The sequence below is a fragment of the Ferruginivarius sediminum genome (genome assembly GCF_003344765.1).
Taxonomy (GTDB): domain Bacteria; phylum Pseudomonadota; class Alphaproteobacteria; order Kiloniellales; family Rhodovibrionaceae; genus Ferruginivarius; species Ferruginivarius sediminum.
In genome coordinates this window covers 115,344-171,651 of sequence record NZ_QPMH01000005.1, presented here as the reverse complement: position 1 = coordinate 171,651, position 56,308 = coordinate 115,344, and the positions used below count along the sequence as shown (strand labels likewise).

At 66.2% G+C, this 56,308-nt stretch carries 51 protein-coding genes, 1 tRNA gene and 1 pseudogene (2 of these 53 only partly in view); 23 read left to right on the top strand and 30 right to left on the bottom strand.

Annotated features, from left to right (window positions below):
• Positions 1 to 457, bottom strand: partial view of a DUF4197 domain-containing protein gene (locus tag DRB17_RS07655; RefSeq protein WP_193725730.1) — the 5' portion only. 290 nt of this gene lie to the left of the window's left edge; only the first 457 of its 747 coding nucleotides appear in the window; its start codon is at positions 455 to 457; its stop codon lies beyond the left edge, outside the window.
• Between the two features lie 148 nt (positions 458 to 605).
• Here DRB17_RS07655 and DRB17_RS07650 point away from each other — a divergent pair, with 148 nt between their 5' ends.
• The gene (locus DRB17_RS07650; protein ID WP_114581607.1) at positions 606 to 1,730 is read left to right on the top strand and encodes a pyridoxal phosphate-dependent aminotransferase; all 1,125 of its coding nucleotides are present in this window, start codon (positions 606 to 608) and stop codon (positions 1,728 to 1,730) included.
• Between the two features lie 11 nt (positions 1,731 to 1,741).
• On the opposite strand, the gene nthA is transcribed toward DRB17_RS07650, so the two are convergent.
• From nthA to DRB17_RS07630, 4 genes are all read right to left on the bottom strand, one after another.
• A complete protein-coding gene (gene nthA, locus DRB17_RS07645) occupies positions 1,742 to 2,377 on the bottom strand; it encodes a nitrile hydratase subunit alpha (RefSeq protein ID WP_114581606.1) in 636 nt (211 codons plus the stop codon).
• An 11-nt stretch (positions 2,378 to 2,388) separates the two neighbouring features.
• Positions 2,389 to 2,685: an SH3-like domain-containing protein gene (locus DRB17_RS20835; RefSeq protein ID WP_114581605.1), complete on the bottom strand. Its 297-nt coding sequence runs from the start codon at positions 2,683 to 2,685 to the stop codon at positions 2,389 to 2,391.
• On the bottom strand, positions 2,682 to 3,014 hold the full coding sequence (locus DRB17_RS20830) for an SH3-like domain-containing protein (protein ID WP_114581604.1): 333 nt from the start codon (positions 3,012 to 3,014) through the stop codon (positions 2,682 to 2,684). The genes DRB17_RS20835 and DRB17_RS20830 overlap by 4 nt, the downstream gene beginning before the upstream one ends.
• 81 nt (positions 3,015 to 3,095) lie before the next feature.
• Positions 3,096 to 3,839 carry a sulfite exporter TauE/SafE family protein gene (locus tag DRB17_RS07630; protein WP_114581603.1) on the bottom strand — a complete coding sequence of 248 codons (744 nt, stop codon included), beginning with the start codon at positions 3,837 to 3,839 and terminating at the stop codon, positions 3,096 to 3,098.
• A gap of 251 nt (positions 3,840 to 4,090) precedes the next feature.
• Here DRB17_RS07630 and DRB17_RS19900 point away from each other — a divergent pair, with 251 nt between their 5' ends.
• Entirely contained in the window at positions 4,091 to 4,426 is a 336-nt protein-coding gene (locus tag DRB17_RS19900; RefSeq protein ID WP_147274838.1) for a hypothetical protein, read from the top strand.
• Positions 4,427 to 4,631: 205 nt separating this feature from the next.
• On the opposite strand, the gene DRB17_RS07620 is transcribed toward DRB17_RS19900, so the two are convergent.
• Entirely contained in the window at positions 4,632 to 5,489 is an 858-nt protein-coding gene (locus DRB17_RS07620) for a LysR family transcriptional regulator (protein ID WP_114581601.1), read from the bottom strand.
• A 95-nt stretch (positions 5,490 to 5,584) separates the two neighbouring features.
• Here DRB17_RS07620 and DRB17_RS07615 point away from each other — a divergent pair, with 95 nt between their 5' ends.
• From DRB17_RS07615 to DRB17_RS07605, 3 genes are all read left to right on the top strand, one after another.
• Entirely contained in the window at positions 5,585 to 5,962 is a 378-nt protein-coding gene (locus DRB17_RS07615; RefSeq protein WP_114581600.1) for a tautomerase family protein, read from the top strand.
• 40 nt (positions 5,963 to 6,002) lie between these two features.
• Entirely contained in the window at positions 6,003 to 6,311 is a 309-nt protein-coding gene (locus DRB17_RS07610) for a glutathione S-transferase N-terminal domain-containing protein (RefSeq protein WP_114581599.1), read from the top strand.
• 143 nt (positions 6,312 to 6,454) lie between these two features.
• The gene (locus DRB17_RS07605; protein WP_114581598.1) at positions 6,455 to 7,549 is read left to right on the top strand and encodes a fatty acid desaturase; all 1,095 of its coding nucleotides are present in this window, start codon (positions 6,455 to 6,457) and stop codon (positions 7,547 to 7,549) included.
• 12 nt (positions 7,550 to 7,561) lie between these two features.
• On the opposite strand, the gene DRB17_RS07600 is transcribed toward DRB17_RS07605, so the two are convergent.
• Positions 7,562 to 8,731: a PqqD family peptide modification chaperone gene (locus DRB17_RS07600; RefSeq protein WP_206607813.1), complete on the bottom strand. Its 1,170-nt coding sequence runs from the start codon at positions 8,729 to 8,731 to the stop codon at positions 7,562 to 7,564.
• Positions 8,732 to 9,313: 582 nt separating this feature from the next.
• A complete protein-coding gene (locus tag DRB17_RS07590; protein ID WP_241503772.1) occupies positions 9,314 to 10,138 on the bottom strand; it encodes a sterol desaturase family protein in 825 nt (274 codons plus the stop codon).
• 207 nt (positions 10,139 to 10,345) lie between these two features.
• Between DRB17_RS07590 and radA the strand changes: the two genes are divergently transcribed.
• From radA to DRB17_RS07550, 8 genes are all read left to right on the top strand, one after another.
• A complete protein-coding gene (radA, locus tag DRB17_RS07585) occupies positions 10,346 to 11,761 on the top strand; it encodes a DNA repair protein RadA (protein ID WP_114581594.1) in 1,416 nt (471 codons plus the stop codon).
• Between the two features lie 42 nt (positions 11,762 to 11,803).
• Entirely contained in the window at positions 11,804 to 12,502 is a 699-nt protein-coding gene (locus DRB17_RS07580; RefSeq protein WP_114581593.1) for a CvpA family protein, read from the top strand.
• Positions 12,499 to 13,950: an amidophosphoribosyltransferase gene (gene purF, locus DRB17_RS07575; RefSeq protein ID WP_114581592.1), complete on the top strand. Its 1,452-nt coding sequence runs from the start codon at positions 12,499 to 12,501 to the stop codon at positions 13,948 to 13,950. Before DRB17_RS07580 ends, purF begins: the two co-directional genes overlap by 4 nt.
• 129 nt (positions 13,951 to 14,079) lie before the next feature.
• A complete protein-coding gene (locus DRB17_RS20670) occupies positions 14,080 to 14,439 on the top strand; it encodes a metalloregulator ArsR/SmtB family transcription factor (RefSeq protein ID WP_338322691.1) in 360 nt (119 codons plus the stop codon).
• 18 nt (positions 14,440 to 14,457) lie between these two features.
• Positions 14,458 to 14,973 (top strand): arsenate reductase ArsC, encoded by a 516-nt coding sequence (locus tag DRB17_RS20665; protein WP_114581590.1) that lies wholly within the window; start codon positions 14,458 to 14,460, stop codon positions 14,971 to 14,973.
• Positions 14,974 to 15,034: 61 nt separating this feature from the next.
• Positions 15,035 to 16,117 (top strand): ACR3 family arsenite efflux transporter, encoded by a 1,083-nt coding sequence (gene arsB, locus DRB17_RS07560; protein WP_277738568.1) that lies wholly within the window; start codon positions 15,035 to 15,037, stop codon positions 16,115 to 16,117.
• Between the two features lie 64 nt (positions 16,118 to 16,181).
• Positions 16,182 to 16,718 carry a DUF2937 family protein gene (locus tag DRB17_RS07555; protein ID WP_114581589.1) on the top strand — a complete coding sequence of 179 codons (537 nt, stop codon included), beginning with the start codon at positions 16,182 to 16,184 and terminating at the stop codon, positions 16,716 to 16,718.
• Positions 16,715 to 17,467: an SDR family NAD(P)-dependent oxidoreductase gene (locus tag DRB17_RS07550; RefSeq protein WP_114581588.1), complete on the top strand. Its 753-nt coding sequence runs from the start codon at positions 16,715 to 16,717 to the stop codon at positions 17,465 to 17,467. Before DRB17_RS07555 ends, DRB17_RS07550 begins: the two co-directional genes overlap by 4 nt.
• A 27-nt stretch (positions 17,468 to 17,494) precedes the next feature.
• Here DRB17_RS07550 and der read toward each other — a convergent pair whose 3' ends face one another.
• The 4 genes from der to DRB17_RS07530 all read right to left on the bottom strand — a co-directional run bounded on the left by der (position 17,495) and on the right by DRB17_RS07530 (position 21,533).
• The gene (gene der / locus DRB17_RS07545) at positions 17,495 to 18,844 is read right to left on the bottom strand and encodes a ribosome biogenesis GTPase Der (RefSeq protein ID WP_114581587.1); all 1,350 of its coding nucleotides are present in this window, start codon (positions 18,842 to 18,844) and stop codon (positions 17,495 to 17,497) included.
• A gap of 13 nt (positions 18,845 to 18,857) precedes the next feature.
• The gene (locus tag DRB17_RS07540) at positions 18,858 to 20,180 is read right to left on the bottom strand and encodes a PQQ-like beta-propeller repeat protein (protein ID WP_114581586.1); all 1,323 of its coding nucleotides are present in this window, start codon (positions 20,178 to 20,180) and stop codon (positions 18,858 to 18,860) included.
• Between the two features lie 6 nt (positions 20,181 to 20,186).
• Positions 20,187 to 20,828, bottom strand: a complete 642-nt coding sequence (locus DRB17_RS07535; protein ID WP_114581585.1) for a tetratricopeptide repeat protein — start codon at positions 20,826 to 20,828, stop codon at positions 20,187 to 20,189.
• Positions 20,829 to 20,975: 147 nt separating this feature from the next.
• Entirely contained in the window at positions 20,976 to 21,533 is a 558-nt protein-coding gene (locus tag DRB17_RS07530; RefSeq protein ID WP_114581584.1) for a thioredoxin family protein, read from the bottom strand.
• A gap of 146 nt (positions 21,534 to 21,679) precedes the next feature.
• On the opposite strand from DRB17_RS07530, the gene DRB17_RS07525 reads away from it, so the two are divergent.
• Positions 21,680 to 22,009 carry a DUF2794 domain-containing protein gene (locus DRB17_RS07525; protein WP_114581693.1) on the top strand — a complete coding sequence of 110 codons (330 nt, stop codon included), beginning with the start codon at positions 21,680 to 21,682 and terminating at the stop codon, positions 22,007 to 22,009.
• Positions 22,010 to 22,048: 39 nt separating this feature from the next.
• Positions 22,049 to 22,531, top strand: a complete 483-nt coding sequence (locus DRB17_RS07520; RefSeq protein ID WP_114581583.1) for a PAS domain-containing protein — start codon at positions 22,049 to 22,051, stop codon at positions 22,529 to 22,531.
• A gap of 49 nt (positions 22,532 to 22,580) precedes the next feature.
• Here DRB17_RS07520 and DRB17_RS20195 read toward each other — a convergent pair whose 3' ends face one another.
• The 3 genes from DRB17_RS20195 to DRB17_RS20460 all read right to left on the bottom strand — a co-directional run bounded on the left by DRB17_RS20195 (position 22,581) and on the right by DRB17_RS20460 (position 24,380).
• A complete protein-coding gene (locus tag DRB17_RS20195) occupies positions 22,581 to 22,739 on the bottom strand; it encodes a hypothetical protein (protein ID WP_153242367.1) in 159 nt (52 codons plus the stop codon).
• A 186-nt stretch (positions 22,740 to 22,925) separates the two neighbouring features.
• Entirely contained in the window at positions 22,926 to 23,549 is a 624-nt protein-coding gene (locus tag DRB17_RS07510; RefSeq protein ID WP_114581582.1) for a LysE family translocator, read from the bottom strand.
• A gap of 126 nt (positions 23,550 to 23,675) precedes the next feature.
• Positions 23,676 to 24,380, bottom strand: coding sequence for a hypothetical protein (locus DRB17_RS20460; protein ID WP_193725729.1), 705 nt, complete (start codon positions 24,378 to 24,380; stop codon positions 23,676 to 23,678).
• Between the two features lie 570 nt (positions 24,381 to 24,950).
• Between DRB17_RS20460 and DRB17_RS19895 the strand changes: the two genes are divergently transcribed.
• Positions 24,951 to 25,256, top strand: a complete 306-nt coding sequence (locus tag DRB17_RS19895; RefSeq protein ID WP_147274837.1) for a hypothetical protein — start codon at positions 24,951 to 24,953, stop codon at positions 25,254 to 25,256.
• A 35-nt stretch (positions 25,257 to 25,291) separates the two neighbouring features.
• Here the strand turns inward: DRB17_RS19895 and DRB17_RS07500 are convergent, their stop codons facing one another.
• On the bottom strand, positions 25,292 to 27,013 hold the full coding sequence (locus DRB17_RS07500; protein WP_241503771.1) for a cation:proton antiporter: 1,722 nt from the start codon (positions 27,011 to 27,013) through the stop codon (positions 25,292 to 25,294).
• Positions 27,013 to 27,204 carry a helix-turn-helix domain-containing protein gene (locus DRB17_RS20945; RefSeq protein WP_421778547.1) on the bottom strand — a complete coding sequence of 64 codons (192 nt, stop codon included), beginning with the start codon at positions 27,202 to 27,204 and terminating at the stop codon, positions 27,013 to 27,015. The genes DRB17_RS07500 and DRB17_RS20945 overlap by 1 nt, the downstream gene beginning before the upstream one ends.
• Between DRB17_RS20945 and DRB17_RS20660 the strand changes: the two genes are divergently transcribed.
• Together DRB17_RS20660 and DRB17_RS07490 are read left to right on the top strand one after the other, a co-directional pair.
• Complete coding sequence (locus DRB17_RS20660; RefSeq protein ID WP_241503770.1) at positions 27,118 to 27,447, top strand: hypothetical protein; 330 nt, start codon at positions 27,118 to 27,120, stop codon at positions 27,445 to 27,447. The two genes, DRB17_RS20945 and DRB17_RS20660, sit on opposite strands and share 87 nt — an antisense overlap.
• Positions 27,422 to 28,285: a universal stress protein gene (locus DRB17_RS07490; RefSeq protein WP_114581581.1), complete on the top strand. Its 864-nt coding sequence runs from the start codon at positions 27,422 to 27,424 to the stop codon at positions 28,283 to 28,285. The genes DRB17_RS20660 and DRB17_RS07490 overlap by 26 nt, the downstream gene beginning before the upstream one ends.
• Before the next feature lie 211 nt (positions 28,286 to 28,496).
• On the opposite strand, the gene guaA is transcribed toward DRB17_RS07490, so the two are convergent.
• From guaA to guaB, 4 genes are all read right to left on the bottom strand, one after another.
• Positions 28,497 to 30,062 (bottom strand): glutamine-hydrolyzing GMP synthase, encoded by a 1,566-nt coding sequence (guaA, locus tag DRB17_RS07485; RefSeq protein ID WP_114581580.1) that lies wholly within the window; start codon positions 30,060 to 30,062, stop codon positions 28,497 to 28,499.
• A gap of 78 nt (positions 30,063 to 30,140) precedes the next feature.
• Positions 30,141 to 30,704: a GNAT family N-acetyltransferase gene (locus DRB17_RS07480; protein WP_114581579.1), complete on the bottom strand. Its 564-nt coding sequence runs from the start codon at positions 30,702 to 30,704 to the stop codon at positions 30,141 to 30,143.
• The gene (locus DRB17_RS07475; protein ID WP_114581578.1) at positions 30,704 to 32,056 is read right to left on the bottom strand and encodes an RsmB/NOP family class I SAM-dependent RNA methyltransferase; all 1,353 of its coding nucleotides are present in this window, start codon (positions 32,054 to 32,056) and stop codon (positions 30,704 to 30,706) included. The genes DRB17_RS07480 and DRB17_RS07475 overlap by 1 nt, the downstream gene beginning before the upstream one ends.
• Positions 32,057 to 32,093: 37 nt before the next feature.
• Positions 32,094 to 33,551 (bottom strand): IMP dehydrogenase, encoded by a 1,458-nt coding sequence (gene guaB / locus DRB17_RS07470; protein ID WP_114581691.1) that lies wholly within the window; start codon positions 33,549 to 33,551, stop codon positions 32,094 to 32,096.
• A gap of 238 nt (positions 33,552 to 33,789) precedes the next feature.
• On the opposite strand from guaB, the gene DRB17_RS07465 reads away from it, so the two are divergent.
• Positions 33,790 to 34,242 carry a baeRF12 domain-containing protein gene (locus tag DRB17_RS07465; protein WP_114581577.1) on the top strand — a complete coding sequence of 151 codons (453 nt, stop codon included), beginning with the start codon at positions 33,790 to 33,792 and terminating at the stop codon, positions 34,240 to 34,242.
• On the opposite strand, the gene DRB17_RS07460 is transcribed toward DRB17_RS07465, so the two are convergent.
• Together DRB17_RS07460 and DRB17_RS07455 are read right to left on the bottom strand one after the other, a co-directional pair.
• Positions 34,239 to 34,988 carry an RlmE family RNA methyltransferase gene (locus DRB17_RS07460; protein WP_114581576.1) on the bottom strand — a complete coding sequence of 250 codons (750 nt, stop codon included), beginning with the start codon at positions 34,986 to 34,988 and terminating at the stop codon, positions 34,239 to 34,241. The two genes, DRB17_RS07465 and DRB17_RS07460, sit on opposite strands and share 4 nt — an antisense overlap.
• Complete coding sequence (locus DRB17_RS07455; protein WP_114581575.1) at positions 34,985 to 36,085, bottom strand: Ppx/GppA phosphatase family protein; 1,101 nt, start codon at positions 36,083 to 36,085, stop codon at positions 34,985 to 34,987. Before DRB17_RS07455 ends, DRB17_RS07460 begins: the two co-directional genes overlap by 4 nt.
• Before the next feature lie 286 nt (positions 36,086 to 36,371).
• Between DRB17_RS07455 and DRB17_RS07450 the strand changes: the two genes are divergently transcribed.
• Positions 36,372 to 36,445 (top strand) — tRNA-Gln (locus tag DRB17_RS07450).
• 462 nt (positions 36,446 to 36,907) lie between these two features.
• Entirely contained in the window at positions 36,908 to 38,413 is a 1,506-nt protein-coding gene (locus DRB17_RS07445) for a C69 family dipeptidase (protein ID WP_114581574.1), read from the top strand.
• Between the two features lie 167 nt (positions 38,414 to 38,580).
• Here the strand turns inward: DRB17_RS07445 and DRB17_RS07440 are convergent.
• Positions 38,581 to 38,924, bottom strand: a pseudogene (locus DRB17_RS07440) (IS110 family transposase); the annotation flags it as partial.
• Between DRB17_RS07440 and DRB17_RS07435 the strand changes: the two are divergent.
• Together DRB17_RS07435 and DRB17_RS07430 are read left to right on the top strand one after the other, a co-directional pair.
• Positions 38,923 to 39,186 (top strand): PNPOx family protein, encoded by a 264-nt coding sequence (locus DRB17_RS07435; protein ID WP_114581572.1) that lies wholly within the window; start codon positions 38,923 to 38,925, stop codon positions 39,184 to 39,186. The pseudogene DRB17_RS07440 and the gene DRB17_RS07435 overlap by 2 nt on opposite strands.
• Before the next feature lie 331 nt (positions 39,187 to 39,517).
• Complete coding sequence (locus DRB17_RS07430; protein ID WP_114581571.1) at positions 39,518 to 40,243, top strand: class I SAM-dependent methyltransferase; 726 nt, start codon at positions 39,518 to 39,520, stop codon at positions 40,241 to 40,243.
• A gap of 260 nt (positions 40,244 to 40,503) precedes the next feature.
• Here DRB17_RS07430 and DRB17_RS07425 read toward each other — a convergent pair whose 3' ends face one another.
• From DRB17_RS07425 to DRB17_RS07400, 6 genes are all read right to left on the bottom strand, one after another.
• Positions 40,504 to 41,334, bottom strand: a complete 831-nt coding sequence (locus tag DRB17_RS07425) for an efflux RND transporter periplasmic adaptor subunit (protein WP_114581570.1) — start codon at positions 41,332 to 41,334, stop codon at positions 40,504 to 40,506.
• Positions 41,331 to 43,313 (bottom strand): preprotein translocase subunit SecA, encoded by a 1,983-nt coding sequence (locus tag DRB17_RS07420; RefSeq protein ID WP_206607811.1) that lies wholly within the window; start codon positions 43,311 to 43,313, stop codon positions 41,331 to 41,333. Before DRB17_RS07420 ends, DRB17_RS07425 begins: the two co-directional genes overlap by 4 nt.
• Complete coding sequence (locus DRB17_RS07415; RefSeq protein WP_114581569.1) at positions 43,310 to 45,463, bottom strand: site-2 protease family protein; 2,154 nt, start codon at positions 45,461 to 45,463, stop codon at positions 43,310 to 43,312. The genes DRB17_RS07420 and DRB17_RS07415 overlap by 4 nt, the downstream gene beginning before the upstream one ends.
• A 12-nt stretch (positions 45,464 to 45,475) precedes the next feature.
• Positions 45,476 to 47,326 carry a GAF domain-containing protein gene (locus DRB17_RS07410; RefSeq protein WP_114581568.1) on the bottom strand — a complete coding sequence of 617 codons (1,851 nt, stop codon included), beginning with the start codon at positions 47,324 to 47,326 and terminating at the stop codon, positions 45,476 to 45,478.
• Between the two features lie 26 nt (positions 47,327 to 47,352).
• Positions 47,353 to 47,694, bottom strand: coding sequence for a DUF3467 domain-containing protein (locus tag DRB17_RS07405; protein ID WP_161958736.1), 342 nt, complete (start codon positions 47,692 to 47,694; stop codon positions 47,353 to 47,355).
• A gap of 87 nt (positions 47,695 to 47,781) precedes the next feature.
• Positions 47,782 to 56,308, bottom strand: the final stretch of a protein-coding gene (locus tag DRB17_RS07400) for a right-handed parallel beta-helix repeat-containing protein (protein ID WP_114581566.1). The gene runs 20,249 nt beyond the window's last position; 8,527 of the gene's 28,776 nt are visible here — the last part of the coding sequence; its start codon lies off the right edge, out of view; its stop codon occupies positions 47,782 to 47,784.

Below are 56,308 nucleotides of genomic sequence, written 5' to 3'. Positions count from 1 at the left end.
CATCCTTGGGACCGTCCAGGATCTGGCGGGCGTCGTCCCAGGTCATCTGCTTGATGGCGTCGAAAAATACCGCCTTGGCTTCCGGCGCCGCCGCTTCGGCGGCGCGGTTCAGGCGAAGCTCCAGGTCGTCGGCCATGCTCGACATGCCGACCTGGCGCAGCGCCGACTGCACGGTCTTCAGCGATTTCGGCAACGGGATATGAATCTGCGGATCGGCGTTGAAGCCGTCCTCGACGCCCACCGTATTCACCGTGCGCTCGGTGGCGAAGCGCAGCGCCTCCTTCAAGCCGCCGGCGATATCCGAATCGGAGAGAGTGCCGGCGTCACCGCCACCGCCGCCGGATAGCCCTTCGACCGTTTCCCTGGCCTTATCCAGCCAGGATTGTGCCGCCGCGTCGGATGCGCTCGGCGGCACAAGGGCAAGCAGCAGCGCCGCCGCGATGATTGCTCGTCTCATTGGCAAGCTCCCAAGCCTTCGCCCGTCACGGCACGCCGCCAAGGCAAGTCTAGCAGCCCGGCGCAGGTGGAGCCATGACCGGCCTTGGCCGGGCGCGGGCGGCTCATTATGCTGCCGGCGGCTGACCAACGACCGGGAACGGATTGCCATGGCGGACCGCTACATCCCCTTCACCAAGGTGCTGCGCGACCTGCCGGCCAGCACGCCCTTCGTCGGGCCGGAGGCGCTGGAGCGCCGGACAGGCCGGGCGTTCCGCGCGCGCCTGGGTGCGAACGAAAGCTGCTTCGGCGTCTCACCGAAGGCCGCGGCGGCGATGCGCGAGGTCGCGGATCAGGTCTGGAAGTATGGGGATTCGGAAAGCTTCGACCTGCGCCGCGCGCTGGCCGCCAAGCACGGCATCGCCGAAGAGCAAATCAGCGTGGGCGCCGGCGTCGACGAGATCCTCGGCAACGTCGTGCGCCTCGTCGTCGAGCCGGGGACCACCGTCGTCACCTCGAACGGCGCCTACCCCACGTTCAACTACCACGTGGAAGGCTTCGGCGGCCGGCTGCACATGGTGCCGTACAAGGACGGCTATGAGGATCTCGACGCCCTCTTGGCCGCCGTCAGGGAAACCGGGGCGCCGCTGGTCTACATGTCCAATCCCGACAACCCCATGGGAAGCTGGCACGACGCCGCCACCATCAACGACTTCGTGCGGGCGCTGCCGGCCGGCACGCTTCTGGTGCTGGACGAAGCCTATATCGAGTTCGCGCCCCAGGCCGCCGCGCCGGCGATGGACCCGGACGACCCGCAGGTTGTGCGCATGCGGACCTTCTCGAAGGTGCACGGTCTTGCCGGCACGCGGATCGGCTATGCCATCGGCCACCGCGACCTCGTCACCGGCCTGGACAAGATCCGCAATCATTTCGGTGTGACGCTGGTGGCGCAGGTGGGCGCGCTGGCCTCGCTGAACGACCCGGACTTCCTGCAAGGCGTGATCGACCAGGTCGCCGAGGGCCGGCGCGACTATGAAAAACTGGCACGGCGCCTGGGTTTCAGGGCGCTACCGTCCGCGACCAACTTCGTCGCCATCGACGTCGGCGGCGCGGAACGGGCGCGCTTCCTCCTGAACGCTTTGCAGGACGAGGGCGTCTTCGTCCGCGTTCCGCCGGTCGCCCCGCTGAACCGCCACGTCCGCGTCAGCGTCGGCACGCCACGCGAACGCGCGATCTTCGCCGAGGCCCTGGAAAAGGTCGCAGCGGACATGCCGGCGGAAACTGAGGACGGCTGACCCTCCAGGCTTCATCTCGTCGCCTTCGCCCGTGCCACCCCGATCATGCTGTCGCGGGTGACGAGAGTGGCGAGGTCCTCCTCGCTCCAACCCTCCGTGCCTTCGGGGCGCATCGGGACCACGACGTAGCGCAATTCGGCCGTCGAATCGTGAACGCGGACCTCGACGTCGTCCGGGACCGTCGTGCCGAACTCGGCCAGGACCTTGCGCGGTTCGCGGACCAGGCGGCTACGGTAGCTGGCGCTTTTGTACCACGCCGGCGGACGGCCCAGCAGCGAGCGCGGATAGCAGGAACAGAGGGTGCAGACGACGACGTTGTGCAGGCGCGGCGTGTTCTCCAGCGCCGTCAATTCGGTGTAGCCCGGATCGAGACCCAGCGAACTGACCGCGGCCGCGCCGTCACGCAACAGCGCCGCCTTGAAATCCGGGTCCACCCACGCACGCGCCACGACCTTGGCACCGTGCGTTTCAGGACTGACGGCCTCTAGCTGTTCGATCATGGCGCGCATGTCGCCGGCGGTATAGACACCCTTCTCGATCAACAGCTCGTTCAGCGCCATACCCAGCAATTCGTAATATGACGTGGGCTCGGGATGGTCGGGCTGAAATGGGTGCGGATGGTCGTGGCCGTGATGCTCGTGCGCCATCGTTTCGGGTCCTAGTTTCTTGCCTCGACGGGGCGAAGCCAATGCTCGAAGATCTCGATTTCCAGCGTGTCATGCGCGGGGCCATTGTAATCCGGCCACAGGTCGCACTGGCGCAGGCGGACTCGATAGACTGTGCGTGGCGGACCGCCGTCGTTCCTATAGGCCAGGATCTCGGGCCGCCCGTGGGCCAGGCAAACTCGCTCCACCTCGCCGACCTTTCCCTTGACGTACGCCGGCGTGCGGTGGTGGCGCGGCTCGTAGCGGTCGTCGACACGCACCCGGTCGCCAACGCGGAATGCCGGTGTCATGCCCCGTCGCGCCCCCGCTCGCGAATCTGTGCGATGCGCTCGTCCAGTTCCTCTTGCGTCACCAGCCCCTCCATCACGCATTTGCGCGCGGATGAGGCCGCCCAGCGTTCGAAATAACTGAGACGTTGATAGACGTCCGGTCCCAGCGCCTCGATCCCCTCGCGAAGCTGTGCGGCGTCGCCGAAGATCTTCTCGCGGTACATGAGCCGGGTCATGGCATCAACCATGCGCTCCCACTGCGCGAGGTCATGCTCGCTTGGATCGACCGAATCGCCGTCAAGGCCGCCAAGATCCTGCGGGCCGATACGCCCCTGCGTGTCGTGCGGCATCGCTACCTCCGAAGTCTCCTGCCCAGGTGTTTCGGGGCCAGTGTTCGAGAATTCGCTTCGAAACGCAATAACGCCGGATCCTTACAAAAATGCCCTCACCGAGATATAGGCGCCCAGCAGCAGTAGACCGCACAGGAACATGCGGCGGAAAGCGGCCTCCGCCATATGGCGCCGCAGGCGCTGGCCCAGGGCGAGGCCGGCGAATGCCGGCGCCAGGGCCGCGACAGAGAGGCCGCCGATATCCGCCGTCCAGAGGCCGTGGCGGGCAAGCGCCAGGCCCAGGACGATGGTGGACACGCTAAACAGCAGCCCCATCGCCTGGATCAGCATGTCGCGGGGAAGGCCCAGCGCCTGCAGATAGGGAACGCCCGGCATGACGAACGACCCTGTCAGGCCAGTCAGCACGCCGTTCACGGCACCGACCGCGGGCGACGCCAGCACTTCCCACCTGCCCGGTGCCGGAATCGGCCGTGTCAGTAGCGCGAACGCGGCATAGACCACAAGTAGCACGCCCAGGACGCCCGAAAGCTGTTCCGGCCGCGCCGCCGCGGAGAACCCTGTCCCGAACCATATGCCCAGCCCGGCGGCCGCCAGCAACGGCCACAGCCGCCGAAAGATAACCGCGAAAGCACCGCCGGAGACCGCCTGCCATACGTTGGTGACGAGCGAGGGCACGAGCATCAGCGCCACCGCCTCTCGCACGCCGACGGTCGCGGTCAGCAGCGCCAGAGAGACAGTCGGCAAGCCCAGCCCGATGGCGCCCTTGACGAAACCCGCCAGCAGGAAGACCGCCGTGACGATGATCAATAGCTCGAACGACCACATGCCCCACCCGATCGTGTTCTAACGACACTTCTAGCATGTCTCAGCGTGTCGTTTGACCCGAAAATTACGGCGATGACGTTCAACTGGGGCGCGCGACCATCAGGCCCGGGGCGTCTCCTTGGCTGCACCATTAAGACACTGGAATGGCTGCAGGAAATAAGGTTCTAAGCTGAAAGGGTATCTCGCTTCGCCGTGCCAGCAGGTATACACTTGCAACCAGGGGCGCTGAAGCTGTCGAGGCGAGGTCGGCCATGGCGGTTACGGCTTTAAACAGGGCCTCTTTTCTCGCGGCATCCCTTGCAATGCCTTTGTTTGCCCTTCCAACAGCTCAAGCGGAATCGCCGCAAGACGAATGGCCGCCCGTAGGTCTTGCGCTGTCTTTGCGTGCAGACAACCTCGAGCAATTCGAACCCGAGACCGACGGTACTACCAACTTCGGCGGCACGCCCTACGATACTGGCGAAACCGACGGCAAGCTCGCGTTGGAACTGGCGTTCGACGACGACATCAAGCTGGTGATGCCGACGAAGCAGCTTCTGAAGGTGCCCAACAAACAGTTCATGTTCCAGCTTGAACTCGAGTTCTAGGGTCAAAACCCGATCACCGCATTGAACCAATGCTGCCAATCGGATTCACAGCCTGTATTGAAGCCCTTGGAGGTGACTTTGAGGAGGCTTGCAACATTCCAAAAGCGGTCGTGCAGACCGCTCTGTGCTTGTGCGGTCGCCAAATCCCCAAGGCGCCGTGCCCGTTTTCAATAATCATCCACGTCAATTTCGCTGGCAACGTTGGCTAGTCTCGCACCGCGCTCCTGAAGGCGGCCGAAAGCGCGGCAATCGCATCGCGCGGCGGGCTGTCGTTGACCCTTGAGTGAAGTACAACCGGCAAGCGCGGCAATTCAGGAAGCCCGAGCTTGGGGCCCACGTCAACCGCACCTAACGGCAGCATGCGCCGAGCCAGCGCAGCAACGCCAAGCCCGGCCATAACCGCCGCGGAGACCGCCGTAACACCGCCGCCGACGAATATTTCCGTCCAGGGCACGCCTGCTTCATCGAGAAGCTCCCCGGCCATGACACGGACGCCGCAAGGCTCTGGCATCGTGGCAACCGGCAGGGGTTCGCCCGCACGATGTTGCCAGCCTGTCGCTGCGAACCAGCCGAACTTCTCTTCGGTCAGAATTTCCCCGTCGCTTCGTCCGAAATGCCGGCGGACGATCACGGCGTCCAGTTCCCGCCGGTCGAAACTCTGAAGCAGGTCGCCCGACGATCCGATCCGGATCTCGACCAGAAGCTGCGGGTCTTGCGCGTTCATGCGCGCAATCAGCGCGGGAAGCTCCGGCCCCGCAACATGGTCGCTGATGCCAATGGCCAGGCGTTGGCGGGCTCCGGCACAAACCGCGAAAGCGCGATCATGCACCTCCAGGAGTTCACGGGCGTGTTCAAGGAAGGCCGCGCCCTGCGCTGAAAGCTCCACGTGCCGGGGGGTCCTTTGGACAAGTCGACAGCCGAGCCTCTCTTCGAGCCGCTTCAGCTTCAAGCTGACCGTGGATTGCGTCGTCTGCGCGGCTTCCGCCGCGCGCGTGAAGCTGCCCAGTTCGGCGATGCGGACAAAAGCCTGGACCGCATCCAGATCAAGGGGACGTTCTATCATTTAGAATCTCAATTTCTAATATCGTTTCCCATTGTATATCAAAATAACTTAGCGGCACCTAGTGTGAAGCCGGAACAACCTGGAAAGGATCCACGATGCCGCTCTTGCACATCTCAATGCGTGCCGGAAAGCCGGAGGCCTTCAGGCAGGCGATTCTCGACAATCTTTACCGGGCGTTGCGCGAAACGTTCGACGTGCCCGAAGACGACCAGTTCATGACGATCACGGAGCATGACGCTGCGAACTTCCGTTACGGCGCCGCCTTCGGCGTCGATCGCAGCGACGATGTCATCTACATCCAGATCACCGTGTTCGATACGCGCACAGCGGAACAGAAAAAGGCGCTGTTCAAACGTATAGCGGGACTGCTCGGTGAAAGCCCCGGCATCCGGTCGGAGGACGTGTTCGTGAATATCGTCGAAACGGCGAAGGAGAATTGGTCCGTCGGCCACGGCCTGGCGCAATTCGCCTGACGTGATGCGACAGCATTGACGGGGTAAGAAAGGAATTCCGATGCTGGTGCTCTACGAGTTCGGGCTGTCGCCCTTCGCGCAGAAGGTGAAGATCGCGCTGCGCGAGAAGGGCATTGCGTTCGAGCGGCGCAACGGCCTCAAGGGAGAAGGCGCCGAGGAGGTGCGGCGCCTCAGCCGGCGCGGCGAAGTCCCGCTGCTTTTGGACGGCAAGGCGATGGTTACGGTCCGGAGCGGCAGCGCCCGCCGCCAGATGCGCGATCACCGTCTCGACTGGCTGTTACGGGCCGGCGGCGCGCCGATCCTGGAAGCGCGGATGGCCGCCGACAACGTTCGGTTCGCAGTGGTCTGAGGAGGCTCTGGTTGAGTCTCGACCCTGAGTCCGCGCCGCGCAATTTCGTCGTTTGAACGTTGCCCCCACGTGCCGTTTGGCTCAAAATCCTTACCCCGAATATGAGCTGGTGAACCCTCCAACGACAGGGGTAGAGCGAGGCGATGCCGGATGGGCAGGCAGCCGTACGCGGACGCAAGGCTGGGACGCCTTCGACGTGGCTCACCAAGGGCGAGCGCGCCGAGTTCACGCGGCTCTCCCTCGCTCGCGGCGTAGGGCTGCTGGCCCTGTATTTCGTCCTTTACTACGCCACGATGGTTGGAGCCGTTGCCGAGCTGCCGCTGATCGTCAATGCGCTCCTCGGTGTGTTGAACGGCGCGATGATCGGGATGATTTTCATCATCGGCCACGACTGCGCGCACTGCGCCTACGTGCCCGGGCGGCGGCTGAACTGGTGGCTGGGGCGGCTGGCATTCATCCCCTGCGCCCATTCGATCAGCCTATGGGACGTCGTGCACAACAAGACGCACCATGCACGCACCAACCTGAAAGGCTTTGACTACGTCTGGGCGCCGATGTCGAAGGCGGAATACGACGCCCACGGTCCCATCAGGCGTTTCATGGAGCGCGTCTATCGCGGGCCGCTGGGGCCGGTCGTCTATTACTATCCGCAGTTCTGGCTGTCGCGCCTGCTGCTGCCGCTGGCACCGGACTCACGCTGCGAGTGGCGGCGGCATGTATTCGATTCGATCTTTGTGATCACTGCCCTGGCAGCCACCATCGCGCTCGTGGTGTCGCTGGGCCGCTGGCTGGCGCCGGAGCGGCCGACGTGGCTGGTGCTGCTGCTCGGCTGGGCGGTGCCGTATGCCGTCTGGAACTACCTGATGGCGTTTTCCATCTACATCCAGCACACCCACCCGCGCGTACCCTGGTTCGACAACGAGGCGGAGTGGACCTTCTACAACGGCAATATCCGCGGCACGACGCACGTGGAGTTGCCGAAGTTCACGACCCTGCTACGCGACGTGCACGAACATCCCGCCCACCACGCCCTACCGTCGGTCCCCGTCTACAAATTGCCGGAGGCGGAATCCCGGCTCCTGCAAGCTTTTGGCGCAGATGTGGTAAAATACCGCATGACGCCGTCCGCGTACCGCGAGGTCTACCGCGCCTGTAAGCTCTACGATTTCCGCAACCACGTCTGGACGGACTTCGACGGCATGCCGACAAGCGCACGCACCCTGCCCGCCGAGGCATGATCTGGATGCCGGCTATCTTGTTTCGAGGAAACCGTCGAGCGCTTGCCTGAGGGCGTCAGGCGAGCCATAGGTGATCTGCACCGACGGGGTTGAGCCGATCCAGTCCACGAGGCGCTCAACATCCTCATCGGAAATGGTCGCCACGCGCACCCACTCGCTTGCCAGGCGCTGTAGCGCCTCTGCGGGGGGAACCGTCTCAACGGCCGTTTCGCTGTCCTGGCGGTACCGGGGAAAGACAATGGCGTCGATGCGCCTGCCGTGTCCGATCCGCCCCGGCGTCAGATAGCGCAGGCGCGTGCCATCCATGCGGACGTGCTCGCTCTGATCCGCCAGATCGGGGAAGAAGGCGGCGATCCGGGACACATGCTCGGCCTTTACCGCCAGCGGAACGGGAAAGCCGGTGGCAGCCAGCGTTTCGCGCTCCAGCGCGACAACATCGTCCGACATGTATGCCGCCCCGACCGACAAGAGGGCGGCCGTGGTCGTCGTCTTGCCGCTGCCGCTATTGCCCGGAATGAGCACGGTGCGCCCCTGAAACGCCACCAGGCCGGCGTGGAACGCGACGAAATCGACGCTGGAGCGGTACCAAACCGAAAACAGCAGCGTGACGAGCCCAGGCAGCAGCTCCCGCGGCGATTCGCAAGTGATGCCGGTAGCGCTGTCGAGGATGAGGCGCAGCCCGTCCGCCTCGCTGACGACGTCCACGGTATGGTCGGCCGGACGGTCGCCTGTTGCCAGGTGAGACAGCATGCCGGCAATCGCCTCATGCTCCCGCTGCGACGTGCAGGAAATTCGGACCACCGCCGAGCCGAGCCGATAGCATGCGGATGCAGCCACGTCGCCACGACGTGCGGGCTGGGCGGGCAGCACGTGGAGGTCGAACTCCGGCTCCTCCGCCTCAAGAGCCCGGCTTACCCCATCGAGGAAGGCATCAACGTATTCCCGGGCAGCCGGCGGCGGAACCGCCATCAGCTCGCGCAGCTCGTCCACACAACTATCGGGCGACACGCCTGCGGCGACCCGCGTCCAGATGTAGCCAGCGGTCGGGTTCAATACCATCAACTTCTGTGCCGACGGCACGAATGCGATGGCGGCATCCCCGAGACGATACAGGCGTCCTTCGCGAAACGCCTGCGGACCTTGGACTGTTGCGACCGCATCCGGCATTCGCAGCACACTCATGCGTCCATATCCGCCGATTCATAGGATAGTGATTTCACCGCCGATCATCTTGCAATGACATATCACAGCTACAGGAAACGCTGCGTCTTCCCGCACCCAACCACCAACTGTGCTATGCCAACGATGATCGCGTCTTAAAGCGCTCGCCGCACGCCGACCGTGAGATGTCGGGCGTTCGCACGTAATCACGCCGGCGAAAGGCCGTTCAGGAGTTGTTCCAAGGCGGCCCGCCCCGGCGCCCCGGCGGTGATCCGCCCGGAGGGCCAGGTGGCAATCCGGGAGGCGGCCCCGACCTTCCTCCGGATGCAAGCGCGTTACGGCCGGAAGCAAGCAGGATGACAGTCGGCGGAACCGCCGCCCCCATCTTGCCGCAAAGCTCCAGAAACTCGCGGCGCCGCTCATCGCAGTCCTGTCGGGAGCTTGTCGGAATTTCGGCCATCAGGGCGATCCTATGGTGTCGCGTGCCAGTCAGACTCCAAATTAACGCAACGCCATCTGGATGCTATCGCGCAATGGTTGAAGCAGCTTACCCCCTTTGTAGCAAACCTGTGTTGATGCCCCTGACTCCGGTTGGGTCGGGTTCTAAGGTTCCTTGCCGCGACGATTTATCGGATAGCTCGACGCCGCGCCCAGCCACGGCTGGACCAATAACCGATCCAGCCGGAGATCGCGTGAATTCCGGAACTGCTCGATGCCGATGGTCATGCCCGCATGGCCCGCTTCCGGCTGAGCGCGATAGGTTCCGAACAGCCGGTCCCACCACGGCAGATTGAACCCGAAGTTGCTGTTCGTCTCGTTCGGAATCGCCGAGTGGTGCACCCGGTGCATGTCCGGCGTCACCACGAGCCAGCGCACATAGCGGTCGAGACGCGGTGGAATAGCCACGTTGCCGTGGTTGAAGAGCGAGGTCGCGTTCAACAGCACCTCGAAGACCAGCACCGCAACCGGCGGCGCGCCCAGGGCCGCAACCACCGCCAGTTTGATCACCATCGACAGTACGATCTCAATGGGGTGGAAGCGCAGGCCGGTGGTCACATCGAAACCCAGGTCGGTGTGGTGCATCCGGTGCAGCCGCCACAGCGCGGGCACGGCGTGAAACAGCACGTGCTGCAGGTAAATCGCGAGGTCCAGCAGCACGACAGAAGCGATAACCGCCAGCCAGAGCGGCGCTTCCGCCATCTGGAACAGGCCCCAGCCCTGCACCTCTGCCGCCACGGCGACACCGACGGCCGCTGTCGGGAAAACAAGGCGCACGAGCAGCGTGTCGATGACGACGATGCCCAGGTTGCCGGGCCAGCGAGGGCCGCGGCCAATCTCGAACCCGCGGCGTGGCGCGGCCAGTTCCCAGACGGCCATCACCGCGAAGACGCCCGCGAACGCGGCAAGGCGCACGACAGGCTCATTCATCAAAAGGACGTCACTCATCACTCACCGGCCAGCGCTCCGCCAACATCGCCCTAGATGTAACGCCTCTCGACGCGATGTCGAGGACGATGGTCTATCTGTCCAGGCACCTTGCGGCGGCCCGCCTTCCCCGGTATGGAGGCGGCACGGGATGTCGATGCTTTTCCGGCCGACGGGCAAAAGCGGTCCGAAAGGCCAGCGGGGCGATAGGTGGCCAAGGCGAAATCGCAATACGTCTGCCAGGCGTGCGGAACGGTCCATGCCAAATGGATGGGTCGCTGCGAAGGTTGCGGCGAGTGGAACACCCTGGTCGAGGAAGCCGCGCCCGATTCCCCGCCCGGCGGCCTGGGACAGCGCCGAAGCGGGCGCGGCAAGCGGGTCGAGTTCGTCGAGCTGTCCGGCCAGAGTGAGCCGCAGCCGCGCCGCGTGTCGGGCATCGCCGAGTTCGACCGGGTCTGCGGCGGCGGCCTTGTCGGCGGCTCCGCCGTGCTGGTGGGCGGTGACCCGGGAATTGGCAAATCGACCCTGGCGCTACAGGTTGCCGCCCGGCTATCGCGGCAGGCCGGCACGACCTGCGCTTATATTTCCGGCGAGGAGGCGATCGACCAGGTACGCCTGCGCGCCCGCCGGCTTGGCCTTGCCGATTCGGAGGTGATGCTGGCGGCGGCCACGTCGGTGCGCGACATCGCCTCCGCGCTGGACGCAAGCGGCGCGGCGGACGTCGTTGTCATCGACTCGATCCAGACGATGTACGTCGACGTTCTGGATTCGGCACCCGGTACCGTCAGCCAGGTCCGTGCCGCCGCCCAGGAGCTGGTGCGCCTTGCCAAGGTGCGCGGGTTCACGGTGGTGCTGGTCGGGCACGTGACGAAGGAGGGCCTGATCGCCGGCCCGAAGGTGCTGGAGCACATGGTCGACACCGTCCTCTACTTCGAGGGGGAGCGCGGCCATCAGTTCCGCATCCTGCGCGCCGTGAAGAACCGTTATGGGCCGACGGACGAGATCGGCGTCTTCGAGATGACCGACGGCGGCCTTGTCGAGGTCACGAACCCCTCCGCCCTGTTCCTGGCCGAACGGCGCGGCCACGTGGCCGGCGCCGCCGTCTTTGCGGGGATGGAAGGCACGCGCCCGGTCCTGGTGGAGATTCAGGCGCTGGTTGCAAATTCCGCCCTGGGCACGCCGCGACGCGCGGTTGTGGGATGGGACTCCAGTCGACTTTCGATGGTGATTGCGGTCCTGGAGGCACGATGCGGGGTTTTACTCGGTGGTAAGGACGTCTATCTGAATGTCGCGGGTGGGCTTCGAGTCAGCGAACCGGCGGCGGATCTGGCCGTGGCCGCGGCGCTGATTTCGGCGGCCGCCGACGACCCGGTGGCGGAGGAGACGGTTGTGTTCGGCGAGATCGGGCTGTCGGGCGAAATCCGGGCCGTCGGGCAGCGTGAGCAGCGCCTGAAGGAAGCGGCCAAGCTGGGTTTCGCCGCCGCCTGGGCCCCGCCGCAACGCAGCGGCCGCGGCAAACCCGCCACGCCGGAGGGCATCGCGGTCCAGGAGATGGGACATTTGAGCGACCTTGTCGCCCGCTTCGGCCGTGTGCAGCCTAGCCGCAGCGCCAGCACGGCGGACTAGCATGCGAAAGCATGCATCCGCCGGCGCAACCCTTGGGGATTGATGAGCGAACTACCTATCAACTTCGTCGACCTGGTCGTGCTGGCGGTGCTGCTGATCTCCGCCGCACTGGCCTTTTTCCGCGGGTTCGTACACGAGGTCCTGGCGATTGGAGCATGGCTGGGCGCGGGACTTGTGACTCTCTACGGCTTCCCCCATCTACAGCCATACGTGCGGGACATCATCGCCATCGATCTCCTGGCGGACATCGTGGCGGGCGTCGTGCTGTTCCTGATCGCCCTGGTCGTGCTGGCCATCCTGACACGGCTTGTCGCGGCCAAAGTACAGAACAGTTCGCTGGGCGCGCTCGACCGCTCGCTCGGGCTGCTGTTTGGCTTGGCACGCGGCGCGGTCATACTGGCCGCGCTCTGGCTGGTCCTGGCCTGGGCGCTGCCGCAGCCGGAGGAGCGCCCCGACTACATACAGAACGCCAAGAGCCGCCGCATTGTCGAAGCCGGGGCGAACGTGCTGGCCGGTTTGCTGCCGGAATCGCTGCGCGCGGACGGCGCGGCGGCGGTCGACACGGTCAAGAGCGAGGCCGAGCGCGCCAAGAAGATGAAAGACGCTTACGACACCCTCAGCCGACCGGCGCCGAAAGCCGATGCGCCGGACACGCAAAAGGGCTATAACGACGAAACCCGGCAAGGGTTGGATCGGCTGATCGAATCACAAACCTCCGAGTCCGGGCGCGAGAGCGAATGATGACGACACATCCCTTCGATGACGACCGCCTCCACGAGGAGTGCGGCGTCTATGCCATTTACGGCAATGCCGACGCCGCCAAGCACACCGCTCTTGGACTCCACGCCCTCCAGCATCGCGGGCAGGAAGCCTCGGGCATCGTCAGCTTTGACGGCGAGCAGTTCAACGCGCACCGCGACAACGGCCAGGTCGGGGATATCTTCGCCAAGCCGCGCGTCATGGACCGCCTGAAGGGCCATGCGGCGATCGGCCACAACCGCTATTCGACCGAGGGCGACACCGTGCTGCGCAACGTGCAGCCGCTGTTCGCGGACCTTGAGTTCGGCGGCTTCGCCCTGGCGCACAATGGCAATTTGACGAACGCCCGCAAGCTGCGGCGCGAGTTGGTCCATCGCGGCTCTCTGTTCCAGTCCACCACCGATACCGAGGTGGTGATCCACCTGATGGCGACCGCACCGGCGAACACCGTGATCGAGCGGCTGATCCACGCCCTGCGCCAGATCGAGGGGGCCTATTCCTTTGTCGCCATGACCAGCGACCAGATCATCGGCGTGCGCGACCCGCTTGGCGTGCGCCCGCTGGTGCTGGGCAAGCTGGGCGACAGCTACATCCTGGCCTCGGAAACCTGCGCGCTGGACATCGTCGGCGCCGACTTCATCCGCGACGTGGGGGCCGGCGAGGTCGTGGTGATCGACGACAACGGCCTGCGCTCCCTGCGCCCGTTCCCGCCGTGCCAGCAGCGCTTCTGCATCTTCGAGCACATCTATTTCGCCCGCCCCGATTCCATCGTGGAGGGCACCAGCGTCTATGAGGCACGCAAGCGAATCGGCGCCGAACTGGCCAGGGAAAGCCATGTCGACGCGGACATGGTGGTTCCCGTGCCCGACAGTGGCGTGCCAGCGGCGCTGGGCTATGCCAACCAGGCGAATATCCCGTTCGAGTTGGGCATCATCCGCAACCACTACGTCGGCCGCACCTTCATCGAGCCGTCGGATTCGATCCGCCATCTTGGTGTAAAGTTAAAGCACAACGCCAATCGGGCATATCTGCGCGGCAAGCGTGTCGTGCTGGTCGACGATTCGATCGTGCGCGGCACTACTTCGGCGAAGATCGTGAACATGGTGCGCCAGGCCGGCGCGGCCGAGGTGCATATGCGGATCGCCGCACCGCCGACCCGCCACCCCTGCTTCTACGGCATCGACACGCCCAGCGAGGCGGAGCTTCTGGCCTCGCAATACGACGTCGCCGGCATGGCGGAGCGAATCGGCTGCGACAGCCTTGCCTTCGTCAGTTTCGACGGCATGTACCGGGCCATGGGTGAGCCGGGCCGGAACGCGGCGGAGCCGCAGTTCTGCGACGCCTGCTTCACCGGCGACTACCCAATCCGGCTGGTCGACCAGGAAGACCGGGAGAACTGCCGTCAGCAGCTTTCCCTCCTGGCGGAATAGGGCACGAAGAATACTGCCCGTATCACGCGTTTAAGTACATGTAAGCGCATTTTTTGGTTGCACTCACGTGTTGGTGAGTGATTGTGATTGAGCTGAACCTGATAATTAGATAATGGTCTAAATATGGAAATGTCGAATGCCATCGAAGCCCTGGCGGCGCTGGCACAGGAAACCCGGCTCGAAACCTTCCGCCTGCTGGTGGAGGCCGGACCGAATGGCATGCCGGCGGGAGAGATCGCGCGCGAGCTGGATGTCCAGCCGGCAACGCTGTCGTTCCACCTGAGCCAGTTGGAGCGGGCGGGCCTGCTGCGCTCCCGCCGGCAAAGCCGGCAAATCATCTACGCGGCGGACTACGAGGGCATGCGGCGGCTGATGACGTTCCTGACCGAGAAGTGCTGCCACGGTCATCCGGAAATCTGCGGCGACCTGCCGCGCCTGGCCAACACGCGCTGCCCGCCGGCGCCCGAGACGCAGGGCAGCGACGACTGAGCGACAAGGACATCCGCCATGACACCCCGCCCCTATAATGTGTTGTTCCTGTGCACCCACAATTCGGCCCGATCCATCATGGCCGAAACCATCCTGAACCACATCGGCGAGGGAAAGTTCCTGGCGCACAGCGCCGGCAGCCACCCGCGCGGACAGGTGAACCCCTACGTGATCGAGTTGCTGGAGAAGACTGGCTTCGACACATCGAAGCTCTACAGCAAGTCCTGGGACGAGTTCGCCGAAGCCGACGCGCCCGATCTCGACTTCGTCTTCACGCTCTGCGACGACGCCGCCGGCGAAGTCTGCCCGGTTTGGCCCGGCCAGCCGATGACCGCCCATTGGCCGTTCCCTGATCCTTCCAGCTTCGAGGGCAGCGAGGCCGAGAAGCGCGCATTCGTCGCCAACGTCTACCGCCAGATCAACACCCGGCTCGGTATCTTCGTGAACCTGCCGATCGCCTCGCTCGACCGCATGTCGCTACAGCGGCGGATCGAGATGCTGGGCAGCAACCAGGACACGGAGGTGCCGGGATAACCGGCAGTCACGAGCACGCCAGCACGTGCCGCCCGACTCATCCCGAACAAGGAGTGTACCGATGGCATCGAAGGCCATGCGAAGACTAGGCTTCCTCGACCGCTATCTCACAGTATGGATTTTCGCCGCGATGGCATTCGGTATCGCGCTAGGCGCGATTTTCGATGGGCTACCGACCTTGCTCGAAGGTTTATCGATTGGATCGACGAATATCCCCATCGCCATCGGCTTGATTCTGATGATGTATCCGCCGCTCGCGAAGGTTAAGTATGAGGAACTGCCTGAAGTATTCCGCGACTGGCGGGTGCTGGCCCTGTCGTTGGTGCAGAATTGGCTGATCGGGCCTGTTCTGATGTTTGGCCTTGCCGTGGTATTCCTTGGGGACCATCCGGAATACATGACCGGCTTGATCCTCATCGGGCTTGCCCGCTGCATCGCCATGGTCATCGTCTGGAACCAGCTTGCCCGCGGCAGCAACGAATATGTCGCCGGACTCGTCGCCTTCAACAGCCTGTTTCAGGTTGCCTTCTTCAGCGTCTATGCGTGGTTCTTCCTCACGGTATTGCCGCCGCTTGTCGGCCTGGAAGGCCGGATCATCGACGTGGATTTCTGGACAGTTGCCGAAGCGGTCCTGATCTACCTGGGAATCCCGTTTGCCGCCGGCTTCCTCACTCGCTTCACCCTGATGCGGATGAAAGGCGAAGATTGGTACCAGAACCGGTTCGCCCCCAGGATCGGACCGCTGACACTCGTGGCGCTGTTGTTCACCATCGTTGCGATGTTCAGCCTGAAAGGCGGCATGGTGCTGCAACTTCCCTTCGATGTTGCGCGAATTGCGATACCGCTTGTCATCTATTTCGTGATCATGTTCATCATAAGCTTTTTCATGGGATGGCTGATCGACACCGATTATCCCAGGACAACCTCGATCGCGTTCACCGCAGCCAGCAACAACTTCGAGTTGGCAATCGCGGTCGCGATCGCGACTTTTGGCCTGGGCTCCTCCGTCGCCTTTGCCACAGTGATCGGGCCGCTCGTCGAGGTACCGGTCCTGATCGCACTGGTAAACGTCGCCCTCTGGCTCGGACACCGCTACTTCCGGCCGGGAGCGGTGCCGGCGTCGGCGCGCAATCCTGCGGAATAGGAACGCTTGCCGCGACACTTGGTCGGTGCTAGAGGCGGAATGGAACAGTCCCGGGAGCACCGGAATGCTGGCCCGCCTCGTCAATGGCTTGAGCGCCGCCGCCGGTGCGGCGGCCGCCGCACAGTTCCCGAGCTTCTATGCGCAGTACCTGCAGCATATCTCGGGCCGGTTGAGCCAAGCGCGGGCGGATCTGGCTCCGGTCATGCGCGATGCGGCCGAGCGCAGGCTGGAAATCGCGGCCTACCTGGAGCAGGCGCGGCGCGAGGGTGGCGAACTGACGCGGACACTGGTCGAGGGCTACGAAACGGCCTTCGACACCCTGAGCCGCCTGGAGGGTGCCTACACGGCATTGCGCGAAGCCGGGGTATTCGAACGGCCGCTGGTCTTCGCGCGCCATTTTCATGGGGAGGTGGCGCAAGGCACGCTGCGCGACTTCGCACCCGCCCTGCCGCTGACGGCCGAGGGCATGAGCTATGCGGCCGTTGGCCTGATTCTTGGCATCGGCGCTGCCTGGGGCCTGGAAGGGCGCTGGCGCGCTATGCTGACGCGATGGCGGCGGGCAAGAGCAACACCGCAAACGAAAGGACACGAGAGGGCATGAGCGCAGGATCGAAAGACAACCCGGCAGGCGCAAGCGCGGGCCAAGGGCGGCTGGCCGGCCGCGTGGCCGTTATCACCGGCGCCTCGCGCGGCATCGGTGCCGCAGTCGCGGAGCGCTTCGCGAAAGAGGGTGCGAAGTTGATCCTGATCGCGCGCACGAACGGGGCGTTGGAGGAACTGGACGACGGCATACGCGCGGCCGGCGGCGCGGCCCCGACGCTGGTGCCGCTCGACCTGCGCGACTTCGACGCCCTCGACCGTCTGGGCGCCAGCCTGTACGAGCGCCACGGCCGCCTGGACATCCTTGTCGGCAACGCCGGCGCGCTGGGCCAGCTTGGCCCGCTGGGCCACATTCCGCCGCAGGTCTGGCAAGAGGTGATGGACGTCAACGTCACCGCCAATTACCGCCTGATCCGCAGCCTGGATCCCCTACTGCGACAGTCCGATGCCGGCCGGGCGATCTTCGTCACCAGCGGCGTGGCGCGGATGCCCTTCGCATACTTCGGCGCCTACGCGGTCTCCAAGGCGGCGCTGGAACACATGGTCAAGGTCTGGGCGGCGGAACTGGGCAAGACGAACATCCGCGCCAACCTGCTGGACCCGGGCGTCGTGCGCACCCGTATGCGCGCCACCGCGTTTCCCGGCGAGGATCCGATGCAGCACCCGGAGCCCTCGGCCATCACCCAGAGCTTCGTCGATCTGGCCAGCCCGGACTGCACCCGACAGGGCGAGATCGTCGACGCCTACTGACGCCTTCGCCGTCTGGCGTCATCAGCCTCAGGCATAAGGGTTCCGGCTCTTGCGCAGCAGGAAGCGGATCGGCGTGCCCGGCAGTTCGAAGTCGTGCCGCAGCTCGTTCTCCAGGTAACGCAGGTATGAGTCCGGCAAGTCCTTCGGCTGCGCGCAGAACAGTGTGAAGGTGGGCGGCCGCGCCTTCGGCTGCGAGATGTATTTCAGGCGGTTGCGCCGGCCGTGCGCCATCGGCGGGGGGTGCGCCGCCTCCACCTCGTGCAGCCAGCGGTTCAGGTCCGGCGTGGCGACCTTGGTGTTCCAGACATCGTAGGCGTCAATGGCGGCGTCCAGCAGTCCATCCAGGTTCCTGCCCTTGAGGCCTGACACCGTCACGACGGGGATGCCTTTCACCTGCGGCAGCGAGCGTTGCAGGCGGTCGCGCACCCCGGCGATGACGGCGTCCCGGTCCTTCACCACGTCCCACTTGTTGATGGCGATGACGAGGGCACGGCCCTCCTCGATGGTGTGGTTGGCAATCGTCAGGTCCTGGCGCTCCAGGCCTTCCTCGGCATCGAGGAGGAGGATGACGACATGGGCGTACTGCACCGCACGAAGCGCATCGGCGACGGCCAGCTTCTCCAGCTTTTCCGAAACCCGCGCCTTGCGCCGCATGCCGGCGGTGTCTATCAGCCGGATCGGGCGGTCATTGTAAGTCCACTCGACCGAGATCGAATCGCGGGTGATGCCTGCTTCCGGCCCGGTCAGCAGGCGCTCCTCGCCCAGCAGCCGGTTGATCAGCGTGGACTTGCCAACGTTCGGCCGCCCGACGACGGCGAACTGGAGGACATCCGGCTCTTTCTCGCCAGGTTCGGCGACGACTTCGCCGGCTTCCGCCGCCTTCGCTTCCTCCGCGGTCTTGAGGTGGTCGTAGAGGTCTTCAAGTCCCAGGCCGTGCTCGGCGGAGAACGCTACCGGATCGCCCAGGCCCAGGCTGTAGGCTTCCAATAGACCGGCCTCGGCGGCCCGCCCCTCGCACTTGTTGGCGAGCACCACGACAGGGCGCTCGGATCGCCTAAGCTGATCGGCGAAGATCTCGTCGGTGCTGGTGAGCCCCGTTCGCGCGTCCACCATCAGCAGGACGAGGTCGGCCTCCTCGATGGCGAGCTCGCTCTGCCGGCGCATGCGGCCCTCAAGGCTTTCGTCCTGGACGTCCTCAAGCCCCGCGGTGTCGAACAGCCGGAAGCGCAGGTCGAACAGCCGCCCCTCGCCCTCCCGACGGTCGCGTGTCACACCCGGCGTGTCGTCCACCAGCGCAAGGCGCTTGCCGACAAGACGGTTGAACAGCGTCGATTTGCCGACATTGGGCCGGCCAACGATGGCGACTGTGAGCGTCATGGGCCGCGCGCAACTACCGTAGTGCCAGCAAGGTGGCGTCGTCGGTCAGAATGTAAACGGTATCCTTTGCAACGACCGGCGACACGGCGGGCTTGTCCGGCAGGCCGATGGTGCCCAGCACCTCGCCGTTGTAGGGCGAGACAGTCACCGCCGTTTCGTTGCTGCCCGCCAGGATCAGCCTGTCGCCGGCCAATACGGGGCCCTGCCACACGATGGGGCCGGTCTTGTCCTCCGGATCCTCATAGGCCGGAAGCTGCGTCACCCAGCGTACCCGGCCACGCTCGCGCGTCAGGGCGACAAGTTGGGCGTCGGTGGTGACGGCGAACACGTAGGCGCCACCGGCCCACGGCATCTCGACGCTGCCGATCTCCGCCTCCCACGCCCGCGCACCGCGCCGCAGGTCGATTGCCGCCATGCGCCCGGAATTGCTGGCGGCATACACCAGGCCACGATCGACGACGGGCATGCCGCGGATGTCGGCCATATCGGCAACCGGATCGGTCCGCGTGATGCCCGCCAGGCTGTCGTTCCACAGGACGCGGCCGTTGTCGTTCAGCAGCGCCAGGATCTCGCCCGAGGAATAGGCGACGATGACCGCCGAATCGGTCGCCGCCGGTGTCGCGGAACCAAGCAGGCCGGACTGCTCCTCGATGCCCTGATGACGCCACAACTCGCGCCCGTCGTCGGCCGACAGCGCGACCGTCTGGTTGATGACGGTGACGGCGAAGACCCGGCCATCACGCGCCGCAGGCCCCGCGCGCATCGGCGCGCCGACGCGCTGACGCCAGATCTCCTCGCCGTTCGACGGATCAAGGGCGACCACCGTGCCATAGCCGGTGGTGACGAATAGCCGGCCCTGGTCGTAGGCAAGGCCGCCACCGAACACGCCCTCGTCATCCTCCGGTGAGACGTCGCGCCGCCATAGCCGCTCGCCATCCTCCGCACTAAAGGCGGAGACGGTTGCCGTGGCATCCATCGTGTAGACGCGCCCGCTGACAACGATCGGCTGCGCCAGGATCTGCTGGTCGTCGCCGGAACTCTCGCCCACATCGGCGCGCCAGGCCTCCCGAGGGTTCTCGGGCAGCGACAGATGGTACATGGCGTGGCTCGGCGCACCACCGGGCTGACCCCAGGACTCGTTCCGATATGGCTTCGGCAGAGCCACCCGCTGCTCGGCAACCTCCGGGTCAGCCTCGATCTGCTGTTCCAGGGTCAGGACAGAGATACGCTCGCCCGGCAGGCGCTCCTCCTCGTCCTCGAACCATTCGGTGACGCCACAGCCGCCAACCAGCAATGCCAGCGCGGCGCATCCAAGGGCGCGTCCAAGCAGTCCCACGATTGACTAGCCCTCCAGAACCGCAAGCAACTGGGTCACGCGCCGGCGCTGGGCCGGCGGCACGTCGGCGCCGTCGGCCACCTGCTTGTAAAGCTCGATGGCGCGCGCCTCATCGCCCTGCTTCTGGGCCAGGAGCCCTTGCAGTTCCAGTGCCGTCGAGCGGAAGGGGTCGTTCGACTGGGCGATCGGCTCCAGACGCTCGCTCAACGCCCCCGGGTCGCCGGTATCGATCCGATGCATCACGGTGAAGAGGGTGGCCAGGGTGCGGAACGGCTTCGGCGGCGCGTCGCTCGCGGCGATCTTTTCCCAGGTCGCGACCGCGCTATCGACGTTACCCTCCTCGGCCTGCAGCGCGGCCTGCCGGAACGCCGCCAACAGGCCGTAGCCGTCGGAACCGGGCTTGGCCAGACCACCCAGCGCCTGCAGCGCGGCAGCCGGATCGTCGCCGGCCTTTGCAACGGCGGCGGCGTACTCCTGGGAGGCCTGCATCGCCTGGTCGCGTTGCCAAGCGGTCCAGCCCTGGTAGCCCGCCACGGCAAGCACGAGAGCCACCGCCGCAGCAATCAGCCACGAGCCGTACTTCTTCCAAAGCGCCTCGTAATGTTCCTTACGGATCTCTTCGTCGACTTCGCGGAAAATATCGCTCACGTCGGGGTCCCTCGCACCGCCGGATGGCCTAAAACGCGCGCCACATTAGCCAACGCGTCCCGGCTTGCAAAGGCCGGCAGACAACGTTGGCGCGCCTGAGTGAAGAAAGCGGCTGTCGAACCGCTCACGCGGGTCCGCCCCAACGGCTCAGGCCGCCTGCCGCCACTTGATGGAACAGCCCATCGAGGGGATCTGCTCGGCCGGTCCCTGCCCGGTTTCGGCGACCTGGATCATCGCTTCCAGCAATTCGCGTCGGGCGTCCGGCGCCGCCTCCTTCTTCGAGGCGTCCAGCCGGCCGCGATACTGCAGTCCCAGATCGGCATCGAAGCCAAAGAAGTCCGGCGTGCACACTGCCCCATAGGCGCGGGCCACCTCCTGCGTCTCGTCGATCAGATACGGGAAGGTGAACCCGTGTTCCTTCGCGAAGGCCTTCATGTTCTCGAAGGAATCGGCGGGATAGGCCTCGGTATCGTTCGACATGATTGCGGCGATGCCGACACCCTTGTCCTGCAACACCTTCGCGTCTGCGACGAAGCGGTCGATCACGGCGCGCACATACGGGCAGTGGTTGCAGATAAAGGCGATCAGGGTGCCGTTGGGACCGCGCACGCTTTCCAGCGTGTGGCGCGCTCCGTCAACTCCGGGCAGATCGAAATCCACGGCTTTCCATCCGAAGTCGCAGATTGGTGTTTCCGTCGCTACCATCGGTGTATTTCCCGGGTTCTCCGTTCCCACTGCCCTTTAGCTGCCCACGCAAGGCGTCCAGGTCAATGCCTGCCACCCCTGGACGCAGCCCTTCAATTCGTGAAAACTGGGGAGATCGAACTCGACAGGGTGGTGTGGACGCGCTGATGGCCAAATTGCACCGAATTGACTCCGGAAACCCGCACAGCGCCCCCACGTTCTTCAGCCGCCGCGAACTTCAACAGCTTCTGGACCTTTACTCGCGCGGCGTGGCACGGGGCGAGTGGCGCGACTATGCGATAGACCAGCGCGGCAACTCCGCCGTGTTCTCCATCTTCCGTCACACGCACGAGCATCCGCTGTTTTCCATCGCCAAGCGGGCCGACGGGGGCGAGTACGTCGTGCACAGCGGGCCGCAGCGCCTTGCACGGGCATCGTCTTTGCCGGACGCCCTATCGGTGTTGAAGAAGCGGCGGACGCTGCACGTCGTCAAATAGGGTCTTCGCAGCGATGCTCGGGCCGGCACCGAACTCCCGATGACAATGTCGAATTCGCAGCCCCGGGACAATGCCGAGGCAGGTGGCAGCGACACAAACCTTTCGCTGCTACTCGCCTACTGGGAGGATAAGCGCGGCGAGCGGGCGATGCCGGCGCGCAAGGACATTGACCCGCTGGATATTCCAAGGTTACTGCCGGATATCTTCCTGGTCGATGTACTGGACGACGGCGACTACCAATATCGCCTTGTCGGCGGCCGGATCGTCGAGCGCGCCGGCGCCAACTACACCGGGTTGAAGCTGTCCGAAATCGCTTCCCGGAGTTCCCAGCCGCTGTTGCTGGAAATCTACGACCGGGTGCTCGCCACGCGGCAGCCGGTCCAACGTGAGCTGCCCTACCGGATGCGCTTTACCCGAATGCCCGGCAGCTACAAAGTTCTCGTCACGCCGCTGTCGGCGAATGGGGGGCACGTCGACATGCTTCTCGGCATTACCGCCTACCCCGACGCCGACCTCACTTAAGTGTTGAGACCAAAGTCCTTTCAATTTTCTTGTAGGCGCCTTTTGTTCGCTATATGTTCACGTCATTGCGGTCGATGGGATAGGACGCATGGCGCGGATCAAGCGCGGCTTGCTGGAAGAGGCCGATCGTCGGCGGATGGCGGCCCGGCTGGGCGAACTTGTGCAGCAAGGTCTGGACGTCTTCTGCTGGTGCAATCGCTGCGGCCATAACGCGGTGCTGGACAGCCGGATGCTGGCGGACCAACTCGGCCCCGAGGAAGCCGTGCCGGACATTGGCGCACGACTGCGTTGCAGCGGCTGTGCCAGCAAGGATATCGCCACCCGACCGGCATGGCCGGGCCTGGGCCAGGTTACCCGACACGAGCCGCGGATAGACGGCACGGACTGTTCGTACTCAGCCTCGGCTCATGGCGGCGGTGGCGATGCCGGCACCGATCAGGCAACCGCCGCCCACCCGCCGCACGTTGCGCAGGCCCCGCCCGGAGAGAACGGCTCGGCGCAAGCCGCTGGCCAGCCACGCGTAGGCGACGCCGTTGACGAGGGCGAGCGTCAGGAAGGTGACGCCAAGGGCCACGAACTGCGGTAGTGCGGGCGCGCCGTGCGACACGAACTGCGGCAGAAACGCGATGAAGAACGCGATACTCTTCGGGTTCATAGCCGTCACCAGAAAGGCGCGAAGAAAGATGCGCCGCGAGCCGTCCAGCGCTGGCTCCATGACCTCAGTATCGGTGGTTCCGGCGGAACGCCAGGACTTGATGCCAAGATAGATCAAGTAAACCGCCCCCACCCACTTCAGGACAGTGAACGCCAGCGCCGAGGTTGCCAGCACCGCGCCCAGGCCGGCCAGCGACACCGTCATCGCCGCCAAGTCGCCCAGCACAAGCCCACTGACGCTGGGCCACGCCGAACGGCGCCCGTGCGACAGGGCATAGCCGACGACGACCATCACCGTCGGTCCCGGCATCATCAGCAACGCCGTCGAAGCCACCACGAACGCCAGCCACAGGTCGAGGGGCACGCTTCCTCTCCATATCGGTTTCAAGATGAGGGGCGATTACAGCACAGCGGATCCCAGGGGTCGAACGAATGAGGCGCCCCCATCGTCGGACAGCGGCGCCTCGAATGCGAACAGTGCCAATGAAAGTCAGTTAACCGGCATCCACTGACCGGTTTTCCTGTCCACCTTGAAACGATTCACGAGCGAGCCGTCCTTCGTCACGATCTCGGCGACGATATGGTCGTCTTCCTCTTCGACCTTGCCGACCTTCACGTTGGGATTGTTGTGCATAGCGAGCCGCTGTTCCAGCATCGCCTTGACGTTGTCGGTCGAGACCTCGCCGCCAGGCACGCTCATGGTGCCACGGCCGTAACCGGGCCTCATCATATACCCCGGCCCCATCATGCCGGGGCCCATCATTCCAGGGCCCATCATACCGGGACCCATCATACCGGGGCCGTGTCCGTAGCCGTGGGGATGGCCGTATCCGGATTCGCCGTGCATCCACTGATGCATCTGCGGATGCATCATGCCCGGCCCCATCGGCCCGTAACCGCAGCCGTAACCCTGCATCGGCCCGTAAGGAGGCTGTCCGGCCTGACCACCCTGCTGCGGTGCCTGCTGCATCGGTCCGTAGCGATAGCCGCGCTGCTGCATGCCATAGCCCTGTCCGCCCATCATCCCAGGACCCATCATGCCCTGGCCCTGACCATAACCCATCATGCCCTGCCCCATCGGCATGGCCTTTTGCCCGGCCGGCTTATCCTGCGAGCCAGCGTGTGCCGGGGCGCCGGACCAGGCAACGGCAGCGGCCAATGCTGCCGCGGCCGTCATTGTGAGTGCCCGATTCATCCTGTCCTCCATGGGGTTCGAGTAAGCGCCCACGCCACCACGCGCGGGGACTGCCCGAACTGCACCATGGAAGGCCCGGCGGCTCCTTGAGGCATGTCAAAGAGGTTGGGATGGCCCCGTGACGACCGCCGACCCGTCACCGCGCCCACTCAGGGGCGTTTCCGCCAAGAAGGTTTCTTCTGGCTTCGGTCAGGTTTCTTGGAAACAGGAATGGGAATAGAGCCAAGCAAGCATCGTGTTCAGCATCAGCGCACCCCTCACTGATGACGGTCACGGCCCGCAGTTAAGTCGGCTTTTCCACTGCAAGCGCTCGGCACACTCACACCGAAGACGCTCACGGCCCCATTCGACCCGACCGGGCCAGCCCTTTCAGGCCAGTTTCAGACAGATCCGCGACCACCCCTGCCATGCGAACGAAAGACAACGAACGGACGCAAGCATTCGCTTGGCTTCAATTGCTAGCGCCTACCATCCGCAACGCTGCGCGGCACACCCGAGGGAATGGCTGAAATATGCCTGAATTGGTTGTACATCAGATATTTTCTTCTAGCTACAAGAGATGTGGGCGGGTTGGGGCTGACGCTCAGCGGTGGCAAGGGAGGTTTATTGTTCAGATTCAGCGGATTATCCAATGGTGCTGCCGGCAACGCGAACTACAGCCGAGCCATTCAGTACATATGTCAGGACATTGCCGAACTCATTGAAAAAGCACGTTTCGGCGGCTCCGGCAAGCAGTTGGGGCTATGTTACTCCAGCCAGCAGGCGGCTTCTCTGGCGCCCAGATGTCCTGTCGAAGCCTCCGCAACCGCCATTACATCGTCGAGCGAAAGAAAGCGTTTATGGAGATTGCGGCTAATCCGCAATCATCGTGTTTGATTCGATAGTCCGATTTCGGAGGCCCTAAGACAAACTCATGACGCCTGCTTTTCCTCCGTCTCGATCTGGGGGATCTCCGTGCGTTCTATCTCAGGACCGCCGCAGAGCAGATCCACGGCCCGGTCGGCCGCATCCTGGAAAGGCTCCAGGACCATGTCGGCACCTGCACCGATGAGATCCTCCGTGTCCTTTGGGTTGTGGGAGGTGACCACTATTCGCCCCCGGAAACCGGCGGTCCGAGTAAGCTGGATCAGCGTCGTTCGCGTATCCTCATGGCTGAGCCCGGTCGGATGGATCGGAACGGTGGAGACGACCCATTCGGCCCGCGCCAGAGGCAGCTCGGCAACGAACTCCGGATCCGTCGCATCGCCATATTCCGTGTCGAGGCCAAGCTCGCGCCAGCGGCGTACCGCAAAGGGATTGAAATCCACGCCGAGGACACGGACGCCGCGCCTCTTGAGGCGCATGCCGATGGCCGTACCGAACCGGCCAAGACCGAAAATCAGGACGGTGTAGCCGTCCTGCACATGCTCCTCGCCGTCGCTCGGCTCGCGCGGCGTGCCCTTGCGCTCAAACACGCCGAGAAGCGGATCGAACAACGCGTAGAGCTGATGGGAATAGGTGATCATGTATGTCGAAGCCGCGATAGTTACGAGGCCAACCATCGTCACCAAACCCAAAGCATCTTCCTCGACGTGACCGAGGGAGACGCCCATCGTAATGAATATGAGTGAGAACTCGCTGATCTGCGCGACGGTCATACCAGCAAGAAAGCCCGTGCGCTTGCGGTATCCCATCGCCCCCATGATCGCGATTACAATCATCGGGTTGCCGATAAGCACAAAGAGCGAGAAGACGACGGCGCTGGTCACATGAGTACCGAGAAGTGACAGATCGAGCGTCGCGCCGAGTGCAATGAAAAAGAACAGGAGCAGGAAATCCCTGAGCGGGGCCAGGCGGGCTGCGATGGTTTCGCGATAGGGAGTTGAGGCCAAGGACACTCCGGCCATCAGGCCCCCAACCTCTTTTCCAAGGCCCACGAAGTCGCCGATAGCCGCAAACATCGCTGCCTGCGCGATGGCAAATATGACGAGAAGTTCGGGAGCGCGTGCCAACCTTTCGGTCAACGGATTGGCGACATAGCGCACGAACAGGAATACCAACGCTACCATCGCGAGACCGGAGGCGAGTACCATCAGTACCGAGCCGGAACCGCCATGGCCGTCGCCCGCACCTATCCCTATCGCCGACAGCACGACCATCGCCAGTACGACGACCAGGTCCTGGACGATCAGGAAGCCGAGTGCGATCTGTCCGTGCAGCGAGTCGATCTCGCGCTTGTCGGACAGCAGCTTGACGATGATGATCGTTGAGGAGAACGTCAGCGCCACCGCGACATAGAGACTCGTGACGTGGCCGAGTCCGAGTGCGAGGCCGATCAGATAACCGAAGACCGACGTAAATGCGACCTGTCCCAACCCGGTCAGAAGGGATACCGCACCGAGCGAACGGATCAGCTTCACGTCGAGCTTGATGCCGACGAGAAAGAGCAGGACTGCGATCCCGAGTTCCGACAAGAGGCTGATCTGCTCGTCAGACCGCACCACATCGAGGGCCGAGGGCCCAGCGATCAAACCAACGGCGATAAAACTGACAATGAGCGGCTGCCGAAGGATGATTCCGACGAAGCCGATCACTGCGGCCATCACCAAAAGCGCCGCAACCTCTCCAAACGCGGATTCAACAATCGCTTCCATTATGCCCCAGGCCCATTTCCTTTCTTTCCCCCGGACTTGGACCGGGACGTGTTCTCCTCATAAAGGGACATGCCACCATTCAACTCTTGCGGCGGCCTTGTCGCATGACGTTGCAGGAAGGCGTCCAGGTCGCTCGACGCGATCCGCCACCGTCTGCCAATATCGATCGCGCGGAGTTCACCGTCTTTGATCCAGCGCCGAACCGTGGCCTCCCCGACCTTCATGAGATCAGCGACCTCGTTGATTGCCTAATATTGCTCGTCAATCATTGTGAACGCCTTTCAATCGAATTCAGGCAGATTTGTATTACTATAATATCGTTGAAACCATCCAGACAGCGTTTGTCGCTGGTTGGGCTCCTTGCCGCAGTCGCGTACAGTGCCAACATTGACTGGGAAGGTGGATGTGATGAAAAGCATCCTGGTGGCGACTGATTTTTCGGAGCGATCGGATCGCGCCCTTCGGCGCGCGACTATGCTCGCCAAGCAAACAGGCGCCGCACTTTCCCTCATTCATGTCATAGACGACGACCAGCCCGAGCGTATCGTAGAGAGCGAACGTGACGCCGCCTCACAACTGCTCTATGAGCAGTCGGCCACGCTGAGAAACATGGATGGCGTGACCTGCGATACGCAGGTGATCCTCGGCGCGCCGTTCGCCGGAATAGTTCAAGCAGTCGGGGACCGCACCCCGGACCTGCTAGTCATTGGGCCCCATCGCCGGCAGGCGCTCCGCGATATGTTCATCGGCACGACAGCGGAACGCACAATCCGCTCGGTCGCTTGTCCGGTCCTGATGGCCAACTCGCCGCCCGTCGGTTCCTATCGAAACGTCCTCCTGACAGCCGACTTGTCGGATGGCTCCCATTCAGCGATCGATAGCTTCGCATCACTCAAGATGGCCGGCGGCGCAAGGACGTCGGTCGTGTATGTTTTTGATGCTCCAACGCTCGGGCTCGCAATCGGTCACGCGATGCCAAAGGAAGACAAGGAATACTATCTAAAGAAAGAATGCGAGGATGCAGCGCGCAAGCTTGCTCAATTCATGGGGCCGTTGGATGTGGAACTCGCGGAGCACATCGTACGACATGACAATTCCAATCCAGCCAACGAGATTTTGACGGTGGCCGAGGAGACCGAGGCAGGGTTGATCGTTGTCGGAACGCGCGGGAGGAGTGGCCTGGCGAAGCTGCTTCTCGGCAGCGTGGCAGAGGCGGTGTTGAGAAAAGCGGAGGTGGATGTGCTAGCGGTGCCACCGAAGCGCTATCAATAGATTTGCGCATCCGGCATCCAACAGCGCTGGATTGGGAGGCGCCACGCCAAGATAACTGAGTTTCTGCGTATCAAGGCGTAAATATTCACATCCGCGCGGCTATTGCTGGGCCCGGATGTTTTGATCTATCAACATATTTCTTCACGTATTGGCGACTATTATTACGAACTGCCACAAAACAGGCCGTTGCAATTTTCAAAATTGCAACTGATTACTCCCACTCGATAGTCCCCGGCGGTTTGGAAGTCACATCGTAAACGACGCGGTTTATACCCCGCACCTCGTTGATGATCCGCGTTGCCACCCGTGACAGGAAGGCATGGTCGAAGGGATAGCTGTCGGCCGTCATGCCGTCGGTGGATGTGACGGCGCGCAGGGCGCAGACGAAATCGTAGGAGCGGGCGTCGCCCATGACGCCGACAGTTTTGACCGGCAGCAGCACGGCGAAGGCCTGCCAGATCGCATCATAGAGGCCGGCGTTGCGGATTTCCTCCAGATAGATGGCGTCCGCCTTGCGCAGAATGTCGGCGCGCTCGCGCGTCACCGGGCCCGGGATGCGGATAGCAAGACCCGGTCCCGGGAAGGGATGGCGGCCGACCATGCGCTCGGGCAGGCCCAGCTCGCGGCCGAGCGCGCGCACCTCGTCCTTGAACAGCTCGCGCAGCGGCTCCACCAGCTTCAGGTTCATGCGCTCTGGCAGGCCGCCGACGTTGTGGTGGGACTTGATGGTGACCGACGGTCCCCCGCCGGGGGAGACCGACTCGATCACGTCGGGATAGAGCGTGCCCTGGCACAGGAAATCGGCGCCGCCCAGCTTGCCCGCCTCCTCATCGAAGACGTCGATGAACGTCGTGCCGATGATCTTCCGCTTCTGCTCGGGATCGTCGACGCCGTCCAGTTTGCCGAGGAAAAGCTCGGAGGCATCGCGCGCCACCAGCGGGATGTTGTAGTGGTGCCGGAACACCTCGACCACATCCTCCGCCTCGCCGGCTCGCAGCAGGCCGTGGTCGACGAAGATGCAGTTCAACTGCTCGCCGACCGCCTCGTGCACCAGTACGGCGGCGACCGCGGAATCGACCCCGCCGGAGAGGCCGCAAATCACCTTGCCGTCGCCGACCTGCTGGCGGATGCGGGCGACGGCCTCCGCCCTGAACGCGGCCATCGACCAGTCGCCCGTGCAGCCACAGACCTGGCGCGTGAAATTGCGCAGCAGCGCGGCACCGTCCGGCGTATGCGCCACCTCCAGATGGAACTGCACGCCGTAGAAGCCGCGCGCGTCGTCCGCGATGGCCGCGCAGGGGGCGCCGTCGCTGGTGCCGACGACGCGGAAGCCTTCCGGCACCTCGACGACGCGTTCGCCGTGGCTCATCCACACCTGATGCCGCTCACCCCGATTCCAGACACCGTCGAACAGCGGGCAGTCGCCGGTCACCTCCAGATAGGCGCGGCCGAATTCCTGATGGTCGCCGCCCTGCACCGTGCCGCCCAGTTGATGCACCATCGCCTGCTGGCCATAGCAGATGCCGAGAAGCGGGACGCCCAGTTCGCACACAACGTCCGGAATGCGCGGCGAGCCGGCGCGCGAAACCAAGTCCGGGCCGCCGGATAGGATGATGCCCTTCGCACCGAAGTCGCGAATGCGCGCCGGATCGGCGTTGAAGGGGATGATCTCGCAATAGGTTCCGCTCTCACGCACGCGGCGCGCGATCAACTGCGTGACCTGGGAGCCGAAGTCGAGGATGAGGATACGGTCGTGGTGCTGCGTCGCGGAGTCCATGGCACTCGCCGGCTGCGCTGGGGAGGGCGGAAACTAGCCCCGCGAAATGTCGGGGTCAAGCAGGCGGAACGCCGCGCCTCACCCGCCGGTCTGCCGCAGCCAGTCCTCCAGATCGGGCCAGCCGTAAGCCGCTTCTTCCAGCACTTCGCCGGCGAACTCCTGCCCACGCTCGGCAATGCGCTGGCCGCCCATGCGCTCATAGAAAAAGCGGGCCGGATTGGCCGCCAGGACCCAGATGATGCAGTCGCGGTAGCCCTGGTCGTACAACGTGCGGAAAAGCCCGCCCAGCAGCTTCCGCCCGATGCCGTGGCCCTGCCAGTCCTGGGCGACGTAAAGCGTGTACACCTCGCCATTATACGCAAGCTTGCTGCCCCGGTTCGGACCGCAAGAGCCGAAACCCACGACCGTGTGCGGCGCGCCCTGCCCCGCCGGCGGCGCCTCGGCCACGAGGACGGCGGAATCCGGCTGCTTTCGTAACAGGGTCTTGCGCCAGGTGAACGCCTGACCGTTCTCGGTCATCCGCACAAGGTAGTCGTCCGGCACCAGCCCGGCATAGGCGGCACGCCAGGTCTCGACATGCACCCTGGCGATGGCCGACGCCTCGTTCGCCCTGGCACGGCGTATGCGGACCGTGGTCTGCATCACTCAGCCTCGTGGCGTTGCAGCACCGCGACATAGAAACCGTCGGTGCCATGACGGGCGGGGCTGAGCGTCAGGTCGGACCCTGAACCGGGACAGGAGCCGCCGACGGTTTCACCCCACACCTCCTCAATCGCGACAGACTCGAATATGCCGTGTCTCGACAGAAATTCCCAGACGCGTTCCCGGTTCTCCCGTGCCAGCAGTGAGCAGGTGGCGTAGATCAGCCGTCCGCCGGGGCGCACGAGGCCGGCGGCATCGTCAAGAATGCGCGCCTGCACGGCGACATAATGCTGCAGTTCGTCCTCGCTCAGCCGCCAGCGGGCATTGGGCTGGCGCCGCCACGTGCCGACACCGCTGCACGGCGCATCGACCAGAACGCGGTCGAAGCCGCCCGCCTGCTCGCGCAGCCAGGGGTCGCCCTCCCCCGTCAGCAGCCTGCGCTCGACATTGCGCGCGCCGGCACGGCGCAGCCTCGGTCCTGCCCGGCCCAGGCGGTCGCCCTCGGTATCCAGCGCCACCAACCGACCGTGGTCGACCATCTCGCCAGCGAGCGCCAGCGTCTTGCCGCCGGCGCCGGCACAGAGGTCGCAAACACTCATGTCCGGCCGGGCGCCGACAAGCAGCGCGAGAAGCTGCGAGCCCTCGTCCTGCACCTCCACCAGCCCCTGGCGGAACGCCTGGCTCGCCGTCACCGGACGACGTCCCTTCACCCGCAGGCCGATGGGTGAAAGCGGCGTCGGTTCGCATTCGATGCCGTCCTCGCGCAGCATGGCGGCCACGCTATCCCGGTCGTCGGCAAGCAGGCGATTGACGCGCAGATCCACCGGCGCCTCGGCGTTCAAGGCGGTCAGCTCGCGCTCGACATCCTCGCCGAAGACACTCTCGAACTCGGAAAGCAACCAGGCCGGAACCTCCAGTCGCACCCACGGCGGCTGGCGTTGGTCGGACGGTTCTGCGCCCGCCAGTGCCTCCAGCATAGCGCGTTCGCCCGGCTCCAGAGATTGCGGGTGATACTGCCGCCCGTCGCACAGCCGGGCCAGTTCCTCCACGCTGTTGTCGCCGAAGAGCACAAGCGCCGCCAGGACCAGCGGCCTTGGCCCCGCCGCACCGGCCGCCGCCGCGCGCTCGGCAGCCTCCCGCGATGCGCCGCCGGCGATCGCGGCCCACCATTCCAGTCGCGCCCGAGCCCGCAGGATGCGGAACACAAGGTCGGTGACCGCCCGCCGGTCCTTCGATCCCATGAAGCGGCGCGCACGCACGTAATCGCCGACCACCTGCTCGGCGGGCCGATCGAGGGCGACGACCTGCCCCAGCAAATCGATCGCCGCCTCGATGCGCGCGGCCGGGGTCATCGCCGCCCGCCGCGTCTTCGTGAAGGATCGCCCACGTTCATGCGTTGCGGTAGTTCGGGGCCTCGCGGGTGATGGAGACGTCGTGGACGTGGCTTTCGCGAATACCCGCGTTGGTGATCCGCAGGAAGCGGACGTTCTTGTGAAGCTCTCCGATGGTGCGGTTGCCGGTGTAGCCCATCGCCGCGCGCAGGCCGCCGACAAGCTGATGGATCACTGTACCTGCCGGCCCCTTGTAGGGCACCTGGCCCTCGATTCCCTCGGGCACCAGCTTCAGGCTGTCCGACACCTCTTGCTGGAAATAGCGGTCCGCCGAGCCACGCGCCATCGCCCCCATCGAGCCCATGCCACGATAGGCCTTGTACGAGCGGCCCTGATAGAGGAACACCTCGCCGGGGCTTTCTTCCGTGCCGGCCAGCAGCGAGCCGATCATCACGGCGTTGGCGCCGGCCGAGATCGCCTTGGCCATGTCGCCGGAGAAGCGGATGCCGCCATCGGAAATCACCGGCGTGCCATTGCGCCGGCACACCTCCACGGTGTTGTGCAGCGCCGTCAACTGCGGCACGCCCACGCCCGCGACGATCCGGGTCGTGCAAATGGAGCCCGGACCGATGCCGACCTTCACCGCATCCACGCCGGCGTCGATCAGCGCCTGCGCGCCGTCGGCGGTGGCGACGTTGCCGCCGATGACCTGGGCCGCGTTCGACAACCGCTTGATGCGGCCGATCTGATCAAGAACGCCCTGGGAGTGGCCGTGCGCGGTATCCACCACGATCACATCGGCCTCGGCCTCCAGCAGCGCTTCCGCCCGCTTCAGCCCATCCTTGCCGACGCCGGTGGCGGCGGCGACGCGCAGGCGCCCCTTGTCGTCCTTGCAGGCGTTGGGGTGGGCGCTGGCCTTCTCGATGTCCTTGACGGTGATAAGGCCGGTGCAGCGGTAGTCCCCGTCGACCACCAGCAGTTTCTCGATACGATAGGTGTGCAGTAGCCGCTTGGCCTCTTCGCGGTCGACTCCGTCGGTCACCGTGACCAGGCTGTCCTTGGTCATCAGCTCGGAGACCGGCTGCTTCCGGTTGGAGGCGAAGCGCACGTCGCGGTTGGTGATGATGCCGACCAGCCTGCCACCCTCTTCGGTCACCGGAATGCCGGAGATGTGGTGCCGATCCATCAGGTCCAGCGCCTTGGCAAGCGTATGCTCCGGGCGGATGGTGACGGGGTTCACCACCATGCCGCTCTCGAATTTCTTGACCGAGCGCACTTCATCCGCCTGCTCGGCCGCGGTCAGGTTCTTGTGGATCACGCCGATGCCGCCGGCCTGGGCCATGGCGATGGCAAGACGGCTTTCGGTGACCGTATCCATCGCCGAGGAGATCAGGGGGATCCCCAGCTCGATCGCATTGGTCAGCCGGGTGCCGGTGTTCACTTCACCGGGAAGAACGGAGGACTCGGCGGGTTCGATAAGTACGTCGTCGAAGGTAAGCGCGGTGCGCAGTTCCATGCCAATCACCATGTTCGGATTGGCGGCGCATCATACACGTTGCACGGTCACTGCCAAGGGGGCGTACGTGCCGGATTCGCACATGTCTGTCACCCTGCTGCCCTCCCATTGAGCGGCACGCGCGCGCACCCCATTTGAATCGGTTGGGCGTGCGCTTGTCGAAGGGGTCCAGCCTTTGGGCAGCCACCTTCGGCGTAGTCGAATTGACAGCGATCGAGCGTCGAGGAAAGGACACCATATGAAGCCGGTTCGCACCTGCATCGTCGTCGCCGATGGCGCCCGTGCCCGTTTCCTGATGAACGAAGGCCCCGGTAAGGGCTTGAAACCCGCGGCCCTCAGCCGCGAACTGCACCAGGACCTCCCGCCCAACCGGGAGATCGTGACCGATAAGCCCGGTCGCTCTTCCGATCCTGGCGGCACCACGCGCCATGGCTTCGCGCCCAAGGTGGATTGGCACGAGTTCGAGAAGGAGCGCTTCGCACACCACGTGGCGCGGATTCTCGACAAGTCCCGCATGCAGGGCGACTTCGACCGGCTGATCCTCGTGGCCCCGCCGAAGACCCTGGGCAGCCTGCGCGACGAATTGCCCAAGCAAACCCGCGAGATGGTCTACCGCGAACTGGACAAGGACCTGACCAACTTGAACGTTCAGTCCCTGGAGTCGCACCTGGGCGACGTTCTGGCGGTTTAATCCGACTCGGGCGGCGCGCCGGTAGACTGAGGCCCGCGATAGCCAGTGGCCAACACATAGGTTTCCGCCGACGCGCTGCGGGAGGCCGGCGGCTTGACGTAGCGCACCTGCCGGAACTCGCGCTTCAGGCGCGCCGCCAGCTCGCCCGTGCCGCCCGATTGCATCGTCTTCGCCAGAAACATCCCGCCGGGCGCGAGGACCCGCTCGGCGAAGTCCAGGGCAGCCTCGACCACGGCCAGCACGCGAAGCTGGTCGGTGCGCTTGTGCCCCGTGGCATTGGGCGCCATGTCGGAGAGAACCGCGTCCGCCGGGCCGCCAAGGCGGGCACGTAGTCGATCCACCGTCTCGGGCTCGTTCATGTCGCCCTGCAGGATCTCGACGCCGGGCAGCGGCTCCAACTCCAGAAGGTCGAGGCCGACCACCTGCCCGCGCTCGCCGACGCGCTCGCGCGCCACTTGGCACCAGCCGCCGGGCGCCGCGCCCAGATCCACCACCCGCATGCCGGATTTCAATAGCTTGTACTTGTCGTCGATCTCGATCAGCTTGAATGCCGCGCGCGAGCGGTAGCCCAGGCGCTTTGCCTCGGCTACGTAAGGGTCGCTGAGCTGGCGTTGCAGCCACTCCCGCGAGGAGTCCTTACGCCCCTTCGCGCGGACCAGCCGCCCGCCGCCGCCGGCCGCCGGCTTGCGCTCGCGACGCCGCCGCCGGCGCACACGGTCGCCGTCCGAGCCGCTATCCCCCGTCATGGCGATTGCCTCGGACCGGGCTGGCCGTCCTTTTCGGTCTCGTTGCAGGGCCGCGTAGGCGAGGCGCGCATCAGCTCGGCCAGGATGCCCTCGCGCAACCCACGATCGGCGACGCGCAGCCGGCCCACGGGCCACGTGCGGCAAATCGCCTCAAGGATCGCACAGCCGGCAATGACGAGATCCGCGCGCTGGTCGCCGATGCAGGGATGGCGGCTGCGCTCGCCATAGCTCATCGCGGCGATGCGCCGGCTGACGGCCTGCACGGTGTCGAAGCCCATATAGCAGCCGTCGACCCGCTTGCGGTCATAGCGCGGCAGGCCCTGATAGACTCCGGCAAGCGTGGTGACGGTGCCCGAGGTACCCAGCATCTGCACCCGCCCCTCGCTCAACACGTCGCACACTTCCGGCCGGGCGGCAAAGGGCGCCAGCGCCTCGCGGCTTTCCTCCACCATGGCGGCGTACTGTGCTGGCGTGATGTCGCGGCCGCCATGCCGCTCGGCCAGGCCGACCACCCCGATGGGCATGGAGTACCAGGCCACCAGGTCCGGCGCCGCGACACCGCCCCCCTCGGCCTGCGCCTTCGCGCCCGGCGTAGTCAGCCAGCTCACCTCGGTGCTGCCGCCGCCGATATCGAAGATCAGCGCGTTCGGAATGGCGCAGTCCAGCAGCGGCGCGCAGCCGTGCAGCGCCAGCCGCGCCTCCTCCTCCTGGCTGATGATCTCCATCTCGATGCCGGTCGCGTTGTGCACGCGCCCGACGAAGACGGCGGCGTTCTCCGCCCGGCGGCAGGCCTCCGTCGCCACCGCGCGCGCGTCGGTGACACCCCGCCGGCGCATCTTGTCGGCGCAAATCTCCAGCGCCCGCAACGCCCGGCCCATCGCCGCGTCCGACAGCCGGCCGCTGCACGACAGTCCCTCGCCCAGGCGGACGATGCGCGAGAAGGCGTCGATGACGCGAAAACCGCCGTCCGCCGGCTCCGCCACGAGCAACCGGCAATTATTGGTGCCAAGGTCAATCGCGGCGTAAGCCGGTTGCGGCGCGGCATCGGACGCAGGCGGTCGCCGCCGGCGCCGGCGCGCACGCAGAAACTGAGTCACCAGTCAACCTCCGGTCCGAGGCGAACGGGCCCGCCCCACCCTTCGGGCCCCTTGCCTGTCAAGCACGACCAATTCGTTGCATAGCCTAGCGCGTCCGCCGCCGAACCTCCAGGGAGGCGCCACCCCAATCTTTCGTGTTCCCGGTCGATCCGGGACGAAGGCTCCGCCAGGGCGCAAACAAAAGGAAATTCCATGCAGAGAGGGGGTTGCACGGACCCACCCACCTCGACTATGTAACGGGCTGCGCCGGCCGCCGCGCCGGCCCTACCGCACCGCGCCTCTCTGCTGGGGGATAGTTTAGCGGTAGAACACCCGGCTCTGGACCGGGCAGCCCAGGTTCGAATCCTGGTCCCCCAGCCATTTCCCGCCTAACGCCTTGATGTTCCTGAAAACATAGACGCCTCCCCCACCAACGCGGCCGAGTGCATCACAGGGGCGGCGTCTACACTTGGCGCCGCTGATTGCCCGAGGCCCTCGCGGTCGCATCCGGTCAAAGTCACATCGGCAAACTGCTGCGAACCGGGCTGTTCCGCACGGCCCGCCCCCGCGCGCTACAGGTGGGTGCAGCGTTGGACGCCTCTTGGCGGCACAGGAAGCTGAGAAGGCGGCTTCGGATCGCCTCTGGCCGCCGAACTCATGGGACAGCTGTACGAACTCGTGATCCCGGAACGCGAGAATTGGGCGGCGGACGCCCTAGAGGTTGGCCTGCCCCCTTCAAACCGCGCCAGGATCCATCAAGGTTTACATTAAGCCCCGTTGAAACCCCGAGCTGGCTTGCACCGTTAGCTTAACAAAGCCGTGATTCAACTCAAGGAGGCTCCGATGCCAGCCAGTCGCGCCTACTGCGTCGCGATTACCGTGGCGCTCATGTGCGTGCCCGCGATTTCCGAGGCCAGCTATGGTCTTTATGTGGGCCGCAACCTGACAAGTGACGGTAGCGTTTTCATCGGTGGCACGGGGGACGAGGTTTCCAGCCATTACCTTCGCATCGTGCCGCACCAAACGCATCCGGAGGGCGCCCGGATCACCGTCGGCCTCACTGAAGAGGCGGAGATGTACGGCGGCCCGAACAAGCCCGGCAAGCTGACCGAGATCCCGCAAGTACGCGAGACCTACAAGTACATTTCGATGACCTACACCAACTGGGCCGGCTTCCCGCCGCCACTGACGAATGGCGGCCTCAACGAGCAGGGCGTCGCAGCCCGCGACATCTGGTCGCCGTCGCGCACGGAACTGATCGAGATGACCGAGGCGCCACAGACCGGCCCGCAGTACAGCGACCTGTCCCGCATCGTGATGCAGCGCGCCAGCAGTGCTCGGGAGGCCGTCGAGATCGTCGGCGAGATGATCGACAAGTACGGCTACTCCACCTACGGCGGCAACTCGCACATGTTCGCCGACGCCGAGGAGGGCTGGGTCCTGATCGATTTCGCCGGCAGCCAAGGCCTCTGGGTCGCCGAGCGGCTGGGGCCGAACGAGGTCCGAATGTCCTATCCTGGCTACATTGGCGACATCCCGAAGGACTATCAGGACGATCCGGACTACATGGGTTCCGACAACCTGATTTCGTTTGCCGTGGAGCAGGGGTGGTATGACCCTGATTCCGGCGAGCCGTTCAATGTGCACAAGGTCTATGGCGCCCAGGACGCGCCGATGCGTCGGCCGACGGTGAATGAGATCGAGCACAAGCTTGAAACACTGACCCCGGGAATCAGCTTCCGGCAATTCATGAATGTCGTCCGCGATCCGGCAATGTCGAAGGATTCGAACGGCTACGGCCAAGCCGTGCGGCTCAACGCCGACACCCCGCACAAGGAACTGCGCACGCTGTGGGTGGCGCCGACGGGCTCGGTCACCGCGCCCTTCATCCCCTGGCGCATCGGCGTCACGTCGGTGCCGCCCGAGTTTCGTAAGCACCGCTATCTGACCAAGGGGTCGGCGTCGACCTTCGTCACGGCGGAGGCCGCGCTGCAGGAAGCAAGCCAGTTCGCCGGCCGCCTGTTCAAACGCTTGATGTACTACACCTGCCACAAGCCGGATAAGTTCCTGCCCGAGGTCACCGAGGCGCTGGTGGCGTTCGAGGACACCATGCTGAAAGACGGCGAGGCCGTGGAGCAGACGGCCCTGACCCTGTACCAGAATGGTCAGGACGAGCTCGCCCGCAAGTACCTCACCGGCTATAGCCACGACCGGGCCTACGACGCCCTGGAACTAGGCGAGGACCTCGTCGGCAGCATCGAGGCGCGCACAAGGCTTCTCTACGACATCCCAGTTGTGGAAGCTGAGCCGATGGGCAAGCTCGACTATGAAATGGTGACCTGCCGCTGAGCGACTGTCTTGTGTGTCAAGCGGTTTGCCATGGTGTAGCGGTCCTGAGGATGGCATTGAGGATGCCGAGCAGGCGGCGCATGCAGGCGGCGAGGGCAATCTTCTTGGGCCGGCCGCGGGCCAGGAACTTCTGGTAGTGGGCCTGGAGGACTGGGGGTTCCAGCGCACGGCGACGAAGGTGGCCATGTAGAGCGCTTGGCGCACGGCTCGGCGTCGAACGCGTCGGTCTTGGCGAGCCGGGCGATGGCGCGGGCGAAGGCGCGGATCCGGCGCGGGTTGACGACGGCCAGCGACAGGCCGGCGCCGGCCAGCGCGGCGGCGACGCTGCGCTCGAAGCTCCGGTGGCCTCGAGCACGATCAGCGTTGGCGCCAGCGTGTGCAGGCGGGTGACGAGGTCGTCCAGGCCTTTGCCGTCGCGCGCGACGGCAAAGGCCTCACCCGCCGGCAGCAGGTGGACGTCCAAGCGATCCTTGGCGACATTGATGCGCGTGGCCGGGCGCGGCACGATCATGCACGACGCTTGGCTGCGCGACCGGCTGGCCCACCGCGGCAAGGCGCCCAACCTCGCGCTCGTGGTGCACGTCGGGGAGGCGTTCCTGCACTGCCCCAAGGCGCTGGTGCGCGCCGGCCTGTGGCGGCCGGAGACCTGGTCGGAGCGCTCCGAGGTGCCGTGCTTGGCCGAAGCCATGGTGGCCCACGGCCGGCTCGCCGACACCAGCGTGCCCGATATGCAGGCGATTATCGACCGCGACGGCGCCATGCGCCTGCACTGACCCGTTTTCGAGAAAGACTGGAGACATGACCATATTCGAGCCTCACGCCACCGCCACGGTCCGGCACCAGACTGCGGCGCGCATCGAGATCGTCGATGCGGTACGCGGGCGGCGAAGGCCCGGACGGCAAGCATAAGGGCCGTACCGGCCCTACCCAAAGGTCTTGGGCGTCCCAAAGCGGCTGCGTGCTACCGCCCTTGCTGCCCCTGCAAGCGGAGGCTTCGCCGCACCCAGAGCGAATTCGAGGTCCGTCGGGGCACACTGACCGCGCGCTTGCGGTGAACCGTGCCATGAGGTTCAGTCTGTATATCGGGTCCGAAGGAATTCACGCATGACCACTCCGCAGGAGCACTACGCCGGGCTGCTGGCGCGGCACTACACCTGGATGTTCGGCGTGCCGTTCGCACGGAAGGTCGAGGAGCAGACGGCGCTGCTGCGTCGCGCGGGCGTGCACGCCCCTGGCGTCGCGATCGACCTCGGCTGCGGCTCGGGATTCCAGACTGTCGCCCTGGCACGTCTCGGCGCCACTCGCGTGCACGCGCTGGACACGAGCGACGCATTGCTCGCCGAGCTCGAGCAACATGTCGAGGGCCATCCCGTCCGCACCTATGCGGCGGACCTGACAAGATTCGATCATCTGATTGATGAGCGCGCCGATACGATCGTCTGCATGGGGGACACGCTCACCCACCTGCCGAGCCGCGCCGCCGTGGCGGCGCTGTTCACTGAGATCGCGGGCAGCCTGCGGCCCGGCGGGCGGTTGGTGTTGTCCTGGCGGGATCTCACTCATCCGCTGGAGGGTCTCGACCGATTCCTCCCGGTCCGGTCGAGCGAAGACCGGATCATGCTGTGTTTCCTGGAGGATCAGGGCGAGCGCGTTTTGGTCCACGACCTCGTACACGTCCGGACCGACGGCGCCTGGCAGTTGCACAAGAGCGCCTACCCGAAGCTCAAGCTCTCTGCGGATTGGGTTCGCGGGGCGTTGAAACAAGCGCATCTGGCGGTGGATTGCGAGGATGTCGCGCACGGGATGATCGTCATGGCGGCGACCGTGTAGGCAACCGCTCCTTCGATCAGTCGACAGCACGCTGGACCGAAGCGCTTCGTCCGACTTGGTCACACTCGGCCGAAACTCGGGAAGTTCGGGTGGTCGGCTGCTGGACGAACTCCGGTACGCGGAGAAGGTGCGCCGCCGGCACGGGACGATTGTTGCACACGGGTGTTGCACGTCGCCATTCGACGTATGATGAAAAATAGCGAAAGCAACGGCCTAGGGGTTCGGTCGACTTGGCCGGGAATCCTGGTCCTCAAGCCAACTCATTCTCCCGCTAGGTCACCCTCCCCACCGAAATCGATGCCGCACCGAAGTCCGGCAGGTATCGCACCTTCCGGATTCGGCAGTTCCAGTCGCACCCCGAAGGTGCCGCTCGCGGCGTCGATGACGCTGTCCACGACAGTCACGGTCGCGGGGTGGCGGCCGCCGATGGGGGATTGCAGCTCGACCGTCGCGCGCTCGCCGACCTCGATCTTGCCGTAGCGGGATAGTGGCAGGTAGACCTCGACGTGCAGGGGATCGACGTCGGTGATGGTCATGATCGGCTTCTGCTCCGAGACGAACTCGCCGGGCGACAGATGGCTTTCGGTGACGACGCCGCTGATCGGGCTTTTCAGGATACGCAGGTTCAGCATGGTTTCCGCCCGTTGCAGCTCGATCCGGGCCATCCTGCGGTTGTCCCGCGCCTCGCGCAGCATCTGCTGAGCGACCTCCATCTCCACGCGCGCCTCTTCCAGGTCCTCGGCGGAGACGTAGTCCCCCTTCTTCAGCTTCTTCTTGCGCGCCAGGACATTTTTCTTGTTGGCGAGTTCCAGTTCCCGGCGCCTGATCTCGGCCGTGCTGGCGGCGCGTACGCGGTTGAGTTCGACGTTCACCTCCTCGACATCGCGGCGCAGGCGGGCGACGACATCGCCCTCTTCCACGGCGTCCCCGCGTTCGACGACGAGTTCATCCAGGATGCCCGCCACCTGCGCGCCCAGTTCGACGGTACGCTGCGGCTTCACGATACAGCTCAACGCCGGCGCGGGGGCGCTTGCGGCCGGGCCCGCCGCCAGCGCCAGAAGGCTCAACAGTCCCGCAAACCGCAACCTCATAGATCCTCTCCCGCGAAGGCCAGCAGGCCCTCAAGATTTTGGTCCTGGCGAACAAGCCGCGCGCGAGCCCGGCCGTGAATGCGCTCCAGCCGCGCCTGCGCCCGGTCGACAAGCCACAGCCCGATGGGTCGTCCCAAGCTCGACCGGCTAAACGGCGCGTGCCGCACCAGCCGGGGCGCCAGTTCGTCTTCTGCCGAGACGCAGATCTCGAAGCTGCCGGGGTCCCCCTGGCGCGCGCAGCGCCCGGCAAGCTGCCGGTCGATGCGCCGGCTCTGGTGGCGCTCGGCGACGATGACATGCAGGCCGCCGGCCTCGGCCACGCCAGGCGCCAGCTTGATGTCCGTGCCACGCCCGGCCATGTTGGTCGCGACCGTCACCGCGCCCGGCGCGCCGGCCTCGGAAACGATCTCCGCCTCTTCCTTGTCCTGGGCCGCACTCAGCAAACGGGCGTCGATGCCCCTTGCCCGGATCGCGTCGTGGGCACGCCGGGCCGCGTCCACGGTGCGTACGCCGATCAGGACCGGCCGCCTCTTTGCGATCATCTCCGCCGTGCGCCCGGCGATCCAGCTCCACTTCGCCGTCTCGTCCGGGAACAGGCGGCTGCGCAGCCGTTGCCGCCGCAGCGGGCGGTGCGTCGGCAGGTCGAAGACCCTTGCGCGGTACACGCTCCACAGCTCCGCCGCTACCTCCACAAGCGTGCCGCTCATCCCCGAAAGATGGCGGTATCGGCGGAAGAAGCGTTGATACGTCAGGCGTAGCAAGGGCGTGCGGATGCCAGATACCTCGCAGCCCTCCTTCGCCTCGATCATCTGGTGCAGGCCGTCGTTCCAGAAACGGTCGGGCATGGTGCGGCCCGTGTACTCGTCGATGATCTCCACGCCCGAGTCCGCCACCAGATAGTGCTCGTCCCGCCGGAAAAGGTGCCGCGCGCTGAGCGCCTTGACGGCCAAGTCCCGGCGATGCGGGGCCACGCGCCAGAGACCTTCCAGATCGGCCGACAGCTCGGCCACCCTGTCCTCTCCGGCCTCGGTCAGTTCGACACGGTGGCGTGTCCGGTCGATGGCGAAGTCGCCGCCCTCGCTCAGGGTGTCCGCGATGCGCAGCGCCTCGTGGCACACCTCGGCCGGCAGCTCGCCCTCGATGTCGCGGGACAGCACAAGCGGCGTGCGTGCCTCGTCCACCATGATGCTGTCAGCCTCGTCGACGATGCAGGCGCCAAGCCCGCGCATCACCAGGCGCTCCCGCCGCCGGTCGTCGCCGCGCAGGCCACTCACCCGCAGGCGCGCATGCCCCGCCGTGCCGAGGACGAGACGGTCGCGCAGATAGTCGAAGGCCACCTCCTTGCCGGAGCCATAGGTGACGGAGGCACGATAGGCGGCGCGTCGCTCCGGCTCCGGCATGCCGCCGGCAACGGCGCCCACGGACAGGCCCAGGAACCTCAGCAGCGGCTCGACGAACCCTGCATCGCGCGTGGCGAGGTAGTCGTTCGCGGTCAGCACGTGCACCGGCTCCCCCGTCAGCGCCAGCAGCGCGGCGGCGAGCGCGGCCGTCAAGGTCTTGCCCTCGCCCGTCTCCATCTCGGCGAAGGCGCCGTCCAGCAGTACCGCCGCGCCGGCAAGCTGCACCGGATGCGGGCGCAGGCCAAGCTGCCGCCAGGCTGCCTCGGCAATGACGGCGAGGCCTTCAGGGCGTAGCGCCTCGCTCACCGCGCCGGCCTGAGCGACGCTCCGGTGGAGCGCCGTGGCACGCGCGCGGAGGTCGGTGTCGGACAGCGCCGTAATCTCCGCCGCCATCGCGCCGGCACGCCTGGCGGACCGTTTGGCGCGCGCGCGCCCCGCCATTCGCCATCTGGCGGCGGTACGCGCATAGACGGCGTGGCAAGCCGCCTCCAGCATGCCCTCCGCCGGCTCGGCCCGTTCGCGGTACAGTGGGCCGACGGTCGGCAACGCAGCCAGGCCGGAGGTCGCGGTATCCGTCATATGTCCAGCCGCTCCAGGAAGGTCTGCCGGGCATAGCGCCAGAGCTGCGCGGCCAGGGGCTCGCGCCCGTGGTCGAAGCGGGCGTGGACGCGCTCGCCGACACCCAGCGGGCCCAGGTCCGGCGGTAGTGCCAACTCGATCTGATAGAAAGTCTCCAGCGCCCGCCGGCGGTTCGGATCGTTCGGGTCCAGCGGCAGCGGTCCGCCGGCGGAGAGCGCCAGGGCCGGGTTCGGCAACTCCCGGTCGCCCGACGGAACCTCGCGCACCACACGGACATCGCGCACCTCCGCGCCCGGGTCGCGGGCGAGGCGCAGGTCGATCCGCCGGGTGTCGTTGCGGACAAGATCGACGGCGTCCTGCAACACTACCACCCGCACGCGCCGCTCGCCGTGGCGCAAGACATAGCCGAGGAGTTCGCCGCGCCGGACGAAGCGATTCGGCAGGTCGCCGGGGTTCAGCAGGCGGACGCGCCCCGCGCGCGGACTGGTGACCGTCAACTCCGCCAGCTTGCGCTCCACGTGCGCCAGGTCTTCGCGGGCGAACGCGGCTTTCCGGGCAACGAGGCGGGATTCGGTCAAGCTCTCGGCCTCCCGCGAGATACGCTCCAGCTCAAGCACGTCCAGCTTCGCCGCCTTGACGCGCGCCTCGCGCCGGAGCAGCGGGTCCTCCAGGCGCAGCAACGGCTGGCCGGGCCCGACCTCCGCCCCCTGCTCCACTACTACCCTGCGTACGAAGCCATCGCCCGTCGCCGTGACGCGACCGGCCTCGGGCGCCCAGACGACGCCCTGGGCCACGGTCGCATGCGGCACCGGCACCGCGAAAAGCAGCGCGACAAAGCCCGCGCATCCCGCCGCGGTGACGGCAAGCGCCCGTCCGCGCACCCGCTCCAGCCGGGCCGAGGTCAGAAGGTGCCGGGCGATCTTCCAGGCTGGTGCCCCCAGGGTCAGCAGCACCGTCCACACCGCCAGCGCGATGCCGACGAGCGGTACCGCCTCGGCCACGAAGAGCGCGATGGTCAGCATCAGCACGATGCGATAGGCGAACGACGCGGGGGCATAGATCGCCAGCCACTTCGCCTCGCCCGGCTGATCCGCCGGCGATTGAGCGTCGCGCACGCCGAACAGCCAGCGCTCGCAGACGTACGCCCACCACTTCGACGCCCGCGTCGCCAGGTTCGGAATCTCCAGCAGATCGCCCAGCATGTAGTAGGCATCGAAGCGCAGCAGCGGGTTGCCGTTGAACAGCAGCGTTGAGACACCGGCGATCAGCATGACGTTGAACGCCGCCGCCCGGAGCAGTCCCGGCTCCGCCGCCAGCCAAATCTGCAGCGCGGCCGCGGCGATCAGAAGTTCCGTCATCATGCCCGCACCCGCGACGGCGAATCGCCGCCACCTGGACGCGAACGCAGTGGAGGACGACGCTTCAACATAGGGTACCGGCAGCATCACCAGCAGCATGATGCCGATCTCATGCACCTCGCCGCCCCAGCGCTTCACCGCCCAGCCGTGGCCAAGCTCGTGCAGCAGCTTCAGGGGCGGGAAGACAAGGAACATCATGACGACGCTCTCGGCGGCCAGTACGCGCTCCAGCGTGTTGCTGCTCAATTCCTCCCAATTCATCCCGGCCTGGAAAGCGCTGAGGGCAATAACGACGAACCAGACGATCAGGCCGAAGCCGGAGAACAGCGGCCGGACCAACGGCAGGGTCGCGGCGATCAGCCGGTCGGGATCGAAGAGGGGAATGCGCACGAAAAGCGGGTTGCGCACCTGCTTCAGCAGCCGCCCGCGCCGGGCGCTACGGGCGCGCTCGTCCAGTTCGCGCAGGGCCGGCGGCACGTCCCCCGCCAGCGCGTCGGCCTTGTGAAGCTGCCCCAGAAGCTGGATCACCTCGTCCTGGGTCGGCATGTCGTCGCCCAGACGATCCGAGGCGGCCAGCCAGATCTCGTCCACCGTCCGGCGGCCGTCCATCAGGCCGATGACGCACCACGTCTCCGGCGAGAAGCGGAAGAACTGCCCCGTCGCGTGGTCCTGCAGCACGTGCCAGACCCGGCCGCGGAACTCCTGGCGGTGGATCTGCACGTTGGGGCGCAGGCGGGGCCGCAGGTTGCGGACCCGGTACCAGGAGGCGCTGTGAAGGTTCTGCGCTGTCATGGCGAAAGCCCGCTACGGCAGCCAGCGCCAGAAGGTCAGGCGCAGCCAGTCCACCGCCGGACGCAGCCAGATCGCCACCAAGCGCTCCTCCTCGCCGGTCAGACGGACGACACCCTCCATGCCTGGACGCAGGCGCTCCACCGTGCCGCCGATACGCGCCTCCACCCGAAACACGTTCTTGCCTTCCCTGACTTCAGTCACGGGCGTGATGCTCTCGACCGAGACCGGCCAGGTTCGCTGCGGGAAGGCGGCGAAGCGGACACGCCCGTCCTGTCCGGGCTCGACCCCCGCGATCCGGCCTTCCGGCACGGACAGCACGACGCGGTATCCCTCCAGCGGCGTGATCTGGAAAAGCTGGTCGCCACGGCCGACCGGCGTGCCGACCTCCTGGCTCAGATCGCCGGAGACGACCAGGCCGTCGAACGGCGCCTTCAACCGCGCGCGCCGGATCATCTCGTCCAGCAGCTCGATCTGGGCCGTCGCCTCGCGGATCTTGGCGCGCACGACGTTGATGTCGGCCCGCCGACCCTCGGCAAGCGCCTTCTGCATCTCAAGCTCGCGCTGCTCGCGGCCGGCCTCGTAGCGCAAGCGTTCGAGGCGCAGGTCACGGTCGTCCAGGGCCGCCAGGCGCTCGCCCGCCTCCACCACCTGCCCGGCCCGCGCGCTTTCGCTGAGGACGTAGCCGTCGAAGGGTGCCACGATGGCCCGCTGGACGCGGCCCTCCAGGCGGGCGTCGGCAACGATGGTGGCCGTACCTTGCGCGAACCACGCGAAGGCGGCAAGCGCCACGACCGCCGCCGCGGCGGCCTTGCGGCCCAGATAGTCGGGGCCGAACAGCCGCCGGGTTTGCAAGGCCAGCGAGCCGCCGGCCTTCTGCACCAGCCAGCGGTCGTTTTCCTGCTTTTCCCGCAAGACCGGCGCAAGCAGCGCCCCCGCCCCTTCCAGAAGACGGGTTAAACGGTGGGTCAGCTTTTCCCGGCCCGTCGCTTCGAGAACCAGGGCGCCATAGACCTCCTCACCGTGCATAAGCGGCACGGTGAGAACCGCGCCGGCGCCATGCGCGCGTGCCAGCGCCTCGTGCGCCCGCGTCACCAGGACCTGCTCGCCCTCCAGCAGCGGCCAAGCCATCGGCGTCTGCTGGTCCAACGCTTCCTCGATCGCGCCTTCCAGCGCCGACACCAGGTCCATGCGACGGCTGAAGGTGGCGGCGTGCGACATCGCCACGACCCGTGGCCGGCCGCGGCGAAGCATCGCCAGCGACACCCGCTCGCAGTCGAAGCGGATGGCGAGATCGGTGACAAGCGCGCGGGCGCCGCCCTCGAAGCGCGGCTCGTCCACCACGCACGCCATCAGTTCCAACGCCTCGGCGGCGACCTCGGCCCGCTCTTCCTCCGCGCCCGCCTCGGCGCGACGCAGCAATGCCTCCAGCCAGCCGGAGCAAAGCTGAAGGTCCGCCATCGCCGCTTCGAATTGGTGATCCGCGCGGTCTTCCAGCGTGCAGCCGACCACCGCCTGGCCGCTGTCGCCCACGGTGCAGGGCAAGGCCAGATAGACCTCGCCCTGCCCGCGCCGCAACACGCCGGTGTCCTTGGCGATTGCCGACTCGCAGGCCGTGCGAAGCCCCTTCGTCACCGCATGGGTACTGGGCCAGACCGCAAGCGGACGAAGCGGGGTCCCCCCCTCGTCCCGCAGCAGGAGAAGGGCGTTTCGGACGCCCTCGCTCCGCTCGCAGTAGAGGCGGAGCCAGACCGAAGCGGCCTCGCGCGCGTCGCCGCCATGCGCGAGTGTCCGCCAGGCCCGCGCGTCGATATGCCCGGCGCCGGCATCGCTCCGCACGCCGCTCGGCGATTGGATCTCCGTCACGGCTCACTCACGCGAAGACGCTGGTTCTACAAGTCGATCTTGCCGAAGCGCTTCTCGTAGTCGTTGATCCGGTTCTGCAGCAGCGTCATCAGCCGCTTGGTCGCATGCGGCGTCAGTACGATGCGGTGGTCCAGGCGGACGTTCAACTCCTCGGCCTCGACGGCGTTCCAGGTCTGATTCGTGCCGAACAGCATCATGAATTCCTCGCGGGTATTCAGCACGTTGACGACGTTCGCGAACGAGGTCTCCATCCGGCTGTCATCCCAGTTGACCCGGCGGATCCGTTCGCCGGCGCCGGACTCGGGCGCGGCGTGAGCCGACTCCTGGGACGCGTTTTCAGCACTCTGAGTCTTGGTCTCGTTCGTCATCAAGAACCTTCCTCTCTTACGTGGTTGCGGGTTCACCGCCCCGGGAACGGGCATTCCTTCGGGCGTCGTATCGCAGCATGCATCGGGTCAGGCGCGATCCAGATCTCCCCAGTCGACCGCGCCAGCGGCAGCCGGGCCGTCATGGCCTTGCCCGCTGTCCCAGACCCATGCTGGACTGTTTTCCTTACCATTTGCCTGATCGGCCTCGACGAGCCGGAAACGCCCGGTCTCGGGATCGAGCACGTATTCCTCGGCGTCGACCGGCGCGCTCTCCCCGTCCGGTGCCATGTCGTCACCGGTCGCCCTGGCAAGCCGCTGCTGCATGACCTGCTCCAGCGTCAGCATCTCCGGCGCCGGGCCCAAGGCATCGGCGCCGGGCAGCGTCCACATGAGCTGGGAGGGCAGCAAGAGGCCGTTCGGCAGAAGCAGCGCCGTGCTGTCGCCATCACCCTGCTGGCCGTCGCCGTCCTCTCCGCTGGCGTCGGCCGTCTGGTTCGAACCTGTCGCGCGATAGGTGAGCCCCCTGATGAAGAAGCCCTCGCCCCCCAGGCCAGCGGCGTCCAAATCAACGGCACGGCCGTCGGCTGTCATTGGCGGCACAGCGGCCACATCCAGCCTGTCGAAGCTGGTGCCGGGCAGCACGTTGATCCGCATGATCTCGCGGCCGTTCGTGTTCAGGAACCGGCCCGAGGCGACGACCTCCCCGTCGCGGTAGGCGGTCCACTCGCCGCCCGCATAATAGGTCTCTCCGCCGACCGTCCGACTGCCGCCGCCAAGGCCACCCAGCACAAGCTGCGCGCCGCTGGCGCCGCTCGAGAAGCCGAAACCAACGGACGTGCCGCCCTGACCGTCGAAACCGATCGGCCGCACCTCGCCGGTTTCCGTGCGCAGGCCGAGCCCCTGGTCCGTGGACGCGACGCCCGGCCCGCCGTTGCTGTCGAGCGCAACGCCGTTGGTACCGAAGACGTTCCCCCCGCCGTTCGCGTCGAAGCGCACCGTCGAGCCGCCACCGCCCGGCCCGGACGAGCCGTTCGCCCGTGGCCGCCCGGCACCTTGTCCGCCACCGTTGCCCGGGTTATCGCCGGGCCCGGCGCCGACCGCCTCGCGGATCGCCTCGCCACGTTCGGGACCGGGTGGAATATCGCCGGAACGGACCAGGTCGCGAACCGTATCGCCGGGCGAGTCGGGGTTGCTCGGCTGCGCCACTTCGACCGTCAGCGGCGGCGCGTCGAAGGTGCCGTCCTCGTTGGTGGCGGTTGCCGAAATCGTGCGGGTCCCCACGCCGGTGTAGACATGGCTCGCGCTGGTCGCATCGCGGGCCAGCGTGGTGGTGCTGCCATCGCCCCAGTCGATGGTCCACTCGGCGATTGTATCCTCGCCCGGATCGACCGCTCCCAAGGTGACGGTGTAAGTCTCGCCAAGAACGGTCTGGGACGTCCCCTCGACGCTCAGCGTCGGCGCGACGTCGGACACCGCCACGTCGAAGCTGGTTTCGCTGGACTTCGACACCGCCGCGTCGTCGGTGGCCCGCACGGTGAAGCTCGCCGTTGCCGGGCCATCGGGGGCCGTCCAGGTCAGCAACCCGGTCGCCGCGTCGATGGCCGCGCCCGCCGGGCCGCCGACCAGCGACCAGGACACCGCGTCGCCCTCGGGATCGCTGGCGTCGAGTTGCAGGCTCAGCGTCTCGCCCTCGGCCACGTTCTGGTCCGCGACGGCCGCGATGCCCGGCGCGTCGTTCGCGTCCACGGCAACCTCCACCGGCGCCGCCTGGAAGCTGCCGTCCTCGTTCGTCGCCGTCGCCTGGATCGTGCGCGTGCCACCGCCCAGGAACACATGGCTGGCGCTCGTAGCATCGCCGGCCAGGGTCTCCGTCGTCCCGTCGCCCCAATCGACGGTCCACTCGCTGATCGTATCCTCGCCCGGATCGCTGGCACCCAGGCTCAGCGTGTAGGCCTCGCCTTCGCGCACGTTTGCCGGACCGCTCACCGTCAGCGTCGGCGCCACGTCCGATACCGCCACGTCGAAGCTGGTCTCGCTGAACTTCGACACCGCCGCGTCGTCGGCGGCCCGCACAGTGAAGCTCGCCGTCGCCGGGCCATCGGGGGCCGTCCAGGTCAGCAAGCCAGTCGCCGCGTCGATGGTGGCGCCCGCCGGGCCGCCGACCAGCGACCAGGTCACCGCGTCGCCCTCGGGATCGCTGGCGTCCAGTTGCAGGCTCAGCGTCTCGCCCTCGGCCGCGTTCTGGTCGGCAACGGCGGCGATGCCCGGCGCGTCGTTCGCGTCGACCGCGACCGTCACCGGCGCCGCCTGGAAGCTGCCGTCCTCATTCGTCGCCGTCGCCTGGATGGTGCGCGTGCCACCGGCCAGGAATACGTGGCTGGCGCTGGTCACGTCGCCGGCCAGGGTCTCGACCGTGCCGTCGCCCCAGTCGACGGTCCACTCACCGATCGTATCCTCGCCCGGATCGCTGGCCTCCAGGCTCAGCGTGTAGGCCTCGCCCTCGCGCACATCCGCCGGGCCGCCGACCGTCAGCGTCGGCGCGACGTCGGACACCGCGACGTCAAAGCTGGTCTCGCTGAACTTCGACACCGCCGCGTCGTCGGTGGCACGCACAGTGAAGCTCGCCGTTGCCGGGCCATCGGGGGCTGTCCAGGTCAGCAAGCCGGTCGCCGCGTCGATGGCCGCGCCCGCCGGGCCGCCGACCAGCGACCAGGACACCGCGTCGCCCTCGGGATCGCTGGCGTCCAGTTGCAGGCTCAGCGTCTCGCCCTCGGCCGCGTTCTGGTCGGCAACGGCGGCGATGCCCGGCGCGTCATTCGCGTCGACCGCGACCGTCGCCGGCGCCGCCTGGAAGCTGCCGTCCTCGTTCGTCGCCGTCGCCTGGATCGTGCGCGTGGCGCCGCCCAGGAACACGTGGCTGGCGCTGGTCGCGTCGCCGACCAGGGTCTCGACCGTGCCGTCGCCCCAGTCGACGGTCCACTCGCTGACCGTATCCTCGCCCGGATCGCTGGCCTCCAGGCTCAGCGTGTAGGCCTCGCCCTCGCGCACATTCGCCGCGCCGCCGACCGTCAGCGTCGGCGCCACGTCGGACACCGCCACATCGAAGCTGGTCTCGCTGAACTTCGACACCGCCGCGTCGTCGGTCACACGCACAGTGAATGTCGCAGCCGACGGACCGTCCGGCGAGGTCCACTGGATCATCCCGGTATCCGGGTCGATGCTGGCGCCCGCGGGGGCGGAGGTCAGCGACCAGACGATGTCGTCCCCATCCGGATCCGTCGCCGTCGGCGTGACGCTGAGCGTTTCGCCCTCGTCGATGCTTGCGTCGGCGATGGCGTCGATAACCGGTGCGTCGTTGGTCTGGATGACGGTGACCGCAACGGGTGCCGCCGTATAGGTGCCGTCCTCATCGCTAGCGCTGACACCGATCTCGTAGCTGCCGCCGGCGTAGACGTGGTCGACGCTCGCGGCGCCGCCCGCCACCGTATCGACCGTGCCATCGCCCCAGTCGATGACCCACTCGGTAATGGTATCGTCGCCCGGGTCGCTGGCGCCCAGGCCGAGTGTATAGGTTTCGCCCTCGTCCACCTCGGCCGGGCCGGTGACCGCGAGGGTCGGTTCGACGTTGCCGACGGCAACGTCGAAGCTGGACAGCGTGGTGCGGGACGGATCGCCATCGTCGCTGAGCGCCACCGTGAAGGTTTCCGTGGCCGCGCCGTCCGTCGCCGTCCAGGTGATCCGCCCGGTTGCGGCATCGATCGTGGCGCCCACCGGCGCACTGTCGAGGGACCACGTCAGGCCATCGCCGTCGGGGTCGCCGCCGGTGACGTCGACGATCAGCGTCTCGCCTTCTTGAACGCTTTGGTCCGCCACGGCGTCGATCACGGGCGCCCGGTTACCCTCGATGACGCTGATGGAGATCGTGGCCGGTGCGCTGACCTTCGCATTCGCGCCCGTTCCTGCCGGGTCGCCGGTGTCGCGCGCGACCACCTCGAAGCTGTCGGCGCCGGCGTAGCTGACGGAGGCCGTGTACTCGAAGGCGTTGTCGCCAACCTTTGTCAGCGTGCCGTGCGACGGGCCGGAGACCAGATCGAAGGTGAGGTCGGTGGCGTCGGTCTCAACGTCGTGGCCGGTGACGATGACGGTTGTCGTACGCCCCGCAACCGCCTCGACCGTTTGCGCCGTGGCCGTCGGTGCGTCGTTCACAGGCGCGACCGTCAGGGAGACGACCGCGGTATCGGTGCCGCCCACGCTGCCGTCGTCCGCCTTGACGGTGATGCTGTCGCTGCCGCTGAAGTCGGCCGCCGGCGTGTAGGTGAAGGTGCCGGCGGCCGGATCGAAGCCGGTGATCTCGCCATGCAGCGGCCCCTCCACGATGGACCACAAAAGCGCGTCCCCGTCGGCATCGCTGGCGCTCAGCGTCACGTCGGCCGGCGCGTCCTCGTCCAGGGCAATGCCGATGTCGTCGGCCACCGGCGCCTCGTTTAGGCCGGCATCCACGGTGAAGGTATGGACATAATCGCCGCCGGCCACACCGTCGCCATCGCCGTCAAGCCGGTTGCCGGCCGTATCGAACAGTGCCTGATTGGAGATCGACAGGCGGTATTCACCTTCCGGCAGCGCGCCGCCGGTGAGGTCGAGAACCAGATTGGTCTCGGGGAACGAATAGGTCGGATCGAGGTCCAGCACCACGTCGTCGCTGGTGTCGAACTGCCCGTCCAGGCCGGCTTCGATCAGCCGGTAGTTCGCCGGGCTGCGGGCGCTGATCAGGTCGAGCGCCTCGCTGAACTCGACCGTGATGCTGGACAGCGACAGCGCGGTCGAGCCGCCGTCGGCCGGCAGCGTCGGCGTCGCCGTCACCTGCGGCGGCGTCGCGTCGTCGGAACTGCCGACGAACTCGTATGCGCCGATGTCGAAGAAATCGAGCCCGGCCCCCGGCACGGCCGCCCAGTCGAGCGTCGGCGCGTCGCCGAGATCGGTCACCCCGTCGTAGGGTGCGCGCACGAAGCTTTCGCCGTTGCCCGCCGAAACGCCGACGATCACCTCGTCGGTGACGTTCCCGGCGCCATAGTCGAACGCGAAGCTGCCGTCGGCGCGCAGGGTCACGGCGAAGTTGACGGCCGAGCCCGTGTTCTCGTGATTGCCCGCCCAGCGGATGAGCACCTGATCCGCGCTCTTCTCCACGAAGACATCGCCGCCGAAGGTGGACAGGTCGGACCACAGCGGCGCCATCATGCGGTTCGCTTCGAACGTATCGGCGCTTGGCTGCAGGTCGTAAGGATTGGCCGGGCCCTCGAAGAACAGGAAGCCGTGAGCCGAAACCTCGACCTCGTTGAAGGTCCGCCCGTAGAACTCGAACCCGAAACCGAAATCAAGGGTCCAGTGGGTCGCCGAACTGCGCCAGCCCTGCGCGGTCCCCGGCAGGTTCGCCGGATCGGCGAACACGCCGCTGGCGCCCGTCTGGCTGGCCTCGTAAAGCTCCCAGCCGTCGCCGGTGTCGCTTACGGCGGGATCGTTGCTGCGCCGCCGGTCCAGCGCATCGACGAACGGCGCCTTGTAGCTTTCGCCCGCATCGATCGCGATGGAGCCGGCGCCAAGGCCGAAGTTGTCGTCGCTGCCGCCGCCCTCTTCGACGCCGGCCTCGCCAAGCACGTTGTCGGCGCCGTTGATGTCCAGGAAGTCCGGCGCGCCCGATATGCTGTTGACGTCGGTCCCGCTCAATGTCCGCAGTGCCGCAAGGTCGCTGGCCGCCGTGCCGGCCCAGGAGGCCAGGATCGCGGCGCCGCCGGGACCGCGATAGAAGAGGTTGTAGTCGCTGTCCAGCCCGCCGGTGGCGCCGCTGCCGACAGACAGCACCGTGCCCTGATCGGACCAGAGGATGTTGTTGCGAAGCGCCGCCTGCGGGATCGAGTTGCGCAGCGTCAACGCCGTGCCGACGGCCTGGTAGATCGTGTTGTTGACGACCAGATGGTCCTCGCCATCGTCGATGATGACGCCTGAATTGGTGTTGTCGTAGATCAGATTATTGGTCAGTTCCACACGGTCGCCTCTGAAGAAGTCGCCGAAGACACCGGTGGCGTTCGAATAGATTTGGTTCGCACGGACCCGCGCGCCTCCGTCCTCGACACGGATGCCGGTCGTGTTCACGAAGACGGCGTTGTGCTCGACAAGGTTCCCGCCGAAGGTGCGAATGCCGATGTGGTTGTCGCGCACCTCGTTGTCGCGCGCCACGGCCTGGCCGTCCAGGCGGATCGCGGCCGAGCGGGTATCGGCATGACCATGAACGACGTTGTCCACCACCAGGGTGTTCGAGTCCGCCCGGATGCCCTCGCCGGTATTGTCGTGGACAAGGTTGCCGCGCACGACGCCATCCCTGCCCCGGATCAGCATCGCGTCGTCGGTATCGAAGACCTCGACTCCCTCGACGAGGGCCCGGTCGGCGCCGAAATCCACCCACAGGCCGCGTCTCGCCGTGAAGATCTCGCCGCCGAGCATCCGGAAGTCGTCGCCGTCGACCTCCACGGCCGTGTCACCCGCCGCGAAGATCGAGCTGTCCGCAATGGTCAGGCGATCGGCGAAGCGGTCGGCGTAAAGGACGTCCTCGGCATCGTGCAGGCGGCTTTCGCGGATCGTGACATCGTCGCTCTGGCCGATCAGCTCGACCGCGCGCCTGCCGCCCTGGATGTCGAGGTTCGCCAGCGTCACATGGCCGGCGTCGCTCAATCGCACCGCGGCCCGGTCCAGGTTGCCGTTGGCGCGGTCGATCCGCGCGCTTGCGCCCGGCGCGCTGGGGCCCTGGAAGATCACGTCGGCGCTTGCATCGCCGGCGTCCGAGGCATCGATCACCAGATCCACCGGCAAGACGTAGGAGCCGCTGTCCACGAAGACGGTATCGCCCGGATCCAGGTCGTAGGCCCGGACCAGCGCCGCGAGGCTCGCCATCGGCGCCTCCGCGCTCTTGCCGGAGTTGGCGTCGTCGCCCACGGCGGTCGTGTAAACGTCGCCGTTCAGCGAGGCGTCATTGACGTAGTAGCTGTCGCCGCCGTTGGCGATGCGGAAGCCGCGCTGCGAGGTTGCAGACGTCGCGAGGTCCAGGCTGGTCACCCGAACCAGCGCATCCTCGCCGGCGGTTTCCGGCCCGGCCGTCCAGACGAAGCGGCCAATGCCGTTGCGGCCGATCCCGATACCCGAAGCGACCGTCTCGAAGCTCGCCCCGCCGTCGGTCGAAACCTCGACCTCGAAACGTGGATCCGAAAGCCCATCGGCATTCGGGCGCAGGATCTCGAAGCCGGAAATGACGGGCGTGCCGGCCTTCGACACCAGACCCAACTCGAAGCCTTCGCCCGCCGCCACATCGAAGCCGATGCCGTCGAAGGTAAACGCCGTCGCGGTATCGCCTGCGAGCGCCCGGACATCCACGTCGCTCGCAACGACCTCGCCGTTGACCGTCACGTCGAAGACGCGCTCGCCAGGATCGACGAATCTCGACGGTTCCAGCAGGTGCAGCCGCAGTTCGTAGCTGCCCTCGGCCAGATCCATGGCATGGATGCGGCCCTCGAACTGGTCGTAGGTGCGGAAAAGCTGCTCGGGCAGTTCCGATGCAACGCCCGACATGTCGATTTCGGTGCTGCTGGACAGCGAGTGTGTCGAGCCGGCGCCGTTGGCGCTGCGCCACCGAATACCCTGATCGTCGCCGAAAGCCGATCCAAGGTTGAAGGCACCGATCAGTTCGTTCTCGGCGTAGCCGGCGGCATGCCATTCGATCAGCGCCTGCCCGCCCTCTTCCAGCTTGTCGAGGGCATAGGGCGCCAGCACGGCGATATTGCGCTCGCTGCTGGACACCGCCGCCTCGCGCGTGTTGCCGAAGGCGCCCACGTTGACGCGGCCGCCGTTCGGTCCCGGCTCAAGCTGGAACAGGCTGTCCGGGTCGCCGCCGTCGATAGCCGCCGTGCCGAGCTGCAGGCGGTAATCGTCATCCGCGCCCGCGTAACCGACGACCTCCTGCACCAGGACCGCATCGGCCACCACATCGCCGTTGCGGGCCAGCGACTGCGGCAGCCGCACCGTCAGCGTGTCGCCGGTCACCTTCACCGTGCCGACAAGCTGGAACGGACGCCCCCCGGCCATGAAGTCCGCGGCGGGCTGGTCGTAGCGCGGCCTCACCTCGATGCTGCGCACGACGCCCTGCGCGTCCTCCACGAGGAAAACCTGATCCTGTGCGATGCCGGAGGAGAAGTTGCTGAAGACGTCCTCCCAGGACACCGCAATCCGGTAGGTCGCGCCGTCGCGCAGCCCGCCGATGGTCCACGATGCCTCGGCATCGGCGGAGGCCGCGCGCCGCTGGGTGCCGTTCACGCCGCTCGATGCCGTGTCCGTCCAGGTTCCGACCTCGGCGTAGCCGGCATCGCCGTTGTCCACGATCCGCGGCGCGCCCACCGTGGCAGCGCTCCAGCCCACGGTACCGTCGCTGCCGGCCGGTGCCCGGAAACCAGCTCCGGCGACCTGGCTATGCTGGTCGGCACCGACGGCGTAATACCAGCTATCGCGGTCGCTATAGGTCGTGCCCTGCCAAGCCGCGATGGCCGCCCCGTTGCGGAGGTCGAAGACGTTGTAA

What these genes read in the sequence shown, in the direction of transcription:
- DRB17_RS20195 (WP_153242367.1), bottom strand. Translation starts at nt 22,739, where the DNA reads ATGGCCGCAGCGATTGCACCAGCAGAAGACGTCCAGACCTTGCTGCAC.
- DRB17_RS20830 (WP_114581604.1), bottom strand. Translation starts at nt 3,014, where the DNA reads ATGCCGCACGACACGCAGGGGCGTATCGGCCCGCAGGATCTTGGCGGC.
- DRB17_RS07630 (WP_114581603.1), bottom strand. Translation starts at nt 3,839, where the DNA reads ATGTGGTCGTTCGAGCTATTGATCATCGTCACGGCGGTCTTCCTGCTG.
- guaA (WP_114581580.1), bottom strand. Translation starts at nt 30,062, where the DNA reads ATGGACTCCGCGACGCAGCACCACGACCGTATCCTCATCCTCGACTTC.
- DRB17_RS07445 (WP_114581574.1), top strand. Translation starts at nt 36,908, where the DNA reads ATGCCAGCCAGTCGCGCCTACTGCGTCGCGATTACCGTGGCGCTCATG.
- DRB17_RS07550 (WP_114581588.1), top strand. Translation starts at nt 16,715, where the DNA reads ATGAGCGCAGGATCGAAAGACAACCCGGCAGGCGCAAGCGCGGGCCAA.
- DRB17_RS07520 (WP_114581583.1), top strand. Translation starts at nt 22,049, where the DNA reads ATGACAATGTCGAATTCGCAGCCCCGGGACAATGCCGAGGCAGGTGGC.
- DRB17_RS07425 (WP_114581570.1), bottom strand. Translation starts at nt 41,334, where the DNA reads ATGAGGTTGCGGTTTGCGGGACTGTTGAGCCTTCTGGCGCTGGCGGCG.
- DRB17_RS07530 (WP_114581584.1), bottom strand. Translation starts at nt 21,533, where the DNA reads ATGGTAGCGACGGAAACACCAATCTGCGACTTCGGATGGAAAGCCGTG.
- DRB17_RS07525 (WP_114581693.1), top strand. Translation starts at nt 21,680, where the DNA reads ATGGCCAAATTGCACCGAATTGACTCCGGAAACCCGCACAGCGCCCCC.
- DRB17_RS20835 (WP_114581605.1), bottom strand. Translation starts at nt 2,685, where the DNA reads ATGACACCGGCATTCCGCGTTGGCGACCGGGTGCGTGTCGACGACCGC.
- DRB17_RS07615 (WP_114581600.1), top strand. Translation starts at nt 5,585, where the DNA reads ATGCCGCTCTTGCACATCTCAATGCGTGCCGGAAAGCCGGAGGCCTTC.
- DRB17_RS07435 (WP_114581572.1), top strand. Translation starts at nt 38,923, where the DNA reads ATGCACGACGCTTGGCTGCGCGACCGGCTGGCCCACCGCGGCAAGGCG.
- DRB17_RS07490 (WP_114581581.1), top strand. Translation starts at nt 27,422, where the DNA reads ATGAAAAGCATCCTGGTGGCGACTGATTTTTCGGAGCGATCGGATCGC.
- DRB17_RS07555 (WP_114581589.1), top strand. Translation starts at nt 16,182, where the DNA reads ATGCTGGCCCGCCTCGTCAATGGCTTGAGCGCCGCCGCCGGTGCGGCG.
- DRB17_RS07650 (WP_114581607.1), top strand. Translation starts at nt 606, where the DNA reads ATGGCGGACCGCTACATCCCCTTCACCAAGGTGCTGCGCGACCTGCCG.
- DRB17_RS07620 (WP_114581601.1), bottom strand. Translation starts at nt 5,489, where the DNA reads ATGATAGAACGTCCCCTTGATCTGGATGCGGTCCAGGCTTTTGTCCGC.
- DRB17_RS07460 (WP_114581576.1), bottom strand. Translation starts at nt 34,988, where the DNA reads ATGACGGGGGATAGCGGCTCGGACGGCGACCGTGTGCGCCGGCGGCGG.
- DRB17_RS07580 (WP_114581593.1), top strand. Translation starts at nt 11,804, where the DNA reads ATGAGCGAACTACCTATCAACTTCGTCGACCTGGTCGTGCTGGCGGTG.
- DRB17_RS07405 (WP_161958736.1), bottom strand. Translation starts at nt 47,694, where the DNA reads ATGACGAACGAGACCAAGACTCAGAGTGCTGAAAACGCGTCCCAGGAG.
- DRB17_RS07605 (WP_114581598.1), top strand. Translation starts at nt 6,455, where the DNA reads ATGCCGGATGGGCAGGCAGCCGTACGCGGACGCAAGGCTGGGACGCCT.
- DRB17_RS20460 (WP_193725729.1), bottom strand. Translation starts at nt 24,380, where the DNA reads ATGAATCGGGCACTCACAATGACGGCCGCGGCAGCATTGGCCGCTGCC.
- purF (WP_114581592.1), top strand. Translation starts at nt 12,499, where the DNA reads ATGATGACGACACATCCCTTCGATGACGACCGCCTCCACGAGGAGTGC.
- DRB17_RS07480 (WP_114581579.1), bottom strand. Translation starts at nt 30,704, where the DNA reads ATGCAGACCACGGTCCGCATACGCCGTGCCAGGGCGAACGAGGCGTCG.
- guaB (WP_114581691.1), bottom strand. Translation starts at nt 33,551, where the DNA reads ATGGAACTGCGCACCGCGCTTACCTTCGACGACGTACTTATCGAACCC.
- nthA (WP_114581606.1), bottom strand. Translation starts at nt 2,377, where the DNA reads ATGGCGCACGAGCATCACGGCCACGACCATCCGCACCCATTTCAGCCC.
- DRB17_RS07475 (WP_114581578.1), bottom strand. Translation starts at nt 32,056, where the DNA reads ATGACCCCGGCCGCGCGCATCGAGGCGGCGATCGATTTGCTGGGGCAG.
- DRB17_RS19900 (WP_147274838.1), top strand. Translation starts at nt 4,091, where the DNA reads ATGGCGGTTACGGCTTTAAACAGGGCCTCTTTTCTCGCGGCATCCCTT.
- DRB17_RS07590 (WP_241503772.1), bottom strand. Translation starts at nt 10,138, where the DNA reads ATGAATGAGCCTGTCGTGCGCCTTGCCGCGTTCGCGGGCGTCTTCGCG.
- DRB17_RS07420 (WP_206607811.1), bottom strand. Translation starts at nt 43,313, where the DNA reads ATGACGGATACCGCGACCTCCGGCCTGGCTGCGTTGCCGACCGTCGGC.
- DRB17_RS07600 (WP_206607813.1), bottom strand. Translation starts at nt 8,731, where the DNA reads ATGAGTGTGCTGCGAATGCCGGATGCGGTCGCAACAGTCCAAGGTCCG.
- arsB (WP_277738568.1), top strand. Translation starts at nt 15,035, where the DNA reads ATGGCATCGAAGGCCATGCGAAGACTAGGCTTCCTCGACCGCTATCTC.
- DRB17_RS07610 (WP_114581599.1), top strand. Translation starts at nt 6,003, where the DNA reads ATGCTGGTGCTCTACGAGTTCGGGCTGTCGCCCTTCGCGCAGAAGGTG.
- DRB17_RS07500 (WP_241503771.1), bottom strand. Translation starts at nt 27,013, where the DNA reads ATGGAAGCGATTGTTGAATCCGCGTTTGGAGAGGTTGCGGCGCTTTTG.
- DRB17_RS20660 (WP_241503770.1), top strand. Translation starts at nt 27,118, where the DNA reads ATGACGTTGCAGGAAGGCGTCCAGGTCGCTCGACGCGATCCGCCACCG.
- DRB17_RS20665 (WP_114581590.1), top strand. Translation starts at nt 14,458, where the DNA reads ATGACACCCCGCCCCTATAATGTGTTGTTCCTGTGCACCCACAATTCG.
- DRB17_RS07415 (WP_114581569.1), bottom strand. Translation starts at nt 45,463, where the DNA reads ATGACAGCGCAGAACCTTCACAGCGCCTCCTGGTACCGGGTCCGCAAC.
- der (WP_114581587.1), bottom strand. Translation starts at nt 18,844, where the DNA reads ATGACGCTCACAGTCGCCATCGTTGGCCGGCCCAATGTCGGCAAATCG.
- DRB17_RS20670 (WP_338322691.1), top strand. Translation starts at nt 14,080, where the DNA reads ATGTCGAATGCCATCGAAGCCCTGGCGGCGCTGGCACAGGAAACCCGG.
- DRB17_RS07465 (WP_114581577.1), top strand. Translation starts at nt 33,790, where the DNA reads ATGAAGCCGGTTCGCACCTGCATCGTCGTCGCCGATGGCGCCCGTGCC.
- DRB17_RS07430 (WP_114581571.1), top strand. Translation starts at nt 39,518, where the DNA reads ATGACCACTCCGCAGGAGCACTACGCCGGGCTGCTGGCGCGGCACTAC.